A 57671-nucleotide genomic window follows, 5' to 3' on the forward strand; every position below is an offset into this window, starting at 1 on the left:
GGGCCGCGCCGGGGGCCGCGCCGGGGGCCGCGCCGGGGGCCGCGCCTGTGATCCGGTCGCGGAACACCGGACCCGCGACCATTCCCGTCGAGGACGCGTGAATTCACCAGATAAAGCGTCGTGAATTCACGAGAATTCCAGCATTATCAAGCCGAATTCTGGCTTCAGCGCGCCTGCGACCAGAGCTATATTTAAATTGTTCCCGGGGGAACCGGAAGGAGAAATCCCGCCGAAGCCTTTTGTGGGGAATTCCCGCGAGGGGTGGAGTGCGGCCAAAAATAGGAGGCTTTTGGTGAATGCAGAGCGGACGGTGAATGCGGTCGGATTGCGGCCGGATGATGCGGGGCAGGTGGTCGAGTTCGAAGCAGTCGTCACCCCGCAGATGCACGCCGCAGGGCTGGGGAGGCTCGGCGCGCTGGTCATCATTCACGGTGAACTCGCAGGGGTGGTGAACGGCCAGACGATGGGGCGGGCTTGGTCGCACGTGATGGTGCTGGCCGAGGTGACCACGGGCGGGATCGCGCGCCGGACGGCGGTGGAGCTGGTGCTCGGTTCCCACCGCACCGTCACCTTCACCGGCGAGCAGGGGCTTGGCTACGGCGTCCCTGTCCTCTACACCGCCGCGCCGGTCACCTGCGGCGGGTTGACGTTCATCCCGGGTGTCTACCGCGCCGTACCCGCGCCGGAGGATCCGCGCCGGTACGCCATCCGCTTCCACGGGGCCACCTACCTCCTGCCCGGCCCTGACGGGGCGTGAGCAGCAGGACGTGTCGGGTGCCGCCCGTGCGCCCCGTCTGCGGCGGGCGGCACATCACCGCCAACCCCTCTTGAGATGGAGCAGCCATGTTCGATGCGTCAGACGACAACGCCCCTGTGATTCCCCGCATCCCCGCGCCTCGCACGCCGGTGGAGACGATGCCCCACCCGCCGGGGAGGCGGCCCGGCCCCGCCGTGCCGCCGCCCGCACCGCCGAGCGAGAAGTAGCCGCCGCCCCCAGCCGCCTTGCCCCGTGATGCACACGATCGGAGTCATGCCGTGACCACGCCGCCGTCCACCGCCCAGCCCCGACCCCAGTCGGTTCCCGCCCAGCCTCCCGCTCCTGCCCCGTCCACCCCACCCACCGGAACGTCGAAAGCGCGCCCGGGTGAGTTGCGGGCCCGGATCGCTAGGATCCTTGCCGCGCACGCCAGTAGGGCGTTCACGGTGACGGAACTGTCCAAGCGGCTCGGGCATTCGGGCGGTGCGGTCGGCAATGCCTGCGAGACCCTCGTTGCGCGGGGCGAGGCCGACCGGGTCGGCAGTCAGCCGCGTACGTACCGGGCCACCGCTGCCACGGCTGCTGCGGCGCAGCGCGCGGTGGTCACCCCGCCCGGCCAGGCCCGCCCCAGGCCCACACTCGCGGCCTCCGTCCCGCCGACGACGGCGAGTTCGACGGCTGCCCCGACCGCGAATGGGAAACCGGCTCCGGTCACCCGCCCGAACGGGCAGCAGTACCACCCCAGGGCGCTGGCGAACCTGCCCGATGTCGAGGCGCTACGGAAGTTGCGGGAGGCGAACGTTGCAGTCCTGCTCTACGGCCCCCCAGGCACGGGCAAGACCTCCCTGGTCGAGGCGGCCTTTCCGGACCTGATCACGGTCGCAGGCGACGGCGACACCACCGTCGGGGACCTGGTCGGCGAATACACCCAAGACGAGGACGGCGGCTACAAGTTCATCTACGGGCCCCTGGTCACGGCGATGCAGGAAGGCCGGGCCCTCCTCCTGGACGATGCGACGCTGATCTCCCCGAAGGTACTCGCCGCCCTTTATCCGGCGATGGACGGCCGACGGCAGATCCAGGTCAAGGCCCACAACGGCGAGACCATCACCGCAGCCGACGGCTTCTATGTGATCGCCGGTCACAACCCGGGCGTGCACGGCGCGGTCCTCACCGAGGCCCTCGCCTCCCGGTTCAGCCTACAGATCCAGGTGGGCTCGGATTACGACCTCGCCGCTGCGTTGAAGATCAACCGGACGGCGGTGCGGATCGCCCGCAACCTCTCCCTCCAGCAGCAGGCAGGCGACATCGGCTGGTGCCCGCAACTGCGGGAGCTGCTCGCGTTCCAGAAGATCGCCGAGGTCCTCGGCACCGACGCGGCCTTCGCCAACCTGGTCGGCATCGCCCCGCTGGAGGACCGCGACACGGTCGCCGAGACGGTCACCAACGCCACCGGCCGCCCGGTGACCGCCCTCACCCTCGGCCCCCAACTCTGACCCACCCACCAATGGCCCGGGGCCCCGCGTCCCTCGTCCCGGCGCCCGGGTCACCCCCTACGCACCACCCCCGGAAAGGAACCGAACCACTATGCCTGCGCACCCGCACGTGATGCCCGCACCGCCCGCCGTGACCGACACCGAAGCCGATCTCGCCCGGTGGGAGGACGACGGCGGCCCCACCTACCAGCCGCTCGGGCCGCAGGCAGGGGAGTGGCTGCGTATCGCCGCCGCCCTCGGCGAACGGCTGCCGGAACTCGCCGGACGCGACGACATCATCGTCACCTGCCAGCACGGCACGCGCTCCGGCGCACCGGCCGCCTTCTACCCCACCACCCTCCAACTCGAGATCGATGCCAGCCTGTTCGCCCCGCTGCATCCGGCCACCATCGACCCGAATCGGACCGGGGATGAGGAGAACTACCCGGCCGCGTGGGGCGCCTTCACCCACGAGGCCGCTCACGCCGCCCACTCCCGCTGGACCACCCCGCCCTCCATGCGCGGCACCGCCGTGGACTCGGCAGCCCAACTGCTGGAGGAATCCCGCGCCGAACACGCCCACCTGACCCGCCGCCCCGGCGACCGGCGCTTCCTGCGATCCACCGTCCACACCCTGATCATGGAGGACTTCAACCACCAGAGCCCGGCCGATCGGTGGCAGGCGGGCGTGGCGGCAGGGCTGCTCCTAGCCCGCCGCGATGCCGGAATCCTGGACGAGGACGAGACCGAACCTATCGAGACCACCGTCACCAGCATCCTCGGCCAGGACCTTCTGGAGACCCTCGCCAACATTTGGCAGGCCGCCCACACCACGGCCGATGAGGACGGGGAGGCGATGCTGGAGCACGCGAAGGCGTGGTGCACAGCGCTCGACGCCGACCCCGCAGGTCCCGAACCGGTCCCCGACCCCACCGGCGGGCGCATCGGCGAGCTGGCCGAGGCGGTCGGCAAGGTCGCAGCCCAGGTGGCCGCGAACAACGCCGTCCAGGCCCGCGTCGAGGCCGCCCGCACCGCCCGCCAGCAGGCGAAAGCCGCCCAGTCCGCCCACGCACGGCAGGCGGCGAAGACGGCCGAGAAGGTCTTCAACCCCAGCCGCCGCCCGTACACCCCGGGCACGCCCGCCCGGGGCTGCCCGCCCCGCTCCCCGATCACCGGCACACGCACCCCCACCCGGACCGAGAAGACAGCCGCAGGCCAACTCGCCCGCGCACTACGCCAAGCCGCCTACCGGGAACGCACCACCACCGTCACCTCTGCCGCCGCCCCGCCGGGACGGTTGAACATGCGTCAGGCCCTCGCCCGAGATGCCCAGAAAGCGGCAGGCGCCACCCCGACCGCCACACCCTGGACCCGCACCGTGCACCAGCACGGTCCGACCCCGCCACTACGTGTGGGCATCGCGGTGGACGTCTCCGGCTCCATGGAGCTTGCTGCCGTACCGATGGCCTCGGCCGCCTGGATCGTCGCCAAAGCAACGGGCCTGACCGACCCCGACTCCCGCAGCGCGACCGTCGCCTACGACCAGTCGGTCACCGCCATCACCGCACCCGGCCGCACACCCAGCAGCGTCACCCAGTTCGACGCCGACGGGATGGGCCACAGCCTCGCCGAAGCCATCGACGCCCTCACCGCCGCAGTCGGCCTCACCCAACCCGGGACGGGGCGGCTGCTGGTGATCGCCTCCGACGGCTACTACAGCCCCAGGGAGGCCGCCCGGGCCGCCGCGCGCGTCACCGCCCTGCGCGCGACCGGATGCGCGGTGCTGTGGCTCGCCTTCGACGCCGACCCTACCCCGCTACCCGGCACCACCCTGCTCGAACTGGCCGACCCCGCCCAGGCCGCCACCGCCATCGGCAAGGCAGCGGTTGCCGCCCTCGCCACTACCCACACCTGACTCCGGACTCCCGGTGCCGCCCCGGCCCCGTCCGGGGCGGCACCAGCCGAACGCCGATTACGGCACGGAAGCAGGCCGCATCCCGCAGCGCCGCCCGCCGAACCCGACACGCTGCTCGGCCAGGCGGTCATCACCCGGCCCGTGCGGCACCCCCGGCTGCCCGCACCACCAACCATTCGCACTCACCACAGGAGTTGACCCCATGCACCCTCGGACCGACCCGTCCCGCCCGTACCTGATCGCACCGCGCTACCTTGCCGGGCCCAGCACCCGCGCCACCGGAACCCTGATCGACACCCTGGACCGAGCCGGATGGACCACCACCGGCTGCTGCGACACCACCGACACACTTTGGACCTCGCCGGACGGGCTGCGCTTTGCCAACCTCACTACGGACGGCACCAGGACACTGCCTGGCCGTGGCCCTGAAATCGCCTGGGAACTCGGCGCCCGCCGCACCAACGACATGAACCCGCTGTGGTCGGTCTCCTTCACCCCGGACACGCCGCCGGAGATCATCACCGACGTCGCCGCCACGCTCGCCGACGACAATCCGCCGCCCACAGGCCCCGAGCACCTCCCGCACTACCTGGCCCAACCCAACGATGCGCAGGCCGTCCGGCAGCCGCTGGCGGACGCCGGATGGTTCCGCGACATCGGCGAGGCCGAGACCGCCTGGTACTCCCCCTGCGGACAAGCCGTCCTCGTCGGCCCCCACGGCCGCAACCCCGACGGCAACAACTGGCTCGCCACCGCCCGGGAAGCGACCAGCATGAACGTGCTCTGGCTCGCCCTGGCCACCCCGCTGACACCCGACACCCTGATCACCGCCCTGTGCCGCGCCCTCACCAATCCGCAGCCGGTCGCCCGCACCCGTATCCCCGGCGCGCACGTCGGCCACGTCACCGTCACCCGCGCCACGTGACCGAACCACCCCACCACCCCGCCCCACCGGGGAACCGCCCGGGACAGCGACCAGATCATTGCCCTCGGTCTGAACCCAAGCCCCGGGCCACGTACCGGGCAGGTAAGCGTCCCGCGCAGGTGGTGCTGCGTCGGCCACCAGCCCCGCACCGGCGTGACACCCGTCTCGACTCGACGACATCGCAAAACCGCAAGAGATAACAGGAGACCTGTCATCATGGCTCTGCCTTTGACCGAACGTGCTGTGTGCACCGCCGCGTTCATCCGCCGCCACCGCACCAGCGACCTGAACCATCCCGACCACGCCGAGCAGCATCTGCGCGCCCGCCTGCGCCTGGCAGCTCTTCTCGGTCTGCCCTACCAGCGCGTCAACGCACCGTATCCGCTGGTCACCAGGGGCGGGCGCCACCCGCTGATCCTGACCGCCGCCGACCCCGCCGACCCGCACACCCGGTTGCAGTTCTATCTGCACGACGCCGCCGTCCCGGACGACACCTTCTATGCGATGGGCCCCTGCCCCGGCTGCGAGGCCCAGGTCCCCCTTCTCCCAGTCGCCGTCCTGGCTGACCTCGCCCAGCTCCTCAGCCCTGGCTCCACGCCTCGCAAGGTGCCGCTCGCGCCCGGCGATCCTGTCTACGCCACCCACCCCGCACACCCGCGCACCTGCCCCTTCCGCGCCGTCACCTCCCGCACGATGCCGCCCCGCACCCGCTGACCCCCGGCAGCCCGCCCCACCGCACCCGTGGTGGGTCGGGCCGTACTAAAAAGTAAGGACAACGCCGTGGGAATCCGGCCACGCACTGCATCGGCGCACGGTCACGCGCCCCGGCACCCCGGCTGGCACCCGGCGGCCCGCGTGACGGCGCGGCCCCCGGGACCGAGTTCGCTCGGTGGCACCGCGTCCCGTACCCTGCCCGGACTGCTGGGGGCCGTATGCCGGACCTACTCGTGAACACCCTTTGCGGTCGGGGCTGCCTGCGCGGCCAGACGGGTGACGTCGGGAGGCGGGCGGCACCTGGATCCCGTGGGGCCGCCGCCTGGCTGCTCACCGCCTTCCCCGCCCATCCCGCCGAACTCCTCGGCCCTGACCGCCGTCTGGGCCGCCGGCCCCCGCAGCGGAGGGTTCGCCGTGCGCCCCCCGCCAGGTAACCAGCAGCTCCTCCGCGTACGCCGCGTCGACGTCGCCCGTGCGTTGATCGATGGCCGAACTGGCGAGTGTCTCCCCGGGCCAGGCGTCGCCGGCAGATGAACGCAGCCGGGATGGCTTAACCGTGAGCGGCGGCACTTCCCCTGGGCAGTAGCCGGGAGACACGCAACCCCCTTCAAAGGCCGTTGGTTCTCGGCGGTCTTCATTTCTTTGTCAAACTTTGCGCCATTAGATGTATGTTTGATGCCTCTGTGGGTGTGTGGCGGTTGATCAGGGCACGACCGCGGTGTCGAGGAGGCCGCTGCGCAGGGCAGTGACTGGAGATCAAGGAGAGGGCAGGGCTGATCGTGGTACGCAACGCGCTGGTTGCCGGGGCAGCTGTGATGGTGGCGTGTGCGGCACCGGCTAGCGCCGCGGTGCCGCAGGCGGCAGCAAGCGCCGCCGAGGATGGGGTCGTGCCGTTGTGCACCATCACCGCGGGAACTGCGCCGGTCCGCTCCCAACCGCGCCCGGATTCCAGGACGGTTGCGGTGGCCCATCGTGGCGATGAGTGTTCACGTCTGGACGTGGGCACGAATGCCTCCGGCTGCTGGAACAAGATCAAACTGCGCGGGGGCAGCGTGGCGGGGTGGGTCCGTCACGAGCAGATGGAAGCGGCCCGGGACTCCCTTCCCATTTGCACCGATTAGCGACTCTTGGTCGATCAGCGCCTAGTCCGGGCTCACGTCGACGGCCGAACCTGCGGTCGCGGCACCGGCGCCCGACTGGCAAGCCGGGCGCCGATACCGCTCACGTCAGGCCGGCGAGGTGACCGCTCGGCCGAAATGCCGGGGCGAAGAACCGGACCGCGCTGTCGGCCTCGAACCGGGGCAGCTCTTTGTGCTTGCCCGAGTTCACGTGCAACGACTTCTCCTTCGAGGCGAAGGCGTCGAACAGCGCGAGCCCCTCCTCGCGCGAGATGTGCTCGTCGTCCCACTGCAGGTCGAACTCGATCGGGATGGTGATCTGCTTCGCCTTCTCGGCTAGGACGTCGGGCCAGTGCTGGCCGAAGACTGCGGCCGTGATCCTGGGTTCGATCGCCACCAACGGTACGCCGATCGCGGTGCCCATGTTGAGGCCCCAGAAGCCGACCAACGCGCCGGTGCCGATCTCGGGAAGTTCCTGGAGGGCATCCAGGGTCGCCTGGTACTCGGGCACCGCGAGTTCCGCCAGGTGGGCGTTGTAGCGCACGACGATCGGGCCTTCCGGCTCGCCCGCCGCCCTCGTCCGGAACAGCTCGGCGATTTCCGCCTCGTCGTGCGCCGTGCGCGGCCGGTCGCCGTGACCGGGAGCATCGATGACGGCGACGTGGAAGCCGAAGCCGGTCACGAGGCGCCGGGCGCGGCCGGACATCGCCGGGTGCTTCATGTGGTTGCCGCCGCCGTGGGCCATCAGTATCAGGGGCGCGCGATCGGCCGGGTTGGAGGCCGGCGACCAGAGGACGCCGGGGACGCCGCCCACGGTGAAGTCGCGTTCGAGGATGCCGTTCGACGACGACTCGGCGATGAACTGTAGAGAGTACATAGGTGTTGCCTTTCGGGAGTGCCTTGTTGTCGAGGCGCTCCCGGCGGCGACACTACGCGTCAGTCGCCAGCCGTGACGGGAAGGGGGAGCACCCTCGTCGATACAGCGTTCACGGGGTCTCACCTCCTCGGGCGGTGTCACGGTCGATTGAAAAGCTATCGGTTCGGTGATCATCGCTTCAACCGTTTTCCCCGCCCGGTGATCAGAACTCTAGCCAGGCCCAGGACCGGGATCGGTGGATTGTCAGCGTTTACCCGGGTCCGCGGCGTATTTGGGGCTGGCCCCCGGATGTTCCTGTGTCCGGTTGTCTGCGGTGTTCTGGTGGAAGCCGAGGAGGCGGCTGAAGACGCAGGAGGGCAGTTCGGTGGCGATGTCCATGAGCGAGGCTCGTCGGTGCCGCCGTGCAAGTTGAAGTCGCATGCAGGGTTTCGGTCGTTGAGGGAGATGACCACGTCGAACGCGTGGTGCGGGCCCGGGTGGGTGTCGGCCGCCGTGACGCCTTGGCGGGGCGGGACACCGGCTTGGGGGAAGGCGCCCGGCGGGCGGACGTGCCCAGGGTGGCCGGGCGCTGGCCAATGCCTTCCGGGCCTGGCTGGTTGCTGTGGCCGTTGAACCATGACCGGAACGTGATTCGTCCCGTATGAGGCGGTCGGCCGTAGCGCAATTGTGCGCCAGCCGTCTGGTTCGAGGGCCCAGGAGCCCTTACGAGCTTGTTCTATGCAATCCCTGCAGGAGGAGAATCTCGTGTATCGCCGAGTCATGACGCTTTTCGGAGTCGTTGCCTGCGTCATCGCTATGGCCCCCTCGGCAAGCGCCGCAACCGCCGGATCCAGGGAGGAATCTTGCACCGCGTCCATCAACTACCCGCACCGGTCGTCGGGTGCTCCTGACGGAAGGATCTTGTTCAAGACCCGGGAACCTGCATAGGTGGCTGGCCGTCGGTAAAGGTTCACATAGACGGGGAATTGCTTGAAGGGCCTCCCAACGGGAGGAAAGTCGTCGTAGCGGCGTCCGGTGAGTCGCAGCAGGTCACAAGTGGCGGCAAACCGGTGACGTTCTACACGCCGACGCCCGGCGGGCGTCAGGTGTACCGTGCTGGCTGGTATACCGCCGAGGTCACCGGAGAGATCATCGCGCCCGTGCGCGGGAGCATGGGTGAGTGGAATTCACGACCCATCTACATCAAGTAATCGATAAGCAGCCGCTCCAGCCGCAGGGGGTGATCTTATGCAGGTCCGGTCCGTAGACCCGCGATATATGAAGTGGGAAGTGGATCACGCTCAATACCGGGTCTACTTCTGGGATACGTCCGCGATCACTTCGCATGAGTACGAGGTAACAGGCGCCGATATCGAGGAAGTTCTGGCCTGGGCACAGAGCACAGCGCAAAGCCGCGAGTGGTTGTACACCGTCTACGTGAAGGTGGACGATGACGGGCAGCCGGGACTGGTACGTCTGAGCGGAGTCTTGGGAGACCTCTTCGCGAGCGCCATGGATCCGGCCCGGCCCCCAGGACGTGGGCGCTTCCGTAACCATGCATATCAGCGACGAGGGTGATGCCAGTGCTGACCAGGCACGGGGCACCGCCACTTCCGCGACGGTCTTCATCAACGACGAAGACGATCGCTGAGGCGGGAGTTGTCGTTCTTGATCACGGGGTTTCCGTCCGTCGTCGCGGTGGCGGTGACGTTTTTCCAACGGCGGAGGGGACGGGGCCGTCGACGCTCGCTGATGCGGCGTCGACGGCCTGCTTCGATCCATCTACCGGGCTTGTGATTGCGGGTCGTGCTCGTCCGCTGTGGCTGCGGTGAACCGCCGGGGCTTCTCCCCGGTCCGCCGTGCCAGCCCGAGTGCTACCAGCCGGTCCAGGGCATTGCTGATCGCGCCTGAGGACGCCCCCAACTGCCGCGACAGCCCGGTCGGCCCCCATTCCTCGCCGGGCCGGTCCCGCAGGAACGTCAGTACGCGGCTGCGCAGTTCACCCGGCGCCCGACGCTGCTTGCCGCCGTAGACGGCAGTGGCCCGGAACGGGGGGCTGTCGTCACCTGCGGTGTCCGTCTCCGCCTGCCCGTCGGAGACCAGCTCCGCGAGTGCCGCGGCGACTGTTTCATCGGCCATCGCTGGCCTGCGGCTGCCACTGGACGACTCGTCGTCACCCGCCCGTACTTCGGGGGACGGGGCCGGTGTGGGTGTGCCGTCGGGCTGCTCTGTGGTGGTGGGCAGGGGCGCGGTGGGCGCCTGCGTGCCGTGATCGTCACGGCTGCCGTCGTGGCTGGTGTGTGGGGTAGTGGTGTCCGACCGGGGCTCGGGGGGTGTCTTGCGCTGGCCGCTGGATTCGGGTGTGCCGTCGACGCTGGTGATGGTGGGACGGTCGGGGCTCGGCTCCGGTTCTGGCGCGGTCGGGGGCTGTTGGGTGACGTCGGCGGCGGTCTGGGCGGTGGCGGAGGGTGCTTCCGTCTGTGGCTCGCAGTGCGGTGTGGTGGCCGGTTGGCTGTCGGGGGATCGGGAGACGTCGGGGCTGGGGGCGGTGGTGGCGTACCAGCGGTCCGGCAGACGCCGCTTGCCGTCGAACCCGCCGGGGTGACGGTGTGTCATGCCGCTGGTTTCGAGGGCGGTGAGGGTCTTTCCGGCGGTGGAGCGGCCGATCTGGGCGGTGGTGGCGAGTTCGGCGGCGGTCGCTCCGGGCATCCGGGTGAGTGCGGCCCACAGCCGGGCCTGGGCGCCGGTGAGCGCGGTGGGATCTGGCGTGGTGGGAGACGGGGTTTCGGGTTGGTGGGTGAGGGTGGACATGCTGGGACCTCCACGAAGATCGCGGTTAGGGTGGGGTCCCCGGCCGGGGTGCGGCGTGGTGCCGCTGGGTGCCGTCGGGTGCGTGCGCATCGTCGTGTGTTCCCGATTCGGCGTTGTCACCCATCAAGCCGTGGAACGCGCCATCCAGTCAAGCGGTTCATCGCCCCTGGTCACAAGGCATTTGGGAGTGCCCCCAGGAGCAGTCCCGGGAGTGCTCCCCGGGGGCGGGAGCACTCCGGGGATGGGGTGTGGGAGCGGTCCTGGAGGGATTTGCATCGAGTTGAGTGCGCAGTGCTTTGGCGCGGGCGTGGCCGATGCGCAGTGTGCGTTTGAGTTGACGGATGCTCATCGGGTAGCCGGTGCGGGAGCGGTGTTCGGTATCGAGCCGGAGGGCGTGGGCGAATACCTGGCCGCCAGCATGGTGACCGGGGGGTGGCTGGTCATGTGGTGCTGCCGGGGCTGTCGCGGGGCCGGTGTCGGGCAGGTGTGGGCCGCCGTAGGCCGCAACGGATGGCGGCCGCGGGCCCGGTGACGCTCCCGGCGGGAGGGTGCTCCCGGCGCGGGTGCTCCCGAGGACTGGGCCGGGGAGCGGGTGGTGTTGTCCGGGACGCAAGGGTTCGTCAGCGGTGTCCTTCAGGAGGGTGGTGATGCGGTTGCGGTAGGCGGCGACGGTCTCGGTGAGGAGAATCAGGAGCACCGGCGGCACCGTGTGGAGGAGCACCCCTGCCGGGTCGGCATGGCGGGGCCAGCCGATACGGTCGTCGGGCCAGATCGAAGTCCAGGCGTTCATCACGGTCGCGGTGACCCCGGTGAACCAGCGCAAGGCCGCAGACCAGCCGGGCGGTGGTACGCCCCAGGAGGCGAGCCGGGCGTCGGCGAGGAGCACCGCGGATAGTGCGAGGGCGACCATCGGGTCCAGCAGCATGGCTACCGGCCAGGGGATGTGGTGGGCGGTGGCGAAGCCGGTGACGTTCACCGCGGTGAAGACGGCCGCCAAGGTGGCGACACCGGCCAGCGCGCGGGTCAGCGCCGCCAGCAACGCTGCCGCTTCCCTGGCACTTGGCGGGCTGCTGGTCATGGCCGGGCATCCGAGGGCCGTACCGCGCCGAGATAGTCGTCCCCGGCGAAGCGGAATGGCTCTTCGCGGATGACGTGGTGCGGGCGTGGAGCATCGATCATCAATCCGTTCCCCTCGTAGATTCCTACGTGGTGCACGTGGGAAGGCGTGCCGTAGAAGACGAGGTCTCCGGGAAGCAGCGGTTCTCCGTCTGGCACGCGGGGGCTGGTGTTGTACTGGTCCTGGGCGACGCGAGGCAGCGGGATGCCGGCTGCGGCGTAGGCGGCTTGGGTCAAGCCGGAACAGTCGAACCCGGTGTTCCGACGGGCGGGTCCGTCTCCGCCCCACTGGTAGGGGCGTCCGATCTGGGCACGGGCGAAGGCGATGGCGATGGCTGCCCGCCAGGTGCGCACACGCAACGCGCCTCCTGGGCCTGCAGGTTGGCCCCCGGCCGCGTAGGTGGCGGCAATATGCAGCACCTGGTATGTGTAATCGGCATCATGGTTGAAGGCGTAGACCGCTCCACGTAGGTTCCAGTCGGCGCCGTTGGCGCACAGCAAGCGGGTGGCGGCGTAGACGGCGTCGACCGGATCCCAGGGGGTGGGCGGCATCTTCCCGCCGGGGGGCACGGGGTAGGCGTAGGCGCGGAAGGTGGACGGCAGGAATTGCATCGGTCCGACGGCGCCTGCCGAGGAGAGCTGATCGGGGTTGCGCGCGTGGTCGGTCTCGACCTTGCCGATGGCGGCAAGGATCGTCCAGGGCAGGCCCGGACACTGGGCGGCGGCCTGCTGGTAGAGCGCGAGCATGGACGGCGGGATGTCGGTCAGTGCCTGCTGGCTCGGAGCTGCCGACACACCGCCGCCCAGCAGCGCGGCGATGGCCAGTGCGGCCAGCAGCGGCAGGGCGAGGACCGCGCATCCGATGCCGCCGGTGGTCTTGAGCAGCAGTGAACTCATGGCCTGTCCTGGGATGCGGGTGGTAGCGGGGGGACGGGAAGGGTCAGGGCGGTGTCGGCGTCGGTCGGCTCCAGTCCCGTGGCCGGGGTGAGGCCAGGCCAGCGGGCGGCGAGGTCGGTGAGTGTGGTGCGCCGGGTGTCGTCGGGGGGAAGTGCGCTCCAGCACGGGCCCCATGGCTCGGTGGTGGTGAAGTCCGCCGAGGATGTGGCGATGTTCAGGCCTAGTTCGCGGGCGGGGCCTGTGAGGCGGCGGCGCAGGGCGTGGTCGCGGGAGGCGGTACAGGTGTGGATGAGCACAGCGGGGCGGGCGCCGGTGGTGGTGAAGGCGGCGTAGCCGGCGAGTTTGGCCTCGACGCGGGCGAGGGAGTAGCTGCCGGTGTCGTATTCGAGGAAGAACGGCAGCACCTGCTTGCCGTCGCACCAGTGGGCGTAGGCGTCGGGACGGATGATGTCGCCCCAGCGGCGTGCGCAGGAACGTTCCGACACCCACAGCACAAGTGCGGTGCCGGGGCTGGTGAGGGCACGGGCTGCGAGCAGAGTGAGCAGTTCGTTGACGCCGAGGTCGTGGCCGAGGGAAGGGGAGTAGGCGATGCGGCCGGTTGTGGTGGGGCGCCACCCCAGGGCTGCCCTGTCGAGTCCGGCGTGGGCGGCGAGCAGGGCGGCGCCGAGGGGGCCGAGGGTGTAATGCTCGGGGGCGGAGCCGGTTTGGGTGAGAGGGCGGAAGGAGTCCACGACGGCGTGGTGGTGCACAGTGCGCAGGCGGCGCTGGGCGGAGCGCAGGGAGGTGTAGGCGAGGCGCGCGATCTGATGCGTGGTGAGTACCCGGTGTTCGTGCAGCATGCGTACCAGCCACATGTCACGGGTGGTGAGAAGGCGGGCGAGGCCGGCGATGTCGTGGTGCTGGATGGGGCGGGGGCGGGTGGTGGCGGCGCGGGCGGTGTAGCGGGAGCCGGGGCCGTAGGCAGGGCGTGGCAGTGCGGGCACGAGTGGGCCTCCAACCGGTGCGTGGGAGTTGAACTGGCGAGCGGGGGTGTTCAGGGACGGGTGGCCGGTCGCGGGCCGCTGCGGGCGGCGGCGGTGCGCAGACCCCTCGCGCGGCCGGGCACCGGGGGCGGCAAGGGGCGGGTAGTGAGCGTGAACGCTGCGGCTTCGGCGCCATCTGCGAGAAGGTGAGCGGCAGCCTGGTAGGGGCCGAGGTGGGCGAGGTCATGCGCCCCCAGGGTGGGCAGCGTGTGCTGCTCCAGAGCGCCCGCGTCTTCGGGAGAGGTGTTGAAGAAGACCTTGTTGCGGGCGTTGGCGGAGATCCCTTCACGCAGGTCACGCGGGAGCTGCGCGAGGTGCTGGTGGGCCAGCAGCATCGACAGGCGGTAGCCGCGGGCTTCGGCGAGCATGTCCTCCAACGGATACGGGAGGGCGAGGAAGTTGTGGGCCTCGTCGATGCTGAGCGTGGCGTCGATGCGGGCGTGTTCGGGGGTTCGGGCGCGGGCGGCTGCGGCCTGCCAGGCGCCGGCGACGATGAACGATCCCAGCAGCCGTGCGGTCTCCTCACCGAGCGCGCCTTTGGGAAGGCGGGCCAGCAGGATGCCGCCGTCGAGGATGCGGGTGAGGTCGAAGGTGGAAGGGCCGGCGGCGATCGCGCGGCGGGCGAAGTCGCGTAGCAGGAAGGCGCGCAGTTTGTTCATGACCGGGCCGACCGCGGCGGCGCGGGAGGGGTCGGACAGTTGCTCGTACCAGGACCAGAAGCCGCGTAGCACAGGGTCTTTGAGGGCGGGGACGATGCGCAGCCGGTAGGCGCTCTCTCCCAGCAGGCGGGGCACGTCTGCGAGGGTGACCAGTTGGCCGGTGCGGTCGCGGTGTTTGAGCAGGGTCAGGCAGGCGGCGCGCATCAGGTCGTCGGTGCGCGGTCCCCAAAACGCAGTGAAGATCCGGCGGAAGATTCCGGTGATGTTGTCCACGACGACGTCGTTGTCGGTGCCGTCGAGGACATTCAGGCAGGGGGGTGAATGCCGGTCGTCGGGGTCGATCAGGACCAGGCGGTCGGCGCAGCTGTCCGGCAGCCGGTCCAGCAGGTCGTTGACCAGATCACCTTTGGGGTCGATGACGATGACGCCGCGGTGGTTGCGGACATCGTCGAGGGCGAGGTTGGCGATCAGGGTGGACTTGCCGGAGCCCGTCGCGCCCATGACGTGCAGGTGGTGTCGGGCATCGGCCACCGCCAGGCCGACACCGCGGCGGGCGCCGGTGTCACAGCGTCCCAACGGCTTGACCCCGGAACCGGGTGCGGGTTCGGGGACGGCCGGTGGTGGCAGGACGGAGCGGGCCCCGGCCCGCTGCAGGCCCGGGGCGTCCGCATCTGCGGGAAGGTGGGCGAGCGCGGCGAGTTCCGGAACCGACAGCAGCATCGCGCATGGGCGGGCGGGGAAGTGCCGGGCGCCCAGTTGCGGCTCGGGGTGGCGCAGCCTGGTGCGGGCGAGGTAGTTGCGGTCGGAGTACAGGCCGAACGCGGAGGCGATCCCGTGGGCCCGCCCACGGGCCGCATCCCCTGCCCGCTCATCTTCCCGGCTGCAGGTGGCGGCGTAGGTGAGGACGCAACTCCACTGGGGGCCAGCGAGTTTGGCTGCCACCTGCCGTACCGCAGCGGAGTGTTCCGGGTCCAGCCTGCCGGTGGCGACGGGCTGCGGGCGGTGGAAGAGGAACGCGGCCAGAGCCGGCAGGCGGGAAGCAGACTGTCCGGCTTTCAGCCGACGGGCCTGGCGGCGGGCTCGGCGCAACGCGCTGCCGGTGGCGGGCCGGGCCAGGATCTGCACACACGCGGACTCGCCCTCGCCCATGCCGGTTGCAGCCTGCAGCAGCGCGCGCAGCGGGTCGCTGTCGTGGTCGGTACGCAGCGGCAGCACCGTGGGGCGGGCTGGACGCAGCCGCCCGGCCGCCACCACATGCCCGCCGGGGACCAGGGGCGGCGCGTCGGTGACGCGGGTATGGGCGCCAGGCCAGGCAGCCTCCACCGCCCGGCGCACCAACCCCAGCGGAACCCGGCCCGGCACCCACAACCGGATGCACAACCCCGCAGGCGACCAGGCGTACTCGAAGGCGAGGTGCGGCTGGCCGGCGGTCATCCGGCGCCACCACGGACGCAGCAACCCCGCCAACGAAGCCCACAGGACCTCACCACCCCGGGCAGCGACCCTGGGCGGGGCGAGGATCTCCACACACCGCGCGCCATCGGCGAACTGGCCGTGACGCCACAGGCCCAGCCGGTGCCGCAGCAGCAAACCGCCGACCACGGCAACGAAAGCACATGGGGCGAGGAGGGGCGCACACGCGCCGAGCCAGCCGAGACCCGCGCGAAGGGTGGCCGTCCAAAAGCCACCCGGGTCAGTCAGGAAGCGCACCAGCGGCCCGTCCGGCCGCACGACGGTGAGCGGCACGTACGGCATCACGACTCCCACCCCGCCCCCGCGCTGCTGCCCAGCGGCCCGTCGTCGTACCGGTCATCGGTGCCGGGGAAGGTGTCCTGGGCGGCGAGTTCGCCGGGGTCTGTGGTGATGACCTCGTGTTCGCCGGGCGCGGCGACGCTGATGAGCGCGGCTTTGTGGCGGCGGTCCCCGGTCAGCAGCAGGGCCTCGCCGCGGCCTGCGGCGAGCAGGTATTCCCGTTCGCCCTGGCAGAGGTGGAAGTTCTCACTGATGGTGTCGATGGCCTGCGGGGCCTGGCGGAGAAGGATCTGGGTGGCCGCGTTGGAGACGATCGCCCGGCCCAGGTCACTGGTGAGGACGTCGTCGGCGTCCTGGGTGACCACCGCGAGCCCGGTCCAGTACTTGCGGGCGGCCTTCGCCATGCGGAACAGGAACTTCGCCCCCGCGCCGTCGCGCATCAGCAGCCACGCCTCGTCCACCACTACCAGATGACGGCCGTGCTCGGCACGGCAGGTGACCTGCCGCCAGATTGCGTCCAGGGCGAGCAGCATTGCAGGGGCCTTGACCTCTTCCGTCAGCTGCCGCAGCGCGAAGACGACCAGATGCCCGGTGGCTGGGGTGGTGGTGTGGCCGTTGAACAGCTGCGCATGCGAGCCGGTGGTATACGGAGCAAGCCGGTCGCCGAGAGCGGCAGCCGCCTGGCTGCCGTTCTCGGCCAGAACAGCAGCCAGGTCCGTGAGGGTGGGCGGGGTGCGCCGCCAGGTCCGCGGATCAGCCGTGATCCCGACGCGTGTATAGGTAGCGAGGAGTGCCGTGTCCAGCAGGGCCTTCTCTGCGGCGGTCAGCTCAGCGCCGAGCAGGACAGCCAGGAAGGTGTGCAAAAACAGCACCCGCCGCGTGAGGACATCCTCCCCGCCGTCACCCCCTGCCGCTGTGGGGAGGTCGAACGGGTTGAGGCGTACCCCGTCGGCGCCGAGTGCGATGACGGTGCCACCAACCGTTTCGGCGAGGCGGACGTATTCGTCCTCCGGGTCGATAACCGAGGCGGTGGCTCCAGTGAACAGCAGCCGCAGCAGTTCGAGTTTGGTCAGGTAGGACTTTCCGGCGCCGGAGCGGGCCAGGGTGATGGAGTTGTAGTTGTCCTGGGAGAAGCGGTCCCACATCACGGGGGCGCCGGAGGCGGTATTCAGCCCGTACAACACCCCGGAAGCTGCGCCGTCGGTGCTGGTGGTGATAGGCAGGTCGGGGCTGGTGAAGGGGAAGCAGGCCGCCAGCGCCGCGGTGTCGAAAGTACGCCGTACCTTCAGTGTGTCGATGCCGAGGGGGAGGGTGGCCAGCCAGCCCGGCAGGGCCCTGTACGTGGTCGGTGCGACCGTCATCAGCAGCGACTCGGCGACCGCACGCACGGCGGCGGCCTGCTCGGCCAGGGTCTCCTCGTCCGGTGCGTGCACCGTTAGATAAAGGGAGAAGTGGAAGAGTTTTCCCTCACCGCGGGCGATGCGGTAGGCCAGATCGGCGGCGTCCGCGGCGGCGGCCTCCACCTCCGGATCGTCCAGGTGCCCCCTGTCGAAACCGTGACGCCGCCCGGACTCCAGCCGGGCACGCTGCTTCTTCAAACCAGCGGCGGCCACCGGGTTGGGGACGGGTTCGATATGCAGCGCGATGTCGAGGTGGCCGGGGAAGTTCAACAACGGGGCGAGCCAGCCGGGGGTGACCTCGGCCGGGTAGCCGGTGACCACCAGGGTTGTGGCCAGGTGCCCGCCGACGGCCACGGTCCGGGCATGCACCTCAAGAGCCTCCGGCCCGGCCACCTGAAGCAACCGGGCGCCGTCGACGACCCGCCCGTGACTCGGGGTACGGCGGTTGAAGCGGAGTCGGGTCATGTGAGCTCACCGTCCAGAAGAAGATCGTCGTGGGGTGGTGTGGGGGTGTCGGGGTTGCGGGCCGCACTGACCAGACCGGCGCTCTGCTCGGCGTTCAAGGGGGTGACGGTGACCTCGGCGGCGGCCAGCGCGCGGGTCGCCTCATCGAGACGCTGCAGCACCCGCCCTCCGCCGTTGCCGTCTCGCGGGCCGTGGGGCGCGGCGTGCTCACGGGCGACCAAGACGATCTGTCGGCCGAGGAGGTTGCCGGCGGCGGCCAGGCCGTGCAGGAAGTCGGCGTGGGCGCGGGCTGCCGTCTCCAGTGCCGGGTGCACAAGCCCGGCGGCTTCCTCCTGCAAGGTGTCGGCGAGCGGGGCGAGGTCGATGCGGTGGCAGCGGACCAGTAGCTGGGTGGGTCCGGTCAACGAGTTGAGCCAGCGCGCGAAGGCGGTGGTCAGCTGCTGCTGTTCGGCTCCCGAGCGCAACTCGAAGTTGACCGTGGAGCACGTCGCCACCGCCGCGGTTCCCTCGCCTCGCAGGTCGAGCACCCCGCCTCGGGTGATGCCGTCGACCGGCATCTCCATCGCGACTGGCACAGGCCCTGCAGCCTGGACCCAGCGGCCGGGAACGAGGTCGGGCAGTGGTGGGATGCCGTCGGGGGCATGCACCCGGCGCTTCGGGGTGCGTGCGTGGGCCAGGGCAGCGGCCAGGAAGCGGTCCAGGCCGATGCCTTCGCGCTGGCCGAGAGTGAGCGCGGCCACCGCCCCGGCCACCGGAACCACCATGACCACGTAGGCGAGGGGCGCCATGAACGGCCGTGTGGCCCAGTACCCGCCGTACAGCACGAGCGCGGCGATGGCGAGGATGGCGGTCTGCCGGGCGGTGAAAGGGCCCAGGAGACGGTCGGGACGGGAGATGTCAGCGGGAATACGCGTGGGATTGCGATCGCCTGACGAGACGTCGGCCGGATTCATGGGTCGGTTACCTCCGTGGCGGTTCGAGGGGCAGCCGTAGCTGCATGGGTCGCGGCGGGCGCATCCGCACGCGGGTCGCGGGAACCGGCAAGGCGAGTTGACGGGCCCGTGGAACCGGGTTCCGACCCGCCGGGGGCGGTGTGGCGGGCAGGGGCCGCGCCGCCCGTGGCGGGGCGGGTCCGCGTTCGGCGCGGATCGGCAGCCAGGTCTGCACTGGGCGCGGGGGCCGCGCCGGGTTCCGCTTCGCCGGGATCGGGAGTTTCAACTGTTGCGCGCGGCGGGCCTGGACGGGATGCATCACGGAACGTGGACCTCCACTGGTGCGAGGGGAAGCGGTGCCTGTGGTCTGGGGGGTCCCGCCACCGGGGCCAGGGCCGGGGGTGTTCGGCGCAGTACCGAACCTCGCGCCGCGGGCCCGCATCCCAGCAGTCAGGGTCCGGCCGCGGCGGACCGCGGAACCGGCGATTCCCCCAGGGCCAGGCCGAGGCGGCCGGCCACCCCCGCCGCGTGGGCCGCCAGGCTGCCCACCACTCCCACCACTGCCGCCCCCGGTGCTGCGGCCCCCAGTGCTGCGGCCCCCGCCGCGGCGCGGGGAGCCGAATCCGCGGCCGTAGTGGTTGAGCAGCCGCCACATGGCCACGCTTTGGACCATCCGGAAGGGGCCGGGCATGCGCGGGCTGACGGGGGTGGAGCGGAAGACGATGCGGGCACACCAGCCGGGGATCTTGAACAGCACCCAGAACAGGGCAAGCCCGGCGAGTATGGTGCCCAGTTGGCTCGGCCGGGGGAATCCCAGCAGCATCGCGCCGGGGGCGAAGAACAGCTTGAGCGCGACGATGAATGTCATCGACTGCGCGACCTGGATCGCCAGCGTGGCGGCCAGGCCGCGCCACCACAGCCGGGCCACCCCGTCGGTGGCCGGGTGGGCATGGCAGGACAGCGCCAGCGGAGCCGCCACGGCGAGCACGGCGATGACCGCGACGCGCACCATGTAGCCGACGAGCACCGCCACGACCAGAACGATCATCACCATGGCGAGCAGGAGCAGGTAGACCTTCACCCCCGCCACGCCGAACAGCGCGAACGGGATGACGCGTTCGACCAGGCCCTGCCCGGCATCCGACAGATCGGTGCCCATCACCGCCCGGGACAGGGCGTTGGCCAGCGCGATCGCTTTGCCCATGACGGTCAGCGACGTTGCCGCGGCGATCACACCGACCAGCAGGCGAGGGGCGATCTGCTTGAACGCATAGCGGGATTGCACGGTCTCGTAACCCATAACCGTGATCCCGCCCGCGGTCACGAACAGCACATAAATACCTGCGGCGATGGACAGTGAGCCAGTCCACATCTGTCTGATGTCGGCCTGCGCAGTGACGTCCGGGGTGGCCAGCAGATTTGAGGCCAGCAGTTCCCGCAGCGGCTTCATGACCTGCTCGACGATCATTCCCAGGAACGCGGTCACCGCGTTCACGATCATCCCGGGGATGTCGAACAGATCCCCGAAGCCGCCGCCCGACGTACAGTCGGTGGGCGTCACCTGGCAGGCGGGAGGGGTAGGTCCCGGGGTCGGCTCGGCGGATGAGGGTTGATCCGGCGCTGGGGCTGGGCGGCCGGGCACGGGGCTCGGCCCGGGCGCAGGACCCGGCTCCGGTTCCGGATGGGGATCCATGGGCGAGGGCCTCGGCGGCTGTGCCGTGGCCCGTGGGGCCGTTCCCGCTGGGTGCGCGGACGCGGACTGCACCGACAGTGAGAGCGGGAGGAGGACGAGAGCGGCCAGGAACAGTACGGGCGCGGCGCGGGCAAGGCGCCTGGCGCACCTCACTGCCCGCCCCCGCCCGTGCCGCCTGCACCAACGATGCCCTGTAGCACCGTCACGATCACCGGGGCGAGGACAGCCAGGGCGTAGCCGATGGCTGCCGCCTTCAACGCCCGCTTCGCCGCTTCGACTTCTCCCGGGTCACCGCCGGCCATCAGGTAGCGCAGGCCGCCGAAGGTCAAGAACAGTGTGGCGAGTGCGGCGAGGAGGCCGACGATCCAGTTCCGCAGATTCGCGATCACGGTCGGGATGTCCGCGACAGCCCACACATCCGGCGCCTGCGCCACGGCGACACAGACGATGACGGCGGTGGTGAGGGTGAGCCGGGCCGTCCAGCGGCCCGCCAGGCAGGCCCGTGGCCGACTGGGGCGGCGAGGTTTTGCGAACACGGCCAACGCACCTCCAACAAGTGGCACAGCACGGCAGTAGTGAAGAAAGAGGGGCAGGATGAGCAAGCCGGGAGCGGCGCGGTACGAGCCGCATTCCTGCGGCCGTCAGGCGGGGTGAGCAGGGCAATCCCTGGTCCCGGGGCCGTCCTCCTTCGACAGAGCGGCGGGATGAAAAGGGGGTGCTCGGGTGTCAGCACGAGACGAGCCCGTGCTCACCCCACCTCGGCTGGCGAGACTGCCGGAAGCTGGCTGCTTCCGGCAGTGTTGCCGGGGCGGCTGCCGCCGGGTGCCTGGCGCGCATCCGGCGACGGCCGCCTACTGGTAATAGGGACTCAGCGTGCGGGAATTGACATCCCGGGCAGCACATGCCCCCTGATGGCCTACATCACCGCTGGCGCATCTGGGTCTTCAGGTAGGCGGTCAGGTGCTGCTCGGCGGCAGCGCGGTGCCGGTAGAGCTGACGCGCACTCACCCCTCGTTCTGCGGCCAGGCGCTGCATCGGTTCGCCCTCCAGACGGGTCCGGGCGATCAGCCGCGCCTCATCAACGTCCACGGCACGCGCCTGGACGGCGCGGGCCAGCACCGCGTACTCATCGATGTCTCCTTCCGTGTCGATCAACTGTTCCGCCTGCCGGTATCCGGCCGGCCCGGCGGACTCAGCGAGCCAGGCCGGATGTACGGAGCGTGGCTCAGCCTCCTGCGCGAGTGGCTCGGTCTCCTGCGCGGCCTGGCGGCGTGCGGCGTACGCCAGGCGGTACACCGCCCGGTTGGCCGCCGAGAACAGCTCCCGGCCCACGTCCGCGGCACCCGCATCCACGGTGTGCACGGCGGTGGCAACGGCTGCCAGGGCCTCCTGCTCGACCTCGGCGCGCTCCAGATGCGAGGGGCGTGCCAGATGGGCCAGCATCCGGCGCAGCACCGGGATGGTCATCGCGACCGCGACCGTGTCCCAGGGCCAGCCGAGTTGCTGGGCGCGTCGGACCACTTCACGCCAGGTCTGCTCGCGCAAGCCCGGTGCGGTGGCGGGGTGCGCCAGCCGGGTACGGACCTGATCAACGATCAGCGTGGACTGTTCCGGGGCCTCGTACACCAGGTGCGCGGGCAGGGTGAGCGGACAGGGCGCAGCCGAGAGGGCGAGGAAGGACTCCTCCAGCGCCTGCAGCGGGGAACGGCTAACAGCGTCGGTGCGCACGGAACGGCGGGCGGGACGGCGAGCGTGGTGCATGACACGGCTCCGTGAAGCTGTAGGGGCGGACAACGTCTGCCGCCACCCCTTTCAGCCCGCGGTGCCACCGCCGGGCCGCCCGCGGACCACTGCGGTGCCACCGCCGTTCCACTGGTTCGGGGTGTGCGATGGCTCGTCACCGGCTCGCCCCCGACGACCAGCGCCGCCGTCACCGCTACTCCACCCGGAATCGAACGTAAAAAAATTTCCCGCCTCGTCTTCGCGGCCGTCTCGCGTGCTTCCGGGGTGGCTCACAGGTGGCCCGGCAGCAGCCCGCCGGTGGCTCGCGGGTGGCTCGCCACTGGGCCGTGGGCCAGCTGACCTGGGCGAAGATGTCGGCGGCTCGGGGTGAGCGCGGGCCGATCGCGCCGGTAAGGCCCGCGCCGGTCCGCACAGCCCCACCCCGCATGTTCGGGTTCGAACACTCGCTGAGGCGATGTCAATTTCGGCCGGTCGAATCCCTATCAATTCCGTCAGCACAAGACGGAACCGTGATCCCTCGTTCCCGGGCGCCACACCGCCGATGCGCACCACCTCATTCCGCCGCCGGGCCACCACCCGCGCTGCTTGCCCGCTGCCGACCACCATCTGGCTGCCCGACCCCGACCAGCTTCCGACCCCGCCCGCCCCGGGCAGCGTGCTGCCCGACTGGGCGATCGAGAACATCCGCACCGAGTTCACCCACCGCCCCGGACACACCCCCGCACCCCTGCTCACCATCCATATCCACGACACTGCACCGGGTATGGACGCCCGCACCCGGTGCACCACCTACCCCGACCCCGACGCTGACGGCAGCACCGGCCCGGCGCGGGTGCTGCTCGCCGAAATCCACCCCGACACCCTCCCCGCCCCCGCCGACCACCCGACGCCGACCGTCGCCGGGACGCCCGGGGCGATGGAGGACGGCTGGCCCGGCTTCTTCCACCGCGCCCACCGCCTCCTCCCGACCGACGGACTCCTTCTGCTGGCCACCCGTCAGCACCGGGACTCCGGATTCCTCACCGACCCGCTCGGCTCGCTGGTCGCCTGCGCGCGCACCGCCGGGTTCCGCTACCTGCAGCACATCGTCATCGCCCACGCCCACCCCGCCGGTGACCGGCTGGTGCCCGCCCCACCTCCGGACGCCGACCCCGGGCTCATCCACAGCGACCTGATCGTCCTGTCCGCGATCCACCACGCCTGAGACACCGAGGAGTTCACCGTGCCCGCTTCCGTCTCGGTGTGGAACACCGCCCCCACCTCCGCCCCCGCCCAGCGCAAGGGCCGCTACCTGCCCGGCTCCGCCGCCCACCCCGCCAAGATGCACCCCGGCATCGCCGCCCACGCCATCCGCACCTACACCGCCCCTGGCGGCTTGGTCCTTGACCCGATGTGCGGCATCGGCACCACCCTCGTCGAGGCGATCCACCTCGGCCGCCACGCGATCGGCGTCGAATACGAAATCCAGTGGGCCGACCTCGCCAGCCGCAACAGCATCACCGCCGCCCACCAAGCAGGCACCCGTACCGGCACCGGCGCCGTCTACTGCGGAGACGCCCGTCGGCTTACCCGCCTGATCCCCACCACACTCCACGGCGAGGTAGACCTGGTAGTCACCTCACCCCCGTACGGCTCCAGCGTCCACGGACAGGTCCGCTCCAGCCGGGAGACCGGCGAACCCGGCGTGGTCAAGACCGACTACCGCTACAGCCACGACCCCGCCAACCTCGCCCACACCTCCACCGACCACCTCCTGGCCGCCTTCACCGAGATCCTCACCCAGTGCCGCACCATGCTGCGCCCCGGCGGTACCGTCGTCGTCACCACCCGCCCCTGGAGGGAGCGCGGGGAGCTCATCGACCTGCCCTCGGCAGTCCTCGCCGCCGGCCGGGCCGCAGGACTCACCCCTACCGAACGCTGCGTTGCCCTGCTGGCCGGCATCCGAGAGGGCCGGCTGATCGCGCGCCCGTCGTTCTTCCAGATGAAGAACGTCCGCGACGCCCGCCGCCAGGGCATCCCCCTCTCGGTCGTCCAGCACGAGGACGCCCTGATCTTCAACCGGCCCGTGCAAAGGAGGGTGGAGTCGGACTGCCCTGGCGGCAGCCGGAACCACAGCTGGTGGCCCGCGGGGGAGGCACGATGACGCTGTCACTTCCCGAACCGCGGTACCGGGACGACGACATCACCTCCTTGCTCGGCGACGCGCATCTCTTCTCCGGCACCGTCACCACCGCCCTGGCTGCCCGGCAACTCGGACGCAAAGCAGTGCTGGTGGACATCCGGGAGGACTGCCACTGCATGGGCCTTGCCCGACTGCGACAAGACGCGAGAGTCTCCTCGCCATCCCCGGCGGCTCCGAAGACGCAGATGTGCGCCCGGCGCAGGAGGGGGCGGTGACCAGAAAGCAGGTTCAGCTCAAAGAATCTCCGGCCAGTCGCGGCACACGGCAACGGCCACTTGTCATCAACGGCATTGAGACCGTACCGCTGACCGAAGAACACGCACAGCAGGCGACCGGCGCGCTGGCCACGCTACTGGCCTTGTGGTGGGACAAGCGCGTCGCATCGGATGGGGAGGACTCGAACATCGGTCCCGGTGGCTGACGGTTTGCCTTGACACCTTTGCCAGGTGTGAGCGTCCATCGTCGACGCGGCGGCGGGCACCGTCCCGCCGCCGCTCCCACCGATCGCGAAGAAGGGCACATGATGCGGCCACTCAGCCCGAGGCGAGGCAGGGTCACCCACCGCTGGCTCCCCCCTATGGCAACACCACCCCCGGCAGCCGGGACGCTTGTCAGGGGCACGCTGTGATGGCCCGCCGCCCTCCCCGAGACGCTGCGGGAGCGTCAGAGGGAAGCCGTCCGCTACGGGTCGCAATGTACATCCGCATCTCGACCGACGAGGAGCACCAGCCTTTCAGCCTCGAAGCACAGGAGATCAAGCTCCGCTCCTACGTCGACTCCCAACCCGGCTGGGAACTGGTCGGAGCCCCCTACCGGGACGAGGCATCAGGCGCCACCACAAACCGTCCTGCGCTTCAAAGAGCGTTGACCGCGGCCCGCGCCGGATACTTCGACGTCCTCCTCGTATACCGCGTCGACCGTCTGTCAAGATCGCTACGCGGGCTTGTCGAGATCCTCGACCAACTGGACGAGACCAACACCGTCTTCCGCTCAGCCACCGAACCGTTCGACACCTCCACCCCCGTCGGACGCATGCTGGTGCAGATGCTCGGCGTCTTCGCCCAGTTCGAACGTGAAACCATCATCGACCGCGTCATCAACGGCATGGAACGCAAAGCCGCCCGGGGCGAGTGGTGCGGCGGCTACCGACCCTACGGATACGAACTGGACCCCGCGACAGGCAAGCTCGTCCCCGTCGAGCGGGAAGCACCACTCATCCCCGTGATCTTCGACATGTACGTGAACGACCGCATCGGCACTCGCGCCCTGGCCAAAGAGCTCAACGCACGCGGCTACCGCACCAAGAACGGAAAACGATGGAGCGGCGCCAGCGTCATGGTCGTCCTCCGCAACCGCGCCTACCTCGGCGAGGTCTACTTCCGCGGCCAATGGCACAAAGGAGAAGACCCCCACCCCTCCCTCATCGACCCCGACTTGTTCGACCGAGCCCAACAGATCATGGCCGCCCGCGGTGATGACTACTCCCGCCGCGCCTCCAACAGCAGCGACTACCTGCTCGCCGGCCGGGTGAAGTGCACTGTGTGCAAGAAGAACTACATCGGAACCTCAGCCAGCGGAAATAAGTACCGATACCGGTACTACACGTGCTTCTCGGCCAACCGCTATGGGAAGAGCCGCTGCAACGCCGCCCGGCTTCCCGCCGATCAGCTGGAAGGCGCGGTCCTCGAAGCGCTGCTCGCCGTCTTCGCGGACGTGGAGCTCATCACCCAGGCCGTCCATGCCGCAGCCGAGCGCCGCGCCGACGGACGGCACCTCGTCAAGGAGGAGCTGGACGCGGTTACCAAGGAGATTGCCGCGGCCCAAGCGGGCATCGACCGATACCTGACCGCCTTCGAAGCCGGTGATCTCCCACAGAGCGTGTGCGGCCCCAGGGTCCAAGCCCTGGCCGAGAAGGCGGCACAGCTCCGCGAGCGACAACGTGATCTTGAAGAATCCCTCGATCAAGTGGACCCCGCCACCCCCACGGAGGAAGACCTCGCCACGCTCCGGTCCGGGATCCGTGAAGCAATCGACACTGGGCCACCCACGGTAATCAAGGCGCTACTCGAAGCACTCGTCCATGAGGTACGGGTGGAGACTCGCTCGAGCATCAAGCCTGTCTTCCGGCTCCCGCAGCCCGCGCGGCTTCCCGACCCGGGGTCGGGATTTCGCGCAATGCTCGGTTCGGTGCCCCCGGCAGGACTCGAACCTGCGGCCAAGTGCTTAGAAGGCACCTGCTCTATCCGCTGAGCTACGGGGGCCGGGCTGCGGCCGCGGCTGACCCCGGTCCCGGTGCCTGCGGATCCGACCGTGCGGGCCGTGTGCTGGCGGGCTCGGTGGTTCCGTGACCTTGCCGGGGACAAGGATAAGGCGCTGCGGACGCCATGCTGGGTGCTTCACCTCCGTGACATGTTGTGGAGGTTCGGTGAAGCGGTCTGATAATCGCAGGTAGGCGCCGACCGTGCACCGGTTTTGGCGTCTCGGGCCTAGGGTGTTGTGCACTCGTTATGCGCTTGTCTCATGCGTCTCTCCCGTCACACCCGGATCAGCCGGGCGGGTCGTGCATGGCGGATAGGCACCGAATATGCTTCAAAAAGCCACCAAACTTGGGCATTCTTCGCCTGTGGCGATCTTGGACGTACGGCCCGAACTGCTCGACGCCCTGTCGATGGTGCGCGACCAGGTCGATGCCGCACGTTTCCCCCTGCCGCTGCCCGGTGCCCTCCGGGCCCGCCGCACGCGCCAGGATCTGCTCGCCCAGCTCGACGACTATCTCGTGCCCCGGCTGCGCAGGCCCGAAGCGCCGCTGCTTGCCGTCGTCGGAGGGTCGACCGGCGCCGGGAAGTCGACGCTCGTGAACTCGCTCGTCGGGCGCCGGGTCACCCAGGCCGGCGTGCTGCGGCCCACTACCCGTATCCCTGTGCTCGTATGCCACCCGCACGACCGGCCGTGGTTCGAGAACGGGCGGATCCTCCCCTCACTCCCGCGCGGCAGGCCCGGCGGTCCGCCGGAGAAGCGGGGGAAGCAGGCGGAGCCGTACGGCGAAGGAGATGGCGACGGCGAACCCTGGCTGCGGCTGGAGGAGGCCGATGCGCTGCCGTCCGGTCTCGCGCTGCTCGACGCCCCCGACTTCGACTCGCTCGTCACCGCCAACCGCGAGCTCGCCGCCGAGCTGATCTGTGCCGCCGACATCTGGATCCTCGTCACCACCGCCGCCCGTTACGCCGACGCACTGCCGTGGCGGCTGCTGCGCTCCGCCAAGGAGTACGACGCCACGCTCGGCACCGTCCTCGACCGGGTGCCGCACCAGATCGCCGGCGAGGTCTCCCGCCACTACGGCGCGCTGTTGGAGCGGGCCGGGCTCGGGGACGTACCGCGGTTCACCGTGCCGGAGCTTCCCGAATCCGCCGACGGCGGCGGGCTGTTGCCGCGCACGGCCGTCGCCGGACTGCGGGAGTGGCTGAGGTATTGCTGCGAGGACCCCTTCGCGCGCCGCGCCGCGGCCCGCCGGACCGCCGAGGGCGCCCTGGCGGCGCTGCGGGCCACGCTTCCCGCCCTCGCCGGGGCCTCGGCCGCCCAGCACGCGGCGGTCGTACGGCTGTCGGCGCACGTCGCCGACGCGTACGCGGCCGCGGTGACGCACGTCACGGAGGCGGTACGGGACGGCGAGGCGCTCGCGGGCGAGGCGCTCGTGCGGTGGCGGGGCTATCCGCAGTGCGGTCCCGAGGCGCTGCAGGACGCGCTGGCGGACGGAGTGGAGGTGCTGCTGCGCACCGCGGTCGACGACGCGGACGTCGGGGCGGCCGACGCCTGGCGGCGGGACCGGGCTGGGGAGGCGCTGCTTGCGGTGTCGGAGTGGGAGCCGGATCACGAGGCCGTGGCCTGGCGCACCGCGGAAGCGGTCCGTCAGTGGCGCGCTTCGCTCACCGGACTCGCCTACGAGGAAGCCGGGTTCGCGCGCGGCCGTGAACGCCCACCCGCCGATCCCGAAGAGGTCGCGGCGCTGCTCGCGACCGTGCTGCTGGGCGGCGCGGAGCACGGCGGTGCCGCGGGGGAGCGGCTCGCCGAGATGCTCGGGGTGCACACGGCCCTGCGCCTGCAGGACCGGGCGCGGGACGAGCTCGACGAGATGTGCAGCGGGCTGCTGTGCGCCGAACGGGACCGCCGGCTCGCGGCGCTCGACGCCCTCGACGCCCCGGCGGGCCAGCAGGCCTCGTTGATCGCGGCGCTCTCCGTGCTCCGCAATAGCCAGATGTCGAATGTCCAGGAACTGCGCAGACCCCGGGAACAGGAGGTGCTGTGATGACACCGGTGCCCAGTACGGTCCGCTTGCCCGAAGACATCCGCGGAGGCATCCGCGGAGGCGTCCGCGGAGGCGTCCGGGGAGGCGTGCGTGCAGACGCGCGCGGAAACGTGGGCGGCGACCGGCTGCAGGAGCGCGTCGACGCGTTCGGGGAGTTGTTGGGCCTGTCCCGTATGAGAGTTGACGCAGCGCCGCTCGCCGAGGCCGGTGCGCTGCTCGACCGCGTCGCGGAGCGACGCAGGCTCTCCCGCGACCACACGGTCGTCGCGCTCGCCGGTGCCACCGGGAGCGGCAAGTCCTCGCTGTTCAACGCGTTGACCGGGATCGAGATCTCCGAGACCGGCGTGCGCCGGCCGACCACCGCGTCACCCGTCGCATGCGCGTGGGACCGGGGCGGCGCGACCGCGCTGCTCGACCGGCTGGGCATCCCGCCGCAGGCGCGCTTCGGGCGGCGCGCCCTGCTGGACGGCGTGCACACCAGATTCGGCGGCCCGGACGCCGGTCTCGAAGGGCTCGTCCTGCTCGACCTGCCCGACCACGACTCGGCGGTACCCGAGCACCGGCAGCAGGTGGACCGGCTGCTGGAGCTGGTGGACGTGGTGGTGTGGGTGCTCGATCCCGAGAAGTACGGGGATGCGGTGCTGCACCAACGGTATCTGCGGCCGCTCGCCGGGCACGCGGACGTCACGATCATCGTGATGAACCAGATCGACCGGCTGCGGGGCGAGGCCGCCGAGCAGGTGCTCGACGATCTGCGCAGGTTGCTGGACGAGGACGGGCTCGCGGTGGGCGAGTACGGAGAGGCGGGTGCCGTGGTGGTGGCCGCCTCGGCCGCGACGGGCGAGGGTATGGAGGAGGTGCGGTCCGCGATCGCGCAGGTCGTGGCCGAACGCGGGGCTGCGGACCGGCGGCTCTCCGCCGATGTGGATCTCGCTGCGGCGCGGTTGCGGCCGGCGTTCGTCGGACGCGGCAGGGCGGGGCTCACGGACGAGGCCCGTGAGGAGTTCTCCGATCGGCTGGCGGAGGCCGTGGGGGCGACGGCGGCGGGGCAGACCGCGGAACGCGACTGGGTGGACGCCGCAAGGCGGGCCTGCGGGGTGCCCTGGGTACGGCTGCTGGTCAGGGGGTACCGAACGTCGCGCGCGGCCGGCCGCGCGCGCGAGGAGCAATGGCGCATCGCGCCCGCCCCTGCGCCTGCGGCGGTGCGGCCGGCGGTTGCCGAAGCCGTCCGATGCGTCGCCGACGCCGCCGCGGACGGTCTGCCCGCGCCGTGGGCACAGGCGGTGCGGGAGGCGGCGCGGCGGGGGGAGCGGGGGCTGCCGGAGGCGTTGGACGAGGCCGCGGAGCGGGCGGAGGAGGGGGAGACGCAGTGGCCGCGGTGGTGGGCGGCCGCGAGGGGAGTGCAGTGGGTGCTCGTGGCGCTGGTGGTGCTGGCGGTCGCCGGGGTGGTCGGCGGTCTCGGGCTGCTGCTGACGGGGGCGGGGGCCGGCCCCGGGGTGCGCGCGGGCGTTGCGGTCGGGGTGCTGTGGATGCCGGCGGCGCTGCTCGCGGTCGGTCTGTGCGGAGGGCCGGTACTGGCCTGGGTGTGCAGCGCGGGGAGCCGGGGAGCGGCACGGCGGTACGGGCAGGACGTGGAACGGCGGCTGCGTGACGCGGCGGCGGAGTGCGGGCGTGCGCGGGTGCTGGAGCCGGTGGCCGCGGAGTTGCTGCGCTACCGCGAGGTGCGGGAGCAGTACGGGGTGGCGTCGGGGGGGTGAGGACGGCTCCAAGTCACCCGGAGGGGTGGGCGAGTTATCCACAGTCGGCCGGTGGTCCACAGATTTCGGGCCGGCCCGGCACGGTTCCGGCGTCGGGGTGCACGCTGTTCTCACGTACCGGCCAACGGTGCGTACGAAGCCCGGACTTCGGAGTTCGGAGTTCGAAGTTCGGAGTTCTACGAGGGGGAGGGCAGTGCCATGAGCGAGACTCTGGTGACCGTCGTGGGGAACGTGGCCACACAACCGATGCTGAAGAACACCGTGTCGGGCGTGCCGATGGCACGGTTCCGGCTGGCGACGACGGAGCGTCGGTGGGACCGGGTGGCCGACCGGTGGACCGACGGCCATACCAGCTTTTTCACGGTGTGGGCGTATCGGATGTTGGGTGAGAATCTCGCTGCGTCGCTGGGGGTCGGCGAACCGGTGATCGTGCAGGGGCGGCTGCGGGTGCTCGAACGGGACGACAAGCGCGAGGAGAAGGGGCAGATCTCTGTCACCGTCGCGATCGAGGCGGTGGCGGTGGGGCACGACCTGAGCCGCGGCACCGCGGCGTTCCGGCGAGTGGTCAGGGCGCGTCCGGAGCTCGTGGAGCCGCAGCCGCAGAAGCTGCGGCAGCAGGAGGATGCGGCTCCCGACGAGGTGCCCGAGCCGGTGCCGGGTTGATCCTTTTCATCCTCTTCACTGCTTGTGCACATGGATAGAGCGATCAGCGGGGAAAGGGTGGTTTATTGATTCTGTTCCAGTGGAGACGTGAAAGTCGGCCGGTGAATTTATCGATAATTCCCAGGTCATGCCTCCTTCCGATAACGATTCAGAGTCGGATCGGTTGTCGCCCGGGATTCTCGACGGCCGTGGTGCGGCTGGTTCCTAGGATCCGTCAGGTAGCCACGGGGGACCGGAACTTGCTGGCGAGACAGCGCTTATGACCCGTCTCGCGCGGAGGGGAAATCCATGTTCACTGTAGGGAGGCGGCGTACCGCCCGCCTTGCTGCCGCCGTGCTGGCCTCTGGCCTGTTCGCGGCAGGCGCGATATCCGGCGCCGGGTCCGCCCTCGCCGACGACCCGGCCCCGGCAGCCGGCGGTGCGACCGCCACACTCGGCCAGCTGACCACTTTCGACCGGGCAACGATCAACGACGGTGCCAACAGCTTCCAGGTGGAAGCTGGGTTGTTCCAGATGTCCGTGACCGGCGGCGGCACCATCTACACGTACTGCATCGACCTTCACGACTCCACGCAGCCGCAGGCCCAGTACCAGGAGGTCCCCTGGGCCTCGTCCTCGCTGGGGGTCAACCCGAACTCGGGCAAGATCGAATGGATCTTGCATCACTCGTATCCGCAGATCAACGACCTTCAGCAGCTGGCACAGGAAGCGGGCTCCGGCCCGCTCACCCCGCAGCTGGCCGCCGCAGGCACCCAGGTCGCGATCTGGCGCTACTCGGACAACGCCGACGCCACCGCGAACAACAGCGCCGCGGAGAAACTGGCCGACTACCTCACCAAGACCGCACAGACCACCGCCGAGCCTCAGGCATCGCTGAACCTGACCCCGCCGGCCGTCTCCGGCAAGTCCGGCACCCGAATAGGCCCGGTCACCGTGCACACCAACGCGGCGAGCGCGCAGGTGGGCCTCTCCTCGCAGTCTGCCGGCTCCGGTGTGACCGTGGTCGACAAGAACGGCAAGCCGGTGACCTCGGCGGCCGACGGCGAGCAGCTGTACTTCAACGTCCCGTCCGGCACCCCGGCGGGCAGTGCCACGCTCGATGTCCAAGCGACCACCGCTGTGCCGGTAGGCCGGGTGTTCAAGGACGTCCGGGACGAGCAGACGGGTAAGCAGGCCAGCCAGCTGCAGATCCTCGCCGGCTCCAGCGACAGCACGGTCAGCGCGCAGGCCACGGCGACGTGGGCGAAGCAGGGCGCGATACCGGCGGTCTCCGCGATGGTCGACTGCGCCAAGAGCGGCGTCGACGTCACTGCCACCAACCAGGGTGACGAGGCATTCGACTTCCAGCTGGCCGGGAAGGAGTACACGGTCGCGGCGGGCAAGTCCCAGACCATCACCGTCCCGGTGGCCGAGGGCCAGAGCTACGCGATCACGATCACCGGCCCGGGCGGTTTCAAGAAGACCTTCAGCGGTGTTCTGAACTGCAAAACGGCAGGCAGCGGCGGCAGCTCGGCAAGCCCGGCACCCGCGCCGACGCCCGCCGGCGGTCACGGTAAGAACCTCGCCGAGACCGGCAGCAGCGACGCCACCCCGTACCTCGCGGGTGCGGCCGTCGTCCTCGTGGCGATAGGCGGCGGAATGGTCTTCTTCCTCCGCAAGCGCAAGACCACCTCCGCCAGGGAGTAACCCGGGGGAAGTGACGCCTGACCCGTGGTCCGTGCCGCCTGCGGTGCGGGCCACGGCCCCAGGCCCCGGCTTCCCCCGGTGCCGCGAGGCCACCTGTTTCCGCCCCGTCCCGTCCCGTCCCGCCCGCCCCATCCCGTCTGCCCCGTCCCGCCTCGGCCGTACGGTAAGGAGGGGCATTGCTCGCCGGATCCGGGCATGAAACACCCCCTTGCCAGCAGGTTTCCCACCGGTGAGGAGCCGTGTCAGGCGGCCTGGGCCATCTCCGGGCCGTCATGGGCGTGGCCGTCTGCCAGTCTTAACTCCTAGGGTCAACACCACTGTTAACCCTCTAAGAGCTGCAGTTTCGCTCCCTGTTCGTGAGCATCGGGACCGATCGGGCCTATCGCGGGCGGGTGAGGAGCCGGCCCGTCTCTCGCACCGTGGCAGCTTCCGCCCAAAGTCTCTCCGCACCGCCCGCCGCCCGACCGCCCGCAGGACCTGGGGCAGGTCCTCTCGGATGCAGTCTGCACATCCTTCCCCGGCCGCCTGATCTACGCTGAAAGGGCGAGCCTTAGCGAAGGAGCGGAATGGTTGACATTGCAGCCAAACGCGCTCTCCGGGCCAAGACGCTGCAAGAGATCTACCGGCGATCTGAGGCGAGCGAGTCGGTCCGGGTGGACACCCGCGCGCTCCGCAACGACCTGGACGCCGACGACCGCGCGATGGGCGACGCCTGCGACTACCTTGCAGGCGAGGGATACATCCGCGTTGAGGAAACCCCTGGGTCTGACACACCGCTGTTCGCGTACATCACGCATCAGGGCATCGTGGAGGCGGAAGAAGCCGAGGACAGACGGTAACCCCTGCGTGCCCGATCCGGTGGGCAGCACAGGGGAACGGCGGGGAATGACGGCGGGCCGCCCGATCCCGCACGGCATCCGAAGGTGACCAACGACGACGGGCGACCATGGGTGGCCCACCCCTGCGACGCAGGTCAGAAGCGAGCGGCGTGGCGTCGGCGAACCCGTTTCCGCCCCGCCCCCGCCGTACGGCAAGATGGGGTGTATCTGCCCACCCCCCAGATCTGCCGGACGGTTTCTCTTGGCTGAGTTCATCTACACCATGCGCAAGGCTCGCAAGGCCCACGGCGACAAGGTGATCCTCGACGACGTCACGCTGAGCTTCCTGCCCGGCGCGAAGATCGGCGTCGTGGGACCGAACGGCGCCGGCAAGTCGACCGTGCTGAAGATCATGGCGGGTCTCGAGCAGCCCTCCAACGGTGACGCCTTCCTCAGTCCCGGCTACAGCGTCGGCATGCTGCTGCAGGAGCCGCCGCTCGACGAGTCCAAGACCGTGCTGGAGAACGTCCAGGACGGCGTGGCCGAGACCAAGGCCAGGCTCGACCGGTTCAATGAGATCGCCGAGCTGATGGCCACCGACTACTCCGACGAGCTGCTCGAAGAGATGGGCAAGCTCCAGGAGCAGCTCGACCACGCCAACGCCTGGGATCTCGACGCCCAGCTGGAACAGGCCATGGACGCCCTCGGCTGCCCGCCCGGCGACTGGCCCGTCACCAACCTCTCCGGCGGTGAGAAGCGCCGCGTCGCGCTCTGCAAGCTCCTGCTCGAGGCCCCCGACCTGCTGCTCCTCGACGAGCCCACCAACCACCTCGACGCCGAGTCCGTCCAGTGGCTGGAGCAGCACCTCGCCAAGTACCAGGGCACCGTCGTCGCCGTCACCCACGACCGGTACTTCCTCGACAACGTCGCCCAGTGGATCCTCGAGCTGGACCGCGGCCGGGCCATCCCGTACGAGGGGAACTACTCGACGTACCTGGAGAACAAGGCCGCCCGCCTCAAGGTCGAGGGGCAGAAGGACGCCAAGCGGCAGAAGCGGCTCAAGGAAGAGCTGGAGTGGGTCCGCTCCAACGCCAAGGGGCGGCAGGCCAAGTCCAAGGCCCGTCTCGCGCGTTACGAGGAGATGGCCGCCGAGGCGGAGAAGACGCGCAAGCTGGACTTCGAGGAGATCCAGATCCCGCCGGGCCCGCGCCTGGGCAACGTCGTCGTCGAGGTCGACCACCTGAACAAGGCGTTCGGCGACAAGGTGCTCGTCGACGACCTTTCCTTCACGCTGCCGCGCAACGGCATCGTGGGCGTCATCGGCCCCAACGGCGCCGGCAAGACCACTCTGTTCAAGATGATCCAGAGCCTGGAGACCCCGGACTCCGGCCAGATCAGGGTCGGTGAGACGGTCAAGATCTCCTACGTCGACCAGAACCGCGCCAACATCGACCCGAAGAAGACGCTGTGGGAGGTTGTCTCCGACGGCCTGGACTACATCAACGTCGGCCAGGTCGAGATGCCCTCGCGCGCCTACGTCTCCGCGTTCGGGTTCAAGGGCCCGGACCAGCAGAAGCCGGCCGGCGTGCTCTCCGGCGGCGAGCGCAACCGCCTCAACCTCGCGCTCACTCTCAAGCAGGGCGGCAACCTGCTGCTCCTCGACGAGCCGACCAACGACCTCGACGTGGAGACGCTCTCCTCGCTGGAGAACGCGCTGCTGGACTTCCCCGGCTGCGCCGTCGTCGTCTCCCACGACCGCTGGTTCCTCGACCGGGTCGCCACCCACATCCTCGCCTACGAGGGCGACTCCAAGTGGTTCTGGTTCGAGGGCAACTTCGAGGCGTACGAGAAGAACAAGGTCGAGCGGCTCGGCCCGGAGGCGGCCCGCCCGCACCGCGCCACCTACAAGAAGCTGACCCGGGGCTGATCGGCGGATGGCGCGTCACATCTACCTCTGCCCGCTGCGGTGGTCCGACATGGACGCCTTCGGGCACGTCAACAACGCGGTCTACCTCCGCTACCTGGAGGAGGCGCGGATCGACCTCAGCTTCCGGCTGGCGCCGAAGGCGGGGGACGGATCGTTCTCCGGCGGCTCGGTCGTCGCCCGCCATGAGATCGACTACCTCCGCCCGCTCGTGCACCGCTACGAGCCGGTGACGGTCGAGACGTGGGTGGAGAAGATGGGCGCCGCCTCCGTCACCTACGCCTACGAGATCAAGGACGCGGAGCAGGTGTACGCGCGGGCGACGACGGTCGTCGTGCCGTACAACGTGGCCGAGCAGCGCCCGCGCCGGCTCACCCCGGCCGAGCGCGCGTTCCTCGACGCATACCGGGACGACAGGCACGACCGTGACGACCCGGACGGCGACCCCGACGACGGCGGGACGCCGGGGGAGGCCGTCGCGGCATGACGACGCTGCGCCTGACCGGGCCGGAGGAGGCGGCGGACCTCGCCGCCTTCCTCACCCGCCTGCTGCGCTGGGACAAGGCCGCCGTGGTGCGCCTGCAGGCGGCAGGAGCAGGACCGGCGCTCGCCGTCTTCGGGCACCCGCCGTTCGGCGCGGTGCTCGCCATCCGCACCTGGGAGCTGACCGACGCCGCGAGCCTCGATGCGACGGTCTCGGCCGGCAGGCTGCTGGACACCGTCGTCGAAAACGCGGCCACGGTCACCGTGCCGCCCGAGGTCACCGGCCCGTCATGGGCGGGGCTGCTGCCGCCGCGCGGCGGATGGCAGCGCACCGCCGGCATCCCGCTCGATGCGCTGCGCGCGGAGGCGGCGCGTGTCATCGCCGAATTCCGCGCCCGCACCGAGGGACTGGAGCCTGCGCAACGCACTCGCGCCGGGCTCGACGCCCTCGCCGAGGAGATCTGGTCGCGGCGGCTCGGCGAGACCGCGCTGCCGTTGCGCGCCGTGCACGCCGCGCACGCGCTGGGCTTCCTGCGTCCGGTGCGCGCCATGGCGCACGCGTCGGGACCCGGAGCGGCGCCGGCCGCCGGGGAGACGCCCGCGCTGTTCACCTCCGGGCCATGGCTGCGGTTGCGGACCGCGTACGGTTCCGTCGCCGTCCGTACCTCGGGCGACGCGGCAGGGCTGCGCCTGACGGTCACCCCACTGGCCTGAGCCGCCCGCGCGCCTGCCCCGCTTCCTGCCGTGCTGCGGGTGAGACTCTTCCGAGATCGAGAAGCGGAGGAGTGAGCCTGTGCCGCACGAGGTCCGTGGCGTCGTCGCGATGCAGCCAGGCGCACCCGTCGAGGTGCGGACCGTCCTCGTCCCCGACCCGGGCCCCGGCGAGGTGCTGGTCGCGGTCCTGGCCTGCGGGGTGTGCCACACCGATCTGCACTACCGGGACGGGGCGGTCACCGACGACTTCCCCTTCCTGCTCGGCCATGAGGCGGCCGGTACCGTCGAGGCGGTGGGCGACGGCGTCACCGGCCTGCAACCCGGCGACTACGTGATCATCGCGTGGCGGGCGCCGTGCGGAGGCTGCCGTTCCTGCCGCGGAGGACGCCCCTGGTACTGCTTCGACAGCCGCAACGCCGTACAGCCGATGACGCTCGCCGACGGCACACCGCTCAGCCCGGCGCTCGGCATCGGTGCCTTCGCCGCCAAGACGCTCGTTGCCGCCGGCCAGGCGGTCAAGGTCGACCGCGCGGCGCGCCCGGAGGCGGCCGGCCTGGTCGGCTGCGGCGTGATGGCCGGGTTCGGCGCCGCCGTCAACACCGGAGGCGTCGGCCGGGGGGACACGGTGGCCGTCATCGGCTGCGGTGGCGTCGGGAACGCGGCGATCGCCGGAGCCTCGCTCGCCGGAGCCCGTACGGTCGTCGCCGTCGACATCGACTACGCCAAGCTGGACGCCGCGACCCGCTTCGGCGCCACGCACACCGTCAACTCCACGCGTACCGACCCGGTCGACGCCGTGCGCGAACTCACCGGCGGATTCGGGGCGGATGTCGTCATCGAAGCGGTCGGACGCCCCGAGACCTACCGCCAGGCGTTCTACATGCGCGATCTCGCGGGGGTCCTGGTGCAGGTCGGCGTGCCCGACCCGCAGATGCGCATCGAGCTGCCGCTCATCGACCTCTTCTCGCGCGGCGGCGCGCTGAAGTCGTCCTGGTACGGCGACTGCCTGCCCAGCCGGGACTTCCCCGTCCTCATCGACCTGTACCTCAGCGGCAGGTTCGACCTGGACGGTTTCGTGAGCGAGACGATCGGCCTGGACGAGGTCGAGGCCGCCTTCGCCCGGATGCGCCGCGGGGAAGTGCTGAGGTCGGTGGTCGTGCTCTGACGGCGCACACTCCGATGCGGGTCAGTGCGATACGGGTCAGTGCGATGTGGGTCACTCCGCGGTGTTGATCAACGAGCCTGCGGCGTAGACGAGATAGTCCCACAGCTGCTGCTCGTGCTCCGGGGAGAGCTCCAACTCGTCAAGCGCAGTGCGCATATGGGCGAGCCATGCGTCGTGCGCTGCGCGGTCGACGCTGAACGGCATGTGGCGCATCCGCAGCCGCGGATGCCCGCGCCGATCGCTGTACGTGCGCGGACCGCCCCAGTACTGCATGAGGAAGAGGGTGAGCCGTTCCTCGGCCGGACCGAGGTCCTCCTCGGGGTACATCGGCCGCAGGACGGGGTCCTGCGCGACGCCCTCGTAGAAGCGGTGCACAAGACGGCGGAAGGTCGCCTCGCCACCTACCGCCTCGAAGAACGTCTGCTGCTGCAACGTGCCGCGGGGGATCTCAGTCACGCACCCCATGGTCGCAGATGCGAGGTGGAAGAGTGGAAGGGTGAGTGGGACGGACACCCACCGTCAGTGGGAGCGGCTCGCGGACGCGCTCCGTGCGGAGCTGGTGCGACGGATCGCCGTCGCCGGCATGCTCACCGATCCGCACTGGCGCAGGGCGTTCGCGGAGGTGCCCCGCCATCTGTTCGTCCCGTCGTACTACCGTCCCGGCCGCTCGGGGCGCGGCCATACGCTGCTCACCCGCGATGATCCGGACCCGGCGGGGCGGGCCCGCTGGCTGGCCGGGACCTATGAGGACGTGCCGCTGATCACGCGGCTGCGGGCAGGGGCGCTCGTCTCGTCGAGCAGCCAGCCGTCACTGATGGCCATGATGCTGGAGGCGCTGGAGGTGTCCGAGGGGCAGACGGTGCTGGAGATCGGCGCGGGAACCGGTTACAACGCGGCGCTGCTGGCACACCGGCTCGGCGCCTGCGCGGTCACCACCGTCGACCTCGACGGCGACATCGCGAACGCCGCGCGTGAGCGGCTGGCGGCCGCCGGGTACGCGGACGTCACCGTCGTCACCGGGGACGGCACGCAGGGCTGCCCGTACCGTGCCCCGTTCGACCGGATCATGGCGACCTGCGAGCTCACCTCGGTGCCCGCGCCCTGGCTGCGGCAGTGCCGGCCGGGCGGCCTGGTGATCGCGCCGGTCGCGGGCGGGCTCGTCGTCCTGCGGGTCGCCGACGCGGCGCATGCCGAGGGGCGCTTTCTGCGCACCCCCGCCTACTTCGTCGCGCTGCGCCGCCCGGGCCGGGAGCCGGAGGTGGCGCAGGAGCCGTCCCGGGAGCCGGACGACGCAGGCACAGGCGGTGGGCAGGACGAGCGGGTACGGCGCACCGGCACGCCGCCGTGGGTGCTCGACAACGACGACTTCCGGTTCGTGATGTCGCTGATGCTCGCCGACACCGCCGTCACTCGGGCCTTCGGCGGCCGCGGGGCGACCCTCGTGGCCGCCGACGGGTCGCGGGCCCATGTCGGCAGCGACGGCAGCGTGCGGATCCACGGGCCGCGTGATCTGTGGGCCGGCGTCGAGCGCGCACACGACCTGTGGCAGCGCGAGGGGCGGCCGCGCCGTGAGCGGTTCGGGCTCACCGTGGACGGCATACGGCAGCGGGCGTGGTTGGACGAGCCCGACGGCCGCTACGTGTGGGATCTCGCGCGATCCGTCACTCGCGGCGCAGCGTGATCGTCGTCCAGGCGCCGACGTGCACGCGGTCGCCGTCGGCCAGGTCGACGGGCTGGAACGGCTCGATGGGCTGGTCGCCACCGTTGACCGTGGTGCCGTTGGTCGAGTCCTGGTCGATCACCGACCAGCCGCCGTCGGGGCGGCGGACCAGCACGGCGTGCTTGTGCGAGACGCCCGGGTCCTCGGGTGGGCGCGACAGATCGATGTCCGGCGACTCGCCGGTGCTGTGGCGGCGGCGCCCGATGGTGATCTGCTGGGACGTCAGCGGAACGTAGCGTTCCGGCGAGTACGGCGGGAAGTACAGGCCGGTGGCGTCGGGGCCGCTGCGGGCCATCATCGCCGCGAAGTAGTCACGATCGGCAGCGACCACCGCCGTCCACGCCTCCGGCGCCTGCGGCTGCGGTGGCTGCTGCTCCTGCCCTTGCTCCCGCTGCCCCGCGACCGACAGGTCCTGACCGCCATAGGCCGGAGGCGGCAGCAGGAAGTCGCCGCCGGCTGCCTCGCTCTCTCCGGTGATGGTCACATCCGGCGGCAGCGGCTCGGCGGGCCGGTTCATCTGCGACGGGCGTGAACTGGTGCGCTCGTAGTACGGCGGAGGGAACGGCGGCTGGTACGGCACCGAGGGCGTCGGAGGCGGAGCGGGTGCCGGTGGCGGCGATGGCGCCGGCGCCGGGGGAGGGGGCGCGGGCGCCGGAGGGGAAGCCGGGCGCCGCATTGCCGGCGGCGGGGGCGGGGGAGTGTAGGGGGGCGGCTTGCGAGGCCCGGACGGGCTCTGTGTGGCGGCGTGGGTGAGGAAGTTGTAGCGGCACTCCTCGCAGAAGGCCGCCTGGCCTTCGCGCATCGTGCCGCAGTTCGGGCACCTCTCGGCCGCCACCGTGGCGTCCGGGTCCACTGCGCCGAGCGGCGGCCCTCCGTGGGGCGGCGGAGGAGGGGGTGGGAACGGCGGTCCGGATGCGCCGGGGCCCGCCGCGGGAGCAGACATGCGCAGCCCGCACACCTCGCACCAGTCGTCACTCCCCGACTGGTGACCATTCGGACAGGTCGGCATATCGGTGAATTCCCCTCCAACTCCACCCGGGTGCTTACTTCTTCACGCGTACGGTCTTCGTCGACCGCGTCTCCAAGGTCATCTCGTCGGCGTCGTCGACGTTCTTCTTCAGCCGCACAGTACCCGTCGCCTCGTCGACCACATCCACCACCTTGGCCAGCAGCTTCGCGGTGTCCGCATTGCCCGACTCCGCCGCGAGCTGCACCGCCCTCCCCAGCTTCGCGGTGGCCGAATCCAGGTCGCCCGCCTTGCGCGCCTCCAGGCCCTGCTGGATCGCCTGAGCCAGCTCCGCCTGGCCGGTGTAGTGCGCCACCTGCGGGTTGATCCGCGTCGACGCGGCCATGTCGTCCGTCCACACCGCGCGCACCAGGCCCTGGCTGAGCACCTCGGGCGCCCCGCCGTCCGCGGAGGGCAGGACGAGCGAGACGCGCCCGGCCAGCATCTCCTGTCCGACGCCGGCGGGCTGGACCTCCACGCACACGTGGTAGTCGCGTGACTCGTCACCCCACGAGCCGGTCGGATAGTCCCCGGCCCGCGGACCCGCATCGACCCGACGGGTCGTCAGGTCCTCGACCGACGGGGCGACTTGCTTGACGAACTTGATCTCCGCGCCCTGCGGCGTCCACAGCCGCAGGCTCACATCCGCGACCTCCTTGCCCATCGCGGCCTCCATCATCTGACGGAAGTCCCCCTCGAGACCGGAGGGGTCGGCGACGATGTCGGCCGTGCCGAGCAGCGCCGAGGCGATCCCCGTGACCTCCTTGACCTCCCAGTCCGTTCCGACGCCGCGGCAGTCGCAGGTGTAGCGGCCCGCGCACGCGTCAAGCGCCGCCCGCAACTCCTCCGGCTTCTCATGCTCGTTACGGCCGTCGGTGAGCAGGATCGCGTGGCGTATCGAGACCTCGGACGAGGCAAGCAGCCGGTCCGCGAGGCGCAGCCACGTGCCGATCGCGGTGCCGCCTCCCGCCGTCAGCTTGCGCAGCGCCTCCTTGGCCTGTCCGCGGGTGGCGGCGTCGGCGACGGCGAGGCGCCCGCCGCCCGGATACACCTCGACGGCCTTGTGTGTCCCGGCCACCACAGCGAAGGAGACTCCGTCGCGGATCGTGTCGATCGCGGCGGCCGTCGCGTCGCGCGCATTGCGCATCTTGGTGGGCGGATACTCCATCGAACCGGAGCAGTCCACCATGATCACAACGGCCGCGCTCGGGCCGTGGCCCGGAGCGTAGGCACGGGCGCCGGATGCCTCACTGCCCTCCCCCTGCTTCGCGGGGGGACCCCCTGTGCCGCCGCCGGTCGAGGTGACCGTGACGATGGCGTTGACCTCCCGGCCACCTTCCGGAAGGTATTCGTTCTGGTACACCTCGGCGGTGAACTGCGGGATGTTCGGGTTCTCGGACTTCGACAGAACAGCCATGGCTCTTGCAGCTCCAGCCCGTCTTTGTGGTTCGGTCGGTAGGTGAGGCGATGCCGCGGCACCCGGTCAGGACGAGGCCGGGAACGGGATGACGGCGACCGTTATGTTGTCGTGCCCGCCGCCGTCGAGCGCCACACCGACCAGCGTGCGGGCGCAGTGCAGCGGACGGGTGCGGGCGTCGGGCGGCACGACGGCCGCCAACTCGGCTGCGGACTCGGCGTAGTTCCACAGGCCGTCGGTGCAGACCACCACGATGCCGGGCAGGTCGGGCTCGAAGGACGCGGTGTGCGGGTCGAGTTCGACCGCATCCGCACCCAGCCACCCCGTGATGGCGTGGGCACGTTCGTCCGCGTACGCCTCTTCCTCGGAGAGCAGGCCCGCCTCGACCATCCGGGCCGCCCATGAGTCGTCCTCGGTGAGGCGGGCCGGGTTGTCGGCGGCGCGGTCGTCGGGAATCCAGTATGCCCGGCTGTCGCCGACCCAGCCGACCGTGAGCAGCTCGCCCGTGGTGACCGCGCTGACGAAGGTACAGGCGGGGGCGTTGGTCTCGGGATCGGAAGTGTCGCCTTCGACGAGGGAGTTGACCGATTCCGACGCCGCGAGGAGCGCCTCCTGCATGGCCTGACGCGCCTCGGTTCCGGAGGAGAGCGCGGCACGCAGCGTGTCGCTCGCGGCGACCGAGGCGGTCTCGGAGGCGTCGTCGGGACGCGAGGAGGACGAGACGCCGTCGCAGACGACGGCGATGGCAGCGGACGTGCCGTCGGGCAGCGTTGCCTCGGCCAGGGCGAAGGCGTCCTCGTTGCGGTGGTGACGCAAGCCGCGGTCGGTGACCGCGGAGACGAGGGCCAACTCCTGCTCGATGTGGTCGCGTCGGCGCGGCTGGGCGTGGCCGCAGTGTTCGCAGTAGCCGTCCCCGTCCACGGAGCCGATGCCGCAGGCCACGCAGGCCGCAGCCGGTTTTGCCGGTTCCGCCGGCTCGGGCTCGGTGTCCGGTTCCGTGTCCGGTTCCGTGTCCGGCTCCGTCGTCAGCAGGGTCTCACGCGGATCGGCGATCCCGGCGGGAGCAGGTGCAGGCGCCGCGAAGGGGGCGGCCTGCGCGGAGCCCTGGCCCGGGATGGTCGCTCGCGTGGGCGGGGCGAGCCCGTAGTCCCCGTCGGCCTCCGCCACCGGAGGCGCGAGCCCGTAGTCCCCGTCCTCGGTACGGTCGCGCGCAGCGGCCGGTGCGAAGGAGGGAGCCGGGGACAGGGGCGCAGCCAGGTTCGTCCCGCAGTTGCCGCAGAACCTGTCCTCGGGTTCGAGGCGCTCCGCGCAGGACGGACAGACGGTCAGTTGCGGCATCGGCTACACCCATGTCCGGGGGCGGAAGCGGTTGGCCCGCTCCACCAGTTCGATCCTCTCCTCGCCGCGCTGGGCGAGCCGGGCCAGTACGCGGTACGAGCGTTCCAGCCCGAAGCGCAGCTCCCGTTCCCGTACATCGCTGCCGAGCAGCTTCGGCTGCGGTTGCGGTGCCGGCGGAGGAACGTACCCGTGCCGGCCGGCGAGCACCCAGTCCAGGGCGGTGTGCAGCACCTCCGTGGACAGCGTCTCGCGGCGCACCGCGTCGATGCCGAGCCGGCCCAGCTCCTCCACCTGACCGGCCGAGGCGCACAGGTCGTCCAGGAGAGGCTCCTGCGGGGCGCGGGCGCGCAACCGGGCGCGGATCGCGGCGACGCGCGCCGCCGTGAAGTGGATGGACGACTCCGGTATGGATTCCAGTGCCCGGACCGCACCTGTCCTGTCGCCCGCCGCCAGCCGCACCCGGGCCAGCCCGAAGGCGGCGCTGACGTACGACTGGTCGGTGCTCCACACCAGGCCGTAGTAGTCGGCCGCGTTGTCCAACTGCCCCAGGACCTCGGCGCAGATGCCGAGCGCGAGCTTCGGCGCCGACTCGCCCGGGAACGCGTCATAGATCGCGTCGAACGACACCGCGGCGGTCTCGAAGTCACCGTCGACGAGGCCCGCGAGCCCCCGGTACCACACCACCCGCCAGTCGTCCGGGTGGTGCTCCTCCAGGGCGAGCAGGGCGCGCGCCGCCGACGGGCGGTCGTCCAGCTCCAGCCACGCCCGCAGCTCGCGCAGCCGCCTCTCGACGGAGTCGGCGGGCGCCGCGGCCAGCGCGCTGATCACCTCTGCGGGCGCCGCGGCGATCAGGCCCGCGAGGAAACCGGCGTTGGGATCGCCCGGATCGACGCGCGGTACCGGAAGCGCCAGCGCACTCGCCCGCGTGTCCAGGCGCGCCACCAACGGGCCCGCGGCATCCGTTCCACCGGAATCCGAGGCCACCAGCTCGGTGTCCACCACCCGCAGCTCGGGGCCGAACAACGACGACAGCGCCGGCCTCGGCCTGCCCGACTCCAGCGCGACCACTTCGCGCAGCACACCTGTCAGCTGATCCGCCATCTCCTCGGCCGACGCGAACCGCCGTCCCGGATCGGGATCCGTGGCGCGCACGAGGAGCCGGTAGAACGACTCGTAGCGCGAGAAGACCTCGATGTTCTCCGGATCCGGCAGGCTGTCCGCGTAGACGTTGGTGTAGCCCTGGAAGTCGAAGGTGAGCACGGCGAGCGTGCGCGCGACCGTGTAGAGGTCGGAGGCGACGGACGGGCCGACCTCGCCGACCTCGGGAGCCTGGTAGCCGATCGTGCCGAAGATCGCGCTTTCGAGGTCGTCCATGCGGCGGACGGCGCCCATGTCGATGAGCTTGAGCCGGTCCTCCTGCTGGATCGCGTTGTCCACCTTGAAGTCGCAGTACAGCAGATTGCGGCTGTGCAGATGGCCGAGCGCCTCCAGCGCCTCGATGCCGTACGCGATCGCCTGGGCGACGGGCAGCGGCTCGCGGCGGCCGTCCGGGCCGCGCCGCTCGTTGGCGATCTCCTTCAGTGACTTGCCGCCGACGTACTCCATGACGATGTAGCCGTCGAGCGTGCCGCTGCCCGGGTCGAGGTGTTCGACGAAGTTGTAGATCCGGACGATGTTGGGGTGCTCGATCTCGGCGAGGAACCGCCGTTCGGAAACGGCGGCGGCGAGCGCGTCCTGGTCACCGGTGTCCAGCAGGCCCTTGAGCACCACCCAGCGGTCGCTGACCGCGCGGTCGACGGCGAGGTAGATCCAGCCGAGGCCGCCGTGGGCGAGGCAGCCCACCACCTCGTACTGGCCGTGCACGACATCTCCGGCCCGCAACTTCGGGGTGAAGGAGTACGGGTTGCCGCACTTGGTGCAGAAGCCCTCGGTGCGGCCGGGGCGGTCGCCGCGGGTACGGCCCACCGCGGCCTCGCACTTGCTGCAGTAACGCTTCCGCTCGGGGACCTCGGGGTTGGCGAGCACCGCCGCGCGCGGGTCGGGCCGAGGGATCGGCGGTACGGAGACCAGGCCGGCGCCCAGCTTGCCTCGTGTGGGACCACTGCTGCCGCTGCCGCGTGAGCTGCGCACCGACACCGAACGTGCCGTGGCGCCGGAGGACGCGCGTGACAGCCGCCCCGACACCGACCGGCGCGAACCGGAGGAACGCGAGCCGCTGGTGCGCGAGGAGGTGCGTGACGAGGCGGAGGACGAGGTGGAGGACGAACCGCGCCCGGACGCCACCGTGGACGGCGTGGAGCCGGCGCTGCCGCTGCCGGCCACTGCCGCCGGTGCCAGGCCGCAGGTGTCGCAGTACAGTTCGCCGCCGCCGACGTCCTCCAATGTCCCGTCGCAGCCAGGACGTCCGCATTTCATTCCGACTCCCCCTGACGGTCCTCGGGCCCGGCCTCTGCCGGAGCCATCACATCCGCGACCGCCTGTTGGTAACGGCGCACCGCGTGCTCCGCCGCCTTCAGGTCGCACGGCGCGCTCCACAGCAGCCGCCGGGCCTGGTCGTACCTCTCCAAGAGCAGCGGGTCCTCCGCCGTCCTGTGCCGTGCCGCCTTCGCCTTGTAGGCGTCGAGCCGCCCTCGTAGCTCGGCCCGGACCGCGAGCGGCGCCGTCACCGCGGTCAACGAGGCTCGTGCCCTGTCCAGTTCCTCGTCCGCCTGCTGTTCGAGACCGTCGAGGAGCGGCGAGAGCCGGTGCCACTGGCCGGAGCGGCTGTAGTCGGCGGCCGTCGCCAGCTGCTCCCGGAGCGCGGCCGCCGGGCCGCTCACCGCGGGCACCTCGGAGGCGGCGATCTTCGCGAGCACCTCGCCGCGCGCGGCGCGTGCCTCGGTGAGCGTGCGGTCGGCGCGCGAGAGCACATCACGCAGGCGCAGCAGCCGGTGCTCAGCGTCGTCCCGCACGTGCAGGACGGCCTCCACCTCGCGGCGGATGTCCTCGAGTTCGCGCTCGGCGCGGTCGTAACGGCCGGTGTCAGTGCGTCCCGCGGAGCCGCCCTGACCTGCCCGGCCCCTCGCCGGCAGCCAGAAGGCGAGGGGATCGGCGACCACCTCGGCGCGCAGCTGGGCCAGTTCGCCGATCAGCCGCTCCAGGTCGTCACCGGAAGGGTGCGCGCCCGGCGTGACGCCGACGGATTCGGCGAGCGACCGCACACGTTTCGCCTCGGCTGCGAGCAGATCGATGCGGGCCGGCAGTGCGGACCAGACCGCGTCGGAGGCCGTGACCACCCCCATGACCTGCTCGTACCAGCTGTTCATCCGCTCCACGAGCTGTTCCAGGCTGATCTGCTCGCTGAGCCTGGCAGGCCCGGTGAGGGCACGGGCCGCGTCCGGCAGGCTGCCTCCGGCCACCGTCACCCCGCTGCCCCGCAGCAGATCGGTGAGCTCGGCGAGGTCGCCGGGGGAGGGCCAGCGGCGCCGGGCTCGTACCTCGCGGGCGGCACGCAGCGCACTGCCGTACGCCTCGAAGTGCGTCCACAGCAAGGGGATGGCCGGTTCGGCGGCGGCCCAGCGCTCCTTGGTGCGGCCGGTCAGCTCGGCGCCTTCGAGCAGCCTGCGGCCCGAGTGGTCCTCCAGCGCGAGCAGCGACTCCTCTATCGCCTCGTACTCGGAACCGAGCCGCGCCAGGGCGCGATCCACCTCCTCCCGGCTCATCACCGGACCGGTAGGTCCCGCTACCGCCATCGAACTCCCCTCGAACCGTCCATGCCGCTCAGTCCTTGTAGAGCGGTGCCGGAGGCCCGCTCACCCCCGGGAGGTTGTGCGCCAGCCACTTGTTGTACGCCTGCATCCACTGGCTGTTGGCTCCCCCGTTCGTGTATTTCTGCAGCACCATATTGACCCGGCGCACCAGGTCGGTGTCGGCCAGGTTCATCGCCACACCGTACGGCTCGTGCGTGAGCGGCTGGCCGATCAGGTGTACCTGAGGATCCTGGGCGGCCTGGCCGGCGGCCAGCGCATTGTCGGTGAGCACCGCGTCCGCCTGGCCGAGCTGGAGCAGCACCAGACAGTCGAGCTGGTTCTCCACCAGGACGATATGGGAGCCGTGCGGCTCGCTCTCCAGCAGCGCCTGCCCCGTCGAACCGGAGGCCGTGCACACGCGCTTGCCCGCGAGGCTGCCGTCGAAGCCGGTGATCGTCGTGCCGGTCTTGGGTACCAGCAGCTGCTGGCCCGCCTCGAAGTAGGCGGCGGAGAAGGCGACCTGCTTGATCCGGTCGCAGTTGATGGTCATGGTGCGCACGACCATGTCCACGTCGCCCGACTGGATCGCCGGTATTCGCTGGTCGGTCGGAATGGTCTTGAACACGATCCTGGGGTTGGGGCCGAGGATGTCGGTGGCGATGGCCCGCACCAGATCGATGTCGAAGCCGACGATCTGGCCCGACTCCGGGTCCCGGTAGCCCCACAGATAGCTGTTCTGGTCGACGCCGACCGTCAGATAGCCGCGTTTTTGGATGCGTTGGACGGCGGGGCCCGCCGCATCCGATGGGCGCAGGCTCGCCTCGGGGTCGGTGCACGGGGCGTCGGCCATCGCCTGCTGCGCATGGTCGACGCCGCTCCCGGCCGGCGGGAGGGCAGCCGCTGCGGACGCCTCGCCCGGCGATCCGCACTCCAGCGGGAGGGCGATCGCGGTGAGCGCGAGAAGGCAGGCCGCCGCCATGGCGCCGACGCCGCCCCAGCCGCGCAGGCGCGACAGGCCGGACCGGCGGCCGGGCCGGCCGGACCCGCCGGACCGGACCCCGAAGGTCGCGTTCGATCGGCTCATCGGTGCTCTCCCATCCCCGCTCACCGGTACTCCGAAAGCCGTCGCCCCACGCCCAGTATGGAACCGGCCGCTCCCAGAAGGGCGAGCACCGCCGCTCCGATGCTCAGTCCCGTCAGCGCCCTGCGGCCGTCGCCCGACGCCTTCTGGAACTCGGCGCCCTCATGGTCGAGCGCGTCCTGCAGACTGCTGTCGACGGCGTCGAACGAGTACTCGGTGGTGGCCGTGGGGTTCACCTGCTTGCCGGTTGCATCCGTAGCGCCGATGATGACGTCGGCCACCGCGGTGTCGTAATTGCCCGCCGTGTCGGCGCTGTTGGCGACCTCGTGGCGGCTGCTCCACTGGGCGACGTCGGCGGCCGCCGCCTGGACCGGCGCCCTGCCCGCCGGATCGTCGGCGAGCGCGAGCGCCTGGGCGAGCAGCCCGCCCGGAGCCTTGCCGACCTGCGTGCCGTCGAGGGCGGCCATCTCGTCCTGGTAGTTGGTCTCGTACGAGGCGCCCGCGCCGCGCGCGACCAGCGTCAGATTCTCGTTGCCGCGCGCCTGGAGCGAGTCGATGCGCGCCTGGCTGAGAACCTGCAGCGATTTCGCGCCATGATCCCACGAATCGGCGAGATCCTCCCGGGCCACGGTGTGCGCGGCCACCAGCCACACCAGGAGCGCCCCGGCCGCCGTCGTGCCCGCCAGCATCCCCGGATTGAACACCCGGTTCGTACGCCGGTAGGTGCGGCGCTGCGCCCACACCAGAGCGCCGAGCGCCAGCACTCCCAGCGCCCACGCGCCCCACGGCAGCGACTCGGCGGAGGCGTAGTCCTGTTGCAGGCGCGCGCTCTGCAGCCGGTAGAGGTGCTGGGCGGTAGGCAGCAGGATGTCGCTCATCTGCTGGTTGGCGTAGCGCAGATAGGCGCCGCCGAGAGGCAGGCCCTGCCGGTTGTCGGTGCGTGCCGTCTCCACCAGGCCGGTGTAGACGGGCAGTTGCGTGCTGAGCTTCTGCACATCGGCCTGGCTCGCCGATGAGCCCTGGCTGCTCGCGGCCGCCTCGGCTATCAGCTGGGCGGCGGTGTTGATGTCGTTCTGGTAGCGCTGGCGGACCGCGGCCGGTTCCACGCCGCCGACGAGGAAGCCGCCCGCCTCGGTGGTGTTGGCCGCTGCAAGTGATCGGTAGATCTCGGCGGCGTCGGCGCTGAGCGGTTCGCTGCTGTTGGTCACGCCCTGGGCCGCCGAGGAGCGTTCACTGATCTGCCACGCCGTCACCGCGCCGAACGCGAGGATGAGCGCGGCGAGTGCGGCGCCGATGATCCGCAGCCTGCCCGGCTCAGTGGTCGCCGCGGCGCGTATCCGGTCGGCCCCCTCCGCCCAGGCCGTGCGCCGCGGCGCGGGTGTGCCCGCGGCCACTGCCGCCACGGCGGCGGCGCTGGGCGCCGGGCGTCCCGCGCCCGGCTGAGCCGGAATCCCCGGCCGCGGCCTCGACGGCTGTGTTCCCGGCGTTCCCGGCATACCTGGCGAACGTGCCGGCGTACGTGTCAACCTGACCCTCCCCCATGCGCGCTGACCGAGCATCGTCCCGTCCTGGCCGTCAGCGGGGCAATACTTTCTCGCCAAGTATGGCCACCGGCACCGACATCCACTAGCGCTCGGCGTGATCTTGAGCCTCCAGCACCGCTAAACCACCTGCACAGGCGGTCCTTCGGGCCTCACCCGCGTATCACGCGGTGACGACCGCTGCGGTTCCCTTCGGGCACGGAGCCCGCCGGCGCGGCCGGCGCCGCCGCGTAGTGCGCCTGCAGCCGGGCATGGGCGGTGGGCGGCGAGCCCAGATGGTCGAGGCCGAGGAGCGCCGCACCGAGGACCGGCGGCGCGGTGACCACCCGGGGGACGGCCTTCGGCGCGCGGAGCGCCAGTTCACGGGTGATGGCGTCGATCAGCAGCGGCTGCCTGGCGGCCAGCACCCCTCCCCCGAGGACAACGGTCGTCTCCTCGTCGAGCAAGCCGAGCCGGCCGAGCGCCACCGACGCCAGCGCCACCACCTCCTCGGCCTGGCGGTCCACGATCCGACGGGCCACCGCGTCGCCGTCGGCCGCGACCCGGAAGAGCACGGGGGCGAGCTCCAGCCTGGCGTGTGCCGGTACCTGTCCCAGGTGCATTGCCTCGATCAGCTCGTACATCGAGCCCCGGCCGAGGTGCGCAGGCAGCGCGGTGGCCAGCTCGGTCGCCTCTCCACGCCCGTCCTCGGCTCGCGCGGCCCACCACAACGCCTCCTCGGCGAGGAACACCCCGCCTCCCCAGTCGCCCGAGATGCGGCCTATGGCCGGGAACCGGGCGGTACGGCCGTCCGGCAGCATCCCCACGCAGTTGATCCCCGCACCGCACACCACGGCGACACCGCGCGGCTCTTCGACCCCCGAACGCAGGATCGCGAAGGTGTCGTTGAGCACCTGCGCGCTCGTCCCCCAGCCGCGGGCGTGCACCGCATCCCGCAACTCCCGCTCCTCGATGGGGAAGTCGGCATTGGCCAGACAGGCCGAGACATGCTCCACCACGGGGGCTCCCCTGTACGCGGCCAGCCCCGCCGCGCGTGCGGCGGCCGCCACCAGCGGGACGAGCGCGGTGACCGCCTGCCGTGCCCCGGCCGTCACCGGCTGGAAACCGCCGCCGCGTGCCGTGCCGAGCACCGAGCCGTCGGCCGCCACGATCGCCACATCGGTCTTGCTGTTGCCCGCGTCGATGGCGAGCACGCCCCCCGTCACGAGCGGCCGCGGAATCGGGGTCAGGCCCACGCGAGATGCTCCCGGTTGTGTGCGACGAGCCGGTCGGCGAGCGCGTCCGCCTGAGCGTACTGGCCGATCAGGGGGTGGGCGAGCAGCGCCTTGACGACGCGGTCGCGCCCGCCGCGCAGCGCCGCCTCCAGCGCCAGCTCCTCGTACGCGGTGACATGCGCGATGAGCCCCGCGTACAGCGGATCCAGGGCCGGTACCGGCAGCGGGCGCACCCCATCGGTGCCCACGGCCGCGGGGACCTCGATCACCGCGTCGTCGGGGAGGAAGGGCAGCGTGCCGTGGTTGTACGCGTTCACCACCTGCACCTCGCCCGCCCCGCGCAGCAGCGCCGACGCGAGGGCCACCGCGGCCTCCGAGTAGAAGGCGCCGCCACGCCTGGCGAGCAGCCCGGGTTTCGTGTCGAGCGCCGGATCGCTGTACATCGCGAGCAACTGCCTTTCCATATCAGCCACTTCGGCGGCCCGTGACGGCTTCCCCCTCAGCTCGTCCACCACTTGGTCGTGCGCGTAGTAGTAGCGCAGGTAGTACGAGGGGACGACGCCGAGCCGGTCGAGCACCGCGCGCGGCAGCCGCAGATCGTCGGCGATCGCGTCGCCGTGCTCGGCGAGCAGCTTCGGCAGCACGTCCTCGCCGTCCGCGCCCCCCAGCCGTACACCGAACTCCCAGGTGAGGTGGTTGAGCCCGACATGGTCGAGATGCAGCGCCGCCGGCGGGACGCCGAGCAGCCGCGCGAACTTGCGCTGCAGCCCGATCGCCACGTTGCACAAGCCGACTGCCTTGTGCCCGGCCTGCAGCAGCGCACGCGTGACGATTCCCACCGGATTGGTGAAGTCGATGATCCACGCGTCGGGTGCGGCGCGCCGCACCCGTTCGGCGATGGACAGCACGACGGGAACGGTGCGCAGCGCCTTCGCGAGCCCTCCGGCGCCCGTCGTCTCCTGCCCGACGCAGCCGCATTCCAGCGGCCACGTCTCGTCCTGCTGCCGCGCCGCCTGCCCGCCGACGCGCAGCTGCAGCAGGACGGCGTCGGCGCCCTCGACACCGGCCTGGAGGTCACCGGTGGTGACGACGGCGGCGGGATGGCCCTGCCGGGCGAGGATCCGCCGGGCGAGGCCGCCGACCAGCTCGAGGCGCTCGGGCGCGGGGTCGATCAGTGCCACCTCCGTCACCGGCAAGGTCTCGCGCAGCCTGGCCAATCCGTCGATGAGTTCGGGGGTGTAGGTGGAACCGCCCCCCACCACTGCGATTTTGCGGGGGTACGGGGGTCGTCCCCCGGAAGAATGCTGCATCCTTGTCCCTCAGCCCTTCACTCCGGTCAGTGTGACGCCTTCGACGAATGCCTTCTGCGCGAAGAAGAACACGACGATCACGGGTGCCATGACGAGCATCGTGGCCGCCATGGTGAGATTCCAGCTGGTCTGGTGCGCGCCTTTGAACGTCTCCAGGCCGTAACTGAGCGTCCAGGCCGCCGGATTCTCGCTCGCGTAGATCTGCGGCCCGAAGTAGTCGTTCCAGCACGAGAAGAACTGGAAGAGCGCGACGGCGGCAATGGCGGGCCTGGCCATCGGCAGGACGACGCGCAGCAGTGCACGCACCTCGCCGCATCCGTCGACCCTCGCCGCGTCGACGTATTCATCCGGAATCGTGACGAGGAATTGCCGCAGCAGGAAGATGCTGAACGCGTCACCGAATGCCATCGGGATGATCAGTGGCCACAGCGTGCCGGTGAGATGCATCTGATTGGCCCAGAACAGATACATCGGTACGACGACGACCTGCGGAGGCAGCATCATCGTGGCCACCACCAGCATCAGCGCGAGAGTACGGCCGCGGAAGCGGAACTTGGCGAGCGCGTACGCCACCGGGATGCTGGAGACCACGGTGAGCGCGGTGCCCGCACCCGCATAGATCAGGGTGTTCTTCCACCAGGTGAGAAAGCCCGGGGTGCGGAAGACGGTCACATAGTTGTGCCACACGAACGGGTGAGGCCACAGCGCGCGGGTGAGCGCCTGGTTGTCGCTCATCAACGAGGTGAGCGCGACGAAGACGAACGGCAGCACGAAGAAAAGCGCGGCGGCGATGCCCAGGGCGTGCACCGCGATCCAGTGCAGCTGCGCCTTACGGCGCGCCGCCCGTGCGTTCGCGCTGCGCAGCGGCCGTCGTCGCGCCGCGGTGGCCCGTGCGGGGGCGAGGACGTCGGTCACGAGATCACCCTCCCGCCTGGATCAGTCCGCTGCGGCGGCGCATCAGCAGCGCGGTGAACGCCATGGCGAGGGCGAACAGCACGAGGGCGATGACGCACGCCGAGCCGGTGTCGAAGCGCTGGAATCCGAGGTTGTAGACGAGTTGGGGCAGGGTGAGCGTCGACTGGTCGGGGTATCCGGGTTCGAACTGCTGGCCCGAGTTGCCGATGACCCCGCTGGCGACCTGGCCCGCGATCATCGGCTGCGTGTAGTACTGCATGGTTTCGATGACGCCGGTGACGACGGCGAACATCACAATCGGTGAGATGTTGGGGAGCGTCACATAGCGGAACCGCTGCCACGCTCCCGCGCCGTCGAGCTCGGCCGCCTCGTACTGCTCGGCCGGCACGTCGAGCAGCGCGGCCATGAAGATCACCATCAGGTCACCGATGCCCCACAGGGCGAGCATCGTCAGCGCGGGCTTCGACCAGTTCGGGTCGTTGAACCAGCCCGGCTGAGGCAGCCCGATCGTGCCGAGGATGTGGTTGACCGGTCCCGTGCCGGGGTTGAGCAGAAAGGCGAAGGCCATGGTCGCGGCGACCGGCGGGGCGAGGTACGGCAGATAGAAGGCGGTGCGGAAGAACCCGGCGCCTGTTTTGATCTTCGTGATCAGCAGCCCTATTCCGAGGCCGAAGACGACGCGGGCGCTCACCATCACCGCTACCAGCCACAGGGTGTTGCGCAACGCGGGCCAGAACATGGGGTACTGGGTGAAGACATAGACCCAGTTGGCAGCGCCGGTGAAAGCCGGGGGCCGGAATCCGTCGTACTTCATGAACGAGAAGTAGACGGTGGACAGGAGCGGATAGACGAAGAAGAAGCCGAATCCGAGCAGCCAGGGGGAGAGGAAGGCCAGCGTCCGCAGCGCCGAGCGGCATTGCCTGCCGTGCAGGGTGAGCGCCGTCATGGTGTCGCCTGGGCGATGTCGCGATCGACCTGCTGGTCGACCCGGTCCAGTCCGGCCTTGAGATCAGTGGCTTTGCCGGACTCGTAGGCGTAGGCGAAGTCCTGCAGCGTGACCTGGTACTGGCCGCCGTTCGGGCTCGACGGTGTGGTGTTGCTGGCCGGGTTAAGCGCGATCGACAGGAACGTGCGGAAATTGTCGTCCGCCTGGAGCTTCGGGGACTTCAGCGCCGCAAAGGTGGACGGGACGTTGTGGATCTCATTGGCGAAGTTCACGACCGCGTCGGTGTGGGTGGTCAGGTACTTCACGAACTCCCAGGCGGCATTCTGCTTCGCGCTGTACGCCGAGATCCCGATGATCGTGCCGGAGAGATATCCCTTGCCGTACGACGAGGCCTGGTCGTCCGGTACGGGCATCGGTGCGACGCCGATGGGGAAGGAGACGCCCGCGTCCTTGGCCATGCCGAGGCGCCATTCGCCGTCGATGGCCATGGCGACCTGGCCGGTGTGGAAGGGGTTCTTGGGCCCGAATTCGTCGCCGAAGGTGTTGCGGTACCTTTCCAGTTCGGTGAATCCGCCGAGGGCGTTCACCAGGTTCTTCTGCCAGGTGAACATCGCGGTGAACGCCGGGTCGGTGGCCATCTGGGCCTTGCCCTGGGCGTTGAAGTACGTGGGGCTCCACTGGGCCGCGAGGTGCCCTGGCGTGGACTCGTACCCGTGGAAGTCCGGCATGAAGCCGAGCTGCGCGTAAGAATCCCCTTGCGGTTTGGTGAGTTTGACCGCGTCGGCGGTGAACTGTGACATCGTGCGCGGCGGCGAGGCGATACCGGCCGCTTTGAAGGCGTTCTTGTTGTAGTAGAGCCCGTAGGCGTCGCCGAGCAGGGGCAGCGTGCAGCGCGTCCCCTTGTACTGGGTGTAATCCAGCATGGGTTTCGGAAAGGTCGCTGCAGGGTCGATTCCGGACCGCTCCAGGAACGGGCCGAGATCGGTGAGCGCGCCCGAGGAACAGAACTCGCCGACGTTGTCCGTGGTGAATGACGAGACGACATCGGGCGCATCGGAACCGCCCGTCCGCAGCCCCTGGTTGATCTTGTCATCAGTGACATTGGAGACCGCGTGCACATGGATGGCGGGGTGCGTCTTCTCGAAGCCCGCGATGTCGTCGTTGATCGCCTTGAGTTCGTCCGGCGCGCTCCAGCCGTGCCAGAAGTTGATCGTCACCGGTTTGTTCGGGTCGTCATCGGCCTGCGTCGTGCTCTGCCCGGTACAGGCGGAGACCAGCAGGGATATCGAGGCGGCGGCCGCGAGAGCGGCGCACGCCCGGGACAGTGCGGACATGCTGCTCCTCCAGGGGTACGTGCGGTACGCGTGGGGGTGTGCGGAGCGTGCGGGTGTTCCGTGCGGGTGGTTCGTGCCGGGCCGAGACCGGGCCGAGAGGCCGAGCCGCTCAGCCGGCCGAGGTGTCGAAGATGTCGTCGCGGGCTGCGGCCAGCGCCCGTTGCACCGCGCCGACGAGCACCGGGTCGTCCTCCAGCGCGCCGAGCAGCACCCGCGGGCGCGGGATGGCCACCTGGTAGAGCTGGTCCTCGATGCGCGTCCGCAGCGCCTCACCGCCCGCCGTCACCACGCCACCGGAGAGCACGACGAGTTGCGGGTCGAGGACGGCGACGATCGAGGCGAGCCCGGTGGCGAACCGTGCCGCCAGCTCGTCCAGCACCGCCTCGCCGTCCGGCCCGTCGCCGGCCGCTCGCGCCACGGCCTCCTGCGGGGTGCGCGCCTTGATGCCGCCCTGCCGCGCGAGCTTGAGCACCGCATCGCCGCCCGCCAGCTCCTGGAAGCCGCCGGTGTTGGCACGGGTGACGTTGTGCAGGACGGGCGCACCGGGCACCGGCATGTAGCCGACCTCGCCCGCGCCGCCAGTCGCCCCCCGGTGCAGCCGCCCGCCGAGCACGATGGCCGCGCCGATGCCCTCCTCGACCCAGAACAGCACGAAGTCCTCGCACCCCGCCGCCGCGCCGAGGCTCCGTTCCGCGACGGCCGCGAGGTTGACGTCGTTCTCCACGGCGAGCGGGGTGCCGAGCGCCTCGCGCAGCTCGTCCAGGAGGCCGGGCGAGTGCCAGCCGGGTACGTGGCCTGCGTACCGCAGCGTGTTCGTCGCCGGGTCGAGGGCGCCCGGGATGCCGATCACCAGGCGGTTGAGCCGCGAGCGGTCGATCCCGGCGTCCTTCGCCGCTCCCTCGACCGCCTCGACGACCCGGGTGACGGTGCGGGCGGTCTGCCGTGCGGCGGAGCGGGCGGGGGCGCGGCCCTTGGTGGGGACGGTGTGGCGGCCGCGCAGCTCGCCGGCGATGTCGGCGACGGCGGCGACGATGCGGTCGGGGGTGACGTCGAGCGCCGCCACGTACCCCGCGTCCGGGTTCACCCGGTACAGCTGGGCGCCCGGCCCTGGCCGTCCGGCCGTCGTGCCGGTGGCGACGACGAGGCCGGCGCTCTCCAGGCGGGCGAGCAGCTGGGAGGCGGTGGGCTTCGACAGGCCGGTCAGCTCGCCGATCCGGGTCCGTGACAGCGGTCCGTGTTCGAGCAGCAGGTCGAGCGCGGCGCGGTCGTTCATCGCGCGCAGTACCCGCGGCGTACCCGGCGTACCGGGGGTCCCCGGAGTCTTCCCGGTCACGGTCCTGGCCTCCCCGGTAGTGTTAGGAAGCTTTCCTATTGGTGATAGGAAAGCTAGGCCCCCCGGGGGGCGTCGTCAAGGGTGGGATCGCCGCAGGCGCTACGTCTTCGCGGGGGCGGCCGTCACTTCTGCAGATGCGGGCCCGAGGGCTCCCCGGTGGGCAGCGGTGTGGCCCTGCTCGCCTGGGGCGAGCTCGGATTGGCGAGCGCCGACGGCGGGGCGACCGACGCCGCCGCATCCGCGGCGTCCTGCGGTATCTGCTCCGGCGTGCCGCCGAGGAACCCGATTCCCGCCTCGTCGAACGACTTCTTGATCCGCCAGCGCAGCTCGCGCGCCACCCCGGCCGCCTTGCCCGGCATGGTCTTCGCCTGGGCCCGGATCACCACGCTCTCCGGGCTCACCTCCTCCAGGCCCAGCACCTGGACCGGCTCCCACAGCGTCTCGTCCCACGGCTCGTCCTTGGCCATGTCCTCCGCCGTCGCGGCGATGAGCGCCCGCGCCCGGTCGAGGTCCTCCCCGTAGCCGACCTGCACGTCGACGACCGCGGTCGACCAGCCCTGGCTGAGGTTGCCGATCCGCTTGACCTCGCCGTTGCGCACGTACCAGATCTCGCCGTTGTCGCCCCGCAGCTTCGTCACCCGCAGGCCGACCTCGATCACCGTGCCGGTCGCGACGCCCGCGTCGATCACGTCTCCGACGCCGTACTGGTCCTCGAGGATCATGAACACGCCGGAGAGGAAGTCGGTGACGAGGTTGCGCGCGCCGAAACCGACCGCGACACCCGCCACACCGGCACTGGCCAGCAGCGGGGCAAGATCGATGTGGAGCGAGGAGAGCACCATC

At 70.8% G+C, this 57671-nt stretch carries 47 protein-coding genes, 1 tRNA gene and 1 pseudogene (1 of these 49 running past the window's edge); 20 read left to right on the plus strand and 29 right to left on the minus strand.

Features of this window, described 5'->3' with window-relative positions:
• The first annotated feature begins 292 nt into the window (after nt 1-292).
• The 5 genes from NGB36_RS14835 to NGB36_RS14855 all read left to right on the plus strand — a co-directional run bounded on the left by NGB36_RS14835 (nt 293) and on the right by NGB36_RS14855 (nt 5786).
• A complete protein-coding gene (locus NGB36_RS14835; protein WP_255920741.1) occupies nt 293-757 on the plus strand; it encodes a hypothetical protein in 465 nt (154 codons plus the stop codon).
• A gap of 404 nt (nt 758-1161) precedes the next feature.
• Entirely contained in the window at nt 1162-2253 is a 1092-nt protein-coding gene (locus tag NGB36_RS14840; protein ID WP_255920904.1) for an AAA family ATPase, read from the plus strand.
• Between the two features lie 91 nt (nt 2254-2344).
• Nucleotides 2345-4147, plus strand: coding sequence for a vWA domain-containing protein (locus tag NGB36_RS14845; RefSeq protein WP_255920742.1), 1803 nt, complete (start codon nt 2345-2347; stop codon nt 4145-4147).
• A 202-nt stretch (nt 4148-4349) separates the two neighbouring features.
• Nucleotides 4350-5072 (plus strand): SPDY domain-containing protein, encoded by a 723-nt coding sequence (locus tag NGB36_RS14850; protein WP_255920743.1) that lies wholly within the window; start codon nt 4350-4352, stop codon nt 5070-5072.
• Between the two features lie 216 nt (nt 5073-5288).
• A complete protein-coding gene (locus NGB36_RS14855; RefSeq protein ID WP_255920744.1) occupies nt 5289-5786 on the plus strand; it encodes a hypothetical protein in 498 nt (165 codons plus the stop codon).
• A gap of 1221 nt (nt 5787-7007) precedes the next feature.
• Here the strand turns inward: NGB36_RS14855 and NGB36_RS14860 are convergent.
• The 12 genes from NGB36_RS14860 to NGB36_RS14915 all read right to left on the minus strand — a co-directional run bounded on the left by NGB36_RS14860 (nt 7008) and on the right by NGB36_RS14915 (nt 22268).
• On the minus strand, nt 7008-7781 hold the full coding sequence (locus NGB36_RS14860) for an alpha/beta fold hydrolase (protein WP_255920745.1): 774 nt from the start codon (nt 7779-7781) through the stop codon (nt 7008-7010).
• Between the two features lie 243 nt (nt 7782-8024).
• Nucleotides 8025-8159 (minus strand): hypothetical protein, encoded by a 135-nt coding sequence (locus tag NGB36_RS14865; RefSeq protein ID WP_255920746.1) that lies wholly within the window; start codon nt 8157-8159, stop codon nt 8025-8027.
• A 1383-nt stretch (nt 8160-9542) separates the two neighbouring features.
• Complete coding sequence (locus NGB36_RS14870) at nt 9543-10571, minus strand: hypothetical protein (RefSeq protein WP_255920747.1); 1029 nt, start codon at nt 10569-10571, stop codon at nt 9543-9545.
• A gap of 157 nt (nt 10572-10728) precedes the next feature.
• Nucleotides 10729-11649, minus strand: coding sequence for a hypothetical protein (locus NGB36_RS14875; protein ID WP_255920748.1), 921 nt, complete (start codon nt 11647-11649; stop codon nt 10729-10731).
• Nucleotides 11646-12584: a C40 family peptidase gene (locus tag NGB36_RS14880; protein WP_255920749.1), complete on the minus strand. Its 939-nt coding sequence runs from the start codon at nt 12582-12584 to the stop codon at nt 11646-11648. Before NGB36_RS14880 ends, NGB36_RS14875 begins: the two co-directional genes overlap by 4 nt.
• The gene (locus NGB36_RS14885) at nt 12581-13567 is read right to left on the minus strand and encodes a replication-relaxation family protein (protein ID WP_255920750.1); all 987 of its coding nucleotides are present in this window, start codon (nt 13565-13567) and stop codon (nt 12581-12583) included. The genes NGB36_RS14880 and NGB36_RS14885 overlap by 4 nt, the downstream gene beginning before the upstream one ends.
• Nucleotides 13568-13617: 50 nt before the next feature.
• A complete protein-coding gene (locus NGB36_RS14890) occupies nt 13618-16020 on the minus strand; it encodes a type IV secretory system conjugative DNA transfer family protein (protein WP_255920751.1) in 2403 nt (800 codons plus the stop codon).
• Complete coding sequence (locus NGB36_RS14895; RefSeq protein WP_255920752.1) at nt 16020-17882, minus strand: VirB4 family type IV secretion system protein; 1863 nt, start codon at nt 17880-17882, stop codon at nt 16020-16022. Before NGB36_RS14895 ends, NGB36_RS14890 begins: the two co-directional genes overlap by 1 nt.
• The gene (locus tag NGB36_RS14900) at nt 17879-18835 is read right to left on the minus strand and encodes a PrgI family protein (RefSeq protein WP_255920753.1); all 957 of its coding nucleotides are present in this window, start codon (nt 18833-18835) and stop codon (nt 17879-17881) included. The genes NGB36_RS14895 and NGB36_RS14900 overlap by 4 nt, the downstream gene beginning before the upstream one ends.
• 7 nt (nt 18836-18842) lie before the next feature.
• Entirely contained in the window at nt 18843-20375 is a 1533-nt protein-coding gene (locus NGB36_RS14905; RefSeq protein ID WP_255920905.1) for a TrbL/VirB6 family protein, read from the minus strand.
• Between the two features lie 281 nt (nt 20376-20656).
• Nucleotides 20657-21043: a pilin gene (locus tag NGB36_RS14910; RefSeq protein ID WP_255920754.1), complete on the minus strand. Its 387-nt coding sequence runs from the start codon at nt 21041-21043 to the stop codon at nt 20657-20659.
• Between the two features lie 385 nt (nt 21044-21428).
• The gene (locus NGB36_RS14915; RefSeq protein ID WP_255920755.1) at nt 21429-22268 is read right to left on the minus strand and encodes a hypothetical protein; all 840 of its coding nucleotides are present in this window, start codon (nt 22266-22268) and stop codon (nt 21429-21431) included.
• A 523-nt stretch (nt 22269-22791) separates the two neighbouring features.
• On the opposite strand from NGB36_RS14915, the gene NGB36_RS14920 reads away from it, so the two are divergent.
• From NGB36_RS14920 to NGB36_RS33795, 5 genes and pseudogenes are all read left to right on the plus strand, one after another.
• Nucleotides 22792-23454 carry a hypothetical protein gene (locus tag NGB36_RS14920; RefSeq protein ID WP_255920756.1) on the plus strand — a complete coding sequence of 221 codons (663 nt, stop codon included), beginning with the start codon at nt 22792-22794 and terminating at the stop codon, nt 23452-23454.
• A gap of 18 nt (nt 23455-23472) precedes the next feature.
• Complete coding sequence (locus NGB36_RS14925) at nt 23473-24393, plus strand: TRM11 family SAM-dependent methyltransferase (protein ID WP_255920757.1); 921 nt, start codon at nt 23473-23475, stop codon at nt 24391-24393.
• Nucleotides 24390-24647: a hypothetical protein gene (locus tag NGB36_RS14930; protein WP_255920758.1), complete on the plus strand. Its 258-nt coding sequence runs from the start codon at nt 24390-24392 to the stop codon at nt 24645-24647. The genes NGB36_RS14925 and NGB36_RS14930 overlap by 4 nt, the downstream gene beginning before the upstream one ends.
• Nucleotides 24644-24853, plus strand: a complete 210-nt coding sequence (locus NGB36_RS14935) for a hypothetical protein (RefSeq protein ID WP_255920759.1) — start codon at nt 24644-24646, stop codon at nt 24851-24853. Before NGB36_RS14930 ends, NGB36_RS14935 begins: the two co-directional genes overlap by 4 nt.
• Before the next feature lie 272 nt (nt 24854-25125).
• Nucleotides 25126-26067: pseudogene (locus NGB36_RS33795) on the plus strand (recombinase family protein); the annotation flags it as partial.
• On the opposite strand, the gene NGB36_RS14945 reads toward NGB36_RS33795, so the two are convergent.
• Both NGB36_RS14945 and NGB36_RS14950 read right to left on the minus strand, forming a co-directional pair.
• Nucleotides 25999-26397 carry a hypothetical protein gene (locus tag NGB36_RS14945; RefSeq protein ID WP_255920761.1) on the minus strand — a complete coding sequence of 133 codons (399 nt, stop codon included), beginning with the start codon at nt 26395-26397 and terminating at the stop codon, nt 25999-26001. The pseudogene NGB36_RS33795 and the gene NGB36_RS14945 overlap by 69 nt on opposite strands.
• 223 nt (nt 26398-26620) lie before the next feature.
• A tRNA-Arg gene (locus NGB36_RS14950) sits at nt 26621-26693 on the minus strand.
• A gap of 362 nt (nt 26694-27055) precedes the next feature.
• On the opposite strand from NGB36_RS14950, the gene NGB36_RS14955 reads away from it, so the two are divergent.
• The 9 genes from NGB36_RS14955 to NGB36_RS14995 all read left to right on the plus strand — a co-directional run bounded on the left by NGB36_RS14955 (nt 27056) and on the right by NGB36_RS14995 (nt 37945).
• A complete protein-coding gene (locus NGB36_RS14955; protein ID WP_255920762.1) occupies nt 27056-28735 on the plus strand; it encodes a dynamin family protein in 1680 nt (559 codons plus the stop codon).
• On the plus strand, nt 28735-30492 hold the full coding sequence (locus NGB36_RS14960) for a GTPase (protein WP_372509443.1): 1758 nt from the start codon (nt 28735-28737) through the stop codon (nt 30490-30492). Before NGB36_RS14955 ends, NGB36_RS14960 begins: the two co-directional genes overlap by 1 nt.
• A gap of 198 nt (nt 30493-30690) precedes the next feature.
• Complete coding sequence (locus NGB36_RS14965) at nt 30691-31155, plus strand: single-stranded DNA-binding protein (protein ID WP_255920764.1); 465 nt, start codon at nt 30691-30693, stop codon at nt 31153-31155.
• A gap of 288 nt (nt 31156-31443) precedes the next feature.
• Nucleotides 31444-32841 (plus strand): LAETG motif-containing sortase-dependent surface protein, encoded by a 1398-nt coding sequence (locus NGB36_RS14970; protein WP_255920765.1) that lies wholly within the window; start codon nt 31444-31446, stop codon nt 32839-32841.
• Nucleotides 32842-33407: 566 nt separating this feature from the next.
• Nucleotides 33408-33680, plus strand: a complete 273-nt coding sequence (locus NGB36_RS14975) for a hypothetical protein (RefSeq protein WP_255920766.1) — start codon at nt 33408-33410, stop codon at nt 33678-33680.
• Between the two features lie 241 nt (nt 33681-33921).
• Entirely contained in the window at nt 33922-35586 is a 1665-nt protein-coding gene (gene ettA / locus NGB36_RS14980; RefSeq protein WP_255920767.1) for an energy-dependent translational throttle protein EttA, read from the plus strand.
• Nucleotides 35587-35593: 7 nt separating this feature from the next.
• Entirely contained in the window at nt 35594-36070 is a 477-nt protein-coding gene (locus NGB36_RS14985; RefSeq protein ID WP_255920768.1) for an acyl-CoA thioesterase, read from the plus strand.
• A complete protein-coding gene (locus NGB36_RS14990; RefSeq protein ID WP_255920769.1) occupies nt 36067-36780 on the plus strand; it encodes a DUF8185 domain-containing protein in 714 nt (237 codons plus the stop codon). Before NGB36_RS14985 ends, NGB36_RS14990 begins: the two co-directional genes overlap by 4 nt.
• Nucleotides 36781-36859: 79 nt before the next feature.
• A complete protein-coding gene (locus NGB36_RS14995) occupies nt 36860-37945 on the plus strand; it encodes an S-(hydroxymethyl)mycothiol dehydrogenase (RefSeq protein ID WP_255920770.1) in 1086 nt (361 codons plus the stop codon).
• 51 nt (nt 37946-37996) lie between these two features.
• On the opposite strand, the gene NGB36_RS15000 is transcribed toward NGB36_RS14995, so the two are convergent.
• Nucleotides 37997-38401 carry a globin gene (locus tag NGB36_RS15000; RefSeq protein WP_308288854.1) on the minus strand — a complete coding sequence of 135 codons (405 nt, stop codon included), beginning with the start codon at nt 38399-38401 and terminating at the stop codon, nt 37997-37999.
• A gap of 40 nt (nt 38402-38441) precedes the next feature.
• Here NGB36_RS15000 and NGB36_RS15005 point away from each other — a divergent pair, with 40 nt between their 5' ends.
• Complete coding sequence (locus NGB36_RS15005; RefSeq protein WP_372509444.1) at nt 38442-39626, plus strand: methyltransferase domain-containing protein; 1185 nt, start codon at nt 38442-38444, stop codon at nt 39624-39626.
• Here NGB36_RS15005 and NGB36_RS33440 read toward each other — a convergent pair.
• From NGB36_RS33440 to NGB36_RS15075, 14 genes are all read right to left on the minus strand, one after another.
• Nucleotides 39607-40245: an FHA domain-containing protein gene (locus NGB36_RS33440; protein WP_308288855.1), complete on the minus strand. Its 639-nt coding sequence runs from the start codon at nt 40243-40245 to the stop codon at nt 39607-39609. The two genes, NGB36_RS15005 and NGB36_RS33440, sit on opposite strands and share 20 nt — an antisense overlap.
• 463 nt (nt 40246-40708) lie before the next feature.
• Nucleotides 40709-42088: a vWA domain-containing protein gene (locus NGB36_RS15015; protein WP_255920773.1), complete on the minus strand. Its 1380-nt coding sequence runs from the start codon at nt 42086-42088 to the stop codon at nt 40709-40711.
• Nucleotides 42089-42154: 66 nt separating this feature from the next.
• On the minus strand, nt 42155-43426 hold the full coding sequence (locus tag NGB36_RS15020; protein ID WP_255920774.1) for a PP2C family protein-serine/threonine phosphatase: 1272 nt from the start codon (nt 43424-43426) through the stop codon (nt 42155-42157).
• Nucleotides 43427-43429: 3 nt separating this feature from the next.
• A complete protein-coding gene (locus NGB36_RS15025) occupies nt 43430-45841 on the minus strand; it encodes a serine/threonine-protein kinase (protein WP_255920775.1) in 2412 nt (803 codons plus the stop codon).
• Nucleotides 45838-47157: a hypothetical protein gene (locus NGB36_RS15030; RefSeq protein ID WP_255920776.1), complete on the minus strand. Its 1320-nt coding sequence runs from the start codon at nt 47155-47157 to the stop codon at nt 45838-45840. Before NGB36_RS15030 ends, NGB36_RS15025 begins: the two co-directional genes overlap by 4 nt.
• 28 nt (nt 47158-47185) lie before the next feature.
• On the minus strand, nt 47186-48238 hold the full coding sequence (locus NGB36_RS15035; RefSeq protein WP_255920777.1) for a glutamate ABC transporter substrate-binding protein: 1053 nt from the start codon (nt 48236-48238) through the stop codon (nt 47186-47188).
• 20 nt (nt 48239-48258) lie between these two features.
• Complete coding sequence (locus tag NGB36_RS15040) at nt 48259-49731, minus strand: GlnX family signal transduction membrane protein (protein ID WP_269470188.1); 1473 nt, start codon at nt 49729-49731, stop codon at nt 48259-48261.
• 197 nt (nt 49732-49928) lie between these two features.
• The gene (locus NGB36_RS15045; RefSeq protein ID WP_255920779.1) at nt 49929-51011 is read right to left on the minus strand and encodes an N-acetylglucosamine kinase; all 1083 of its coding nucleotides are present in this window, start codon (nt 51009-51011) and stop codon (nt 49929-49931) included.
• Complete coding sequence (locus NGB36_RS15050) at nt 51002-52300, minus strand: 6-phospho-beta-glucosidase (protein WP_255920780.1); 1299 nt, start codon at nt 52298-52300, stop codon at nt 51002-51004. Before NGB36_RS15050 ends, NGB36_RS15045 begins: the two co-directional genes overlap by 10 nt.
• Nucleotides 52301-52309: 9 nt before the next feature.
• Nucleotides 52310-53215, minus strand: a complete 906-nt coding sequence (locus NGB36_RS15055) for a carbohydrate ABC transporter permease (protein WP_372509445.1) — start codon at nt 53213-53215, stop codon at nt 52310-52312.
• A 4-nt stretch (nt 53216-53219) separates the two neighbouring features.
• Nucleotides 53220-54161 (minus strand): carbohydrate ABC transporter permease, encoded by a 942-nt coding sequence (locus tag NGB36_RS15060; protein ID WP_255920781.1) that lies wholly within the window; start codon nt 54159-54161, stop codon nt 53220-53222.
• Nucleotides 54158-55495, minus strand: a complete 1338-nt coding sequence (locus NGB36_RS15065; protein WP_255920782.1) for an ABC transporter substrate-binding protein — start codon at nt 55493-55495, stop codon at nt 54158-54160. The genes NGB36_RS15060 and NGB36_RS15065 overlap by 4 nt, the downstream gene beginning before the upstream one ends.
• Before the next feature lie 109 nt (nt 55496-55604).
• A complete protein-coding gene (locus NGB36_RS15070) occupies nt 55605-56768 on the minus strand; it encodes an ROK family transcriptional regulator (RefSeq protein WP_255920908.1) in 1164 nt (387 codons plus the stop codon).
• A gap of 182 nt (nt 56769-56950) precedes the next feature.
• Nucleotides 56951-57671: the 3' portion of a mechanosensitive ion channel family protein gene (locus NGB36_RS15075; protein ID WP_505016739.1), read on the minus strand. The gene runs 359 nt beyond the window's last position; only the last 721 of its 1080 coding nucleotides appear in the window; its start codon lies beyond the right edge, outside the window — the gene reads right to left on this strand; the stop codon is at nt 56951-56953.

This window comes from Streptomyces humicola (assembly GCF_024436035.1).
Taxonomy (GTDB): domain Bacteria; phylum Actinomycetota; class Actinomycetes; order Streptomycetales; family Streptomycetaceae; genus Streptantibioticus_B; species Streptantibioticus_B humicola.

Bases quoted from the DNA above. Each gene is read 5' to 3' on its own strand.
- NGB36_RS14845 (WP_255920742.1), top strand. From the start codon at position 2,345: ATGCCTGCGCACCCGCACGTGATGCCCGCACCGCCCGCCGTGACCGAC.
- NGB36_RS14850 (WP_255920743.1), top strand. From the start codon at position 4,350: ATGCACCCTCGGACCGACCCGTCCCGCCCGTACCTGATCGCACCGCGC.
- NGB36_RS14855 (WP_255920744.1), top strand. From the start codon at position 5,289: ATGGCTCTGCCTTTGACCGAACGTGCTGTGTGCACCGCCGCGTTCATC.
- NGB36_RS14860 (WP_255920745.1), bottom strand. From the start codon at position 7,781: ATGTACTCTCTACAGTTCATCGCCGAGTCGTCGTCGAACGGCATCCTC.
- NGB36_RS14865 (WP_255920746.1), bottom strand. From the start codon at position 8,159: ATGGACATCGCCACCGAACTGCCCTCCTGCGTCTTCAGCCGCCTCCTC.
- NGB36_RS14870 (WP_255920747.1), bottom strand. From the start codon at position 10,571: ATGTCCACCCTCACCCACCAACCCGAAACCCCGTCTCCCACCACGCCA.
- NGB36_RS14875 (WP_255920748.1), bottom strand. From the start codon at position 11,649: ATGACCAGCAGCCCGCCAAGTGCCAGGGAAGCGGCAGCGTTGCTGGCG.
- NGB36_RS14880 (WP_255920749.1), bottom strand. From the start codon at position 12,584: ATGAGTTCACTGCTGCTCAAGACCACCGGCGGCATCGGATGCGCGGTC.
- NGB36_RS14890 (WP_255920751.1), bottom strand. From the start codon at position 16,020: ATGCCGTACGTGCCGCTCACCGTCGTGCGGCCGGACGGGCCGCTGGTG.
- NGB36_RS14895 (WP_255920752.1), bottom strand. From the start codon at position 17,882: ATGACCCGACTCCGCTTCAACCGCCGTACCCCGAGTCACGGGCGGGTC.
- NGB36_RS14900 (WP_255920753.1), bottom strand. From the start codon at position 18,835: ATGAATCCGGCCGACGTCTCGTCAGGCGATCGCAATCCCACGCGTATT.
- NGB36_RS14915 (WP_255920755.1), bottom strand. From the start codon at position 22,268: ATGCACCACGCTCGCCGTCCCGCCCGCCGTTCCGTGCGCACCGACGCT.
- NGB36_RS14920 (WP_255920756.1), top strand. From the start codon at position 22,792: ATGCGCACCACCTCATTCCGCCGCCGGGCCACCACCCGCGCTGCTTGC.
- NGB36_RS14930 (WP_255920758.1), top strand. From the start codon at position 24,390: ATGACGCTGTCACTTCCCGAACCGCGGTACCGGGACGACGACATCACC.
- NGB36_RS14960 (WP_372509443.1), top strand. From the start codon at position 28,735: ATGACACCGGTGCCCAGTACGGTCCGCTTGCCCGAAGACATCCGCGGA.
- NGB36_RS14965 (WP_255920764.1), top strand. From the start codon at position 30,691: ATGAGCGAGACTCTGGTGACCGTCGTGGGGAACGTGGCCACACAACCG.
- NGB36_RS14970 (WP_255920765.1), top strand. From the start codon at position 31,444: ATGTTCACTGTAGGGAGGCGGCGTACCGCCCGCCTTGCTGCCGCCGTG.
- NGB36_RS14975 (WP_255920766.1), top strand. From the start codon at position 33,408: ATGGTTGACATTGCAGCCAAACGCGCTCTCCGGGCCAAGACGCTGCAA.
- NGB36_RS14985 (WP_255920768.1), top strand. From the start codon at position 35,594: ATGGCGCGTCACATCTACCTCTGCCCGCTGCGGTGGTCCGACATGGAC.
- NGB36_RS14990 (WP_255920769.1), top strand. From the start codon at position 36,067: ATGACGACGCTGCGCCTGACCGGGCCGGAGGAGGCGGCGGACCTCGCC.
- NGB36_RS15015 (WP_255920773.1), bottom strand. From the start codon at position 42,088: ATGGCTGTTCTGTCGAAGTCCGAGAACCCGAACATCCCGCAGTTCACC.
- NGB36_RS15020 (WP_255920774.1), bottom strand. From the start codon at position 43,426: ATGCCGCAACTGACCGTCTGTCCGTCCTGCGCGGAGCGCCTCGAACCC.
- NGB36_RS15025 (WP_255920775.1), bottom strand. From the start codon at position 45,841: ATGAAATGCGGACGTCCTGGCTGCGACGGGACATTGGAGGACGTCGGC.
- NGB36_RS15030 (WP_255920776.1), bottom strand. From the start codon at position 47,157: ATGGCGGTAGCGGGACCTACCGGTCCGGTGATGAGCCGGGAGGAGGTG.
- NGB36_RS15035 (WP_255920777.1), bottom strand. From the start codon at position 48,238: ATGAGCCGATCGAACGCGACCTTCGGGGTCCGGTCCGGCGGGTCCGGC.
- NGB36_RS15040 (WP_269470188.1), bottom strand. From the start codon at position 49,731: ATGCCGGGAACGCCGGGAACACAGCCGTCGAGGCCGCGGCCGGGGATT.
- NGB36_RS15050 (WP_255920780.1), bottom strand. From the start codon at position 52,300: ATGCAGCATTCTTCCGGGGGACGACCCCCGTACCCCCGCAAAATCGCA.
- NGB36_RS15060 (WP_255920781.1), bottom strand. From the start codon at position 54,161: ATGACGGCGCTCACCCTGCACGGCAGGCAATGCCGCTCGGCGCTGCGG.
- NGB36_RS15065 (WP_255920782.1), bottom strand. From the start codon at position 55,495: ATGTCCGCACTGTCCCGGGCGTGCGCCGCTCTCGCGGCCGCCGCCTCG.
- NGB36_RS15070 (WP_255920908.1), bottom strand. From the start codon at position 56,768: ATGAACGACCGCGCCGCGCTCGACCTGCTGCTCGAACACGGACCGCTG.